Here is a 57,671-nt window from a genome sequence, read left to right on the forward strand (position 1 = left end):
ATGGGCGTGAGCGTTGACGCAGCATCTCAATCATTTCTTTTTTGCCTGTGGTGAAGCCGCCAATAGCACCGCCAAATGCCTTGCCCAAGGTACCAGTGATCAGCTCAATATCGCCACGTAGATCAAACAATTCAGTCACGCCGCCACCAGTGCGACCGACCACACCTGCTGAATGTGACTCGTCAATCATGACCATGGCATCATATTTTTGTGCCAACGCATAAATCTCATCCATCGGCGCCACGTTACCATCCATTGAAAACACGGCATCGGTGACAATTAAGCGAAAACGTTGTGCTTGCGCCGCTTGCAATTGCGTTTCTAAATCTTGCATATCTGCATTGGCATAACGATAACGCGCAGCTTTACATAGGCGCACACCGTCGATGATTGAGGCATGATTTAGCGAATCAGAAATAATCGCATCTTCACTGGTTAGCAGTGGCTCAAAGGCACCGCCATTGGCATCGAAACAGGCCGCATAAAGAATCGTATCTTCGGTATTAAAAAACTTAGAGATCGCTGCCTCTAATTGCTTATGCAAATCTTGCGTACCACAAATAAACCGCACCGATGACATGCCGTAACCTGAGTTTTCGATGGCTTGGATCGCCGCCTTTTAATTTCAGGATGGTCAGACAATCCAAGGTAATTATTGGCACAGAAATTAAGCATCTCACGGCCATCGGCGATCTTGATGAGCGCATCTTGCGGAGAGGTGATAACGCGCTCGTTTTTATACAGTCCTGCTGCGCGTATATCGCTGATTTCTTGTTGTAGGTGTTTTTGAAAGGCTTGATACATAAATATTCCTTTTTTAGTATTATTGGTGTTCGTTTGATAATAAAAATATTGAGACTGGTCATAGAACTAGGCTATCAAAGCCAAGCTATCAAATCTGCGCAGCATCTTAGCCATCATTAAAATCAACGATAAAACCAAAGATGCGGGAAGCCAACGAGATGGTGCGAGCAGTGATACTATCTATAACCCTGTGAGCGGTGATTTTATCATTAGCCTATTGCAATAAATAGCCTAAATAGTTGGTAGATAGGACTTCTTTTATAAAATGATATAGTGCTGTTTAGTTGTAGTATTGGTCTCATAGCGGCTTAGCTATGTCTCAAAACATAAGACATCAACTTGCGCATTTTTATCATCTTGATTGTTAAGTATTGGTAAGTACCGTCTATCCAGTTAGTCATCTTTGGGGCGCTTCTGAGCTTCAGCGATCAACTCATGAATCTTGGCACTTTCCTTTAGCACACAAGCATCATAGGCAGAAAGCGGCTCAGGTTCTTGCTCCTCTTTCTTTTCCTGCTCTTGCTTGGCTTTTTCTTCTAGATATTTTTGTAGATCGTTTTGCTCATATTTTTGAGAGTTATTCATGGCTTATGTTTCCTGATAGTCTGTATTCTTTAATAAAAACCATCCCGACCAGCGTATTTCTTATTTAGCGCCTGCAATATCGCATAGGTCTCGCTATCCATATTACCCGTTGGCTGCTGAGCTCTAAAGTGCAGCTGAAACGCATAGACGACATCGCGACTGGCTTTGTCCCACGTATCAGTATCGTTGATTTGATAGCCATACTTGCGAAACGCTTGCTTAATTTCAGGTATCGTTGTCGACGCAAATCCATTTTGATTCATAAAGAACTGCTTATCAAATTCATCATACCAAGCGCCAATACCGTAATCGAAATATAGTCGCTCCCACGGGAACTTTGCACCGGGGTCTATCTTGCGCGAGGGTGCCATGTCCGAGTGACCGATAATATTCTTTGGTGAAATGTCATAGCGCGTGGCGATATCCTGCACCAGTTGTGCGACTTTTTTAATCTGCAATTCATTAAATGCCACATAGTGCTCATAAGGATGATAGTCGAGCGTGCCATTTTTTAGTGCGTCTCGATATTCAGGCTTGATACCGCCATTGACAATCTCGATACCGATAGAGGTATCATTTAATATCGTCCGTCCTGCAAAGCCGCCATCACCAGCATGCCATGCGCGCTCGCTCTCTGGTACTAAGTTATAGATTTTATTATCATCATTGTCTAATACTAGATAGTGCGCGCTCACATTGCCCGTGGTCAATGTCTTTATCGAGCGCTCATTATCAGAGACTGTATAGTGCAAGACGATAGTTTTGATTCGCTCGCTTTTGCCAGTAGCTTGGTAGCTATCGCTGTCGATTACATATTGCGTCGCTGACGTTGTTACGCAGCCAACGAGCAATAGCATAGAGGATGATATTAATACTGAAGCCAATGCAGTCGAGGAAATATTTTTTGCCATGAAATGCTCTGTGTGGGAATGGTTGCGGTTAATTAATGTTAGGATTGACTGCGATTTTTTTATAACCAATTGCCCCAAGCAGAATAAAGAATCCTAGCAAGACATAGGCGTTAAATGATAGCGCCGCTGGTGAAAATGGTAGCAGCAATAGCGATATAAAGACCACACTGATTAATACAGAGAGATAATTTAGCAGACCTGCCTGTTTCTTTTTCGCTCATTGATGAGGTCGGCGGTCGTGACATAAGCAAAGCCAACGGTTATACCTAAGGACGCCATTGTCACGATATCGAGTAGATAGTTTCTACCCAGCCAAGGAGAGAGTAGGCACACCAAACATATCAATATAACGGTTTTTTGCTTACTGAATTGGTTGTGTTTATCTGTAAATATACTGGGCAATAACGACGTGTCGCCCATAGATTCTAAGAGCTTAACCGATGACAATATAAAGCCATTGATACCGCTCATTATCGAGCCAATCATGGCTATTGACAGTAGCCAAATACCGATGCTACCAATCCGATTGTCTATGCCTTCACCTGTTGCCCAGTGGCTGTCTTTGATTGCTTGATAGTCAAAGCTCATGTTCAGCGCGGTAAAGTAATTGATTAAAAAGTAAAACAACACACCGGCGATGAGTGAAATTAGGATAATGCTTTTGGTCTTGGCTTTTGAATCGCTGATGGCTTTTGAAATCTGCGGTGTGGTTTCAAAACCAACATACGCCCACGGCATAACGGCCAAGATAGGTAACCATGCCAGACTGGTAATAGAGCTGCTAGACATGTCAGTTGGCAAAAATGCTTGGGTGGTTGGTGTCATCCAAAGCGAGGCAAAAAACAGCGCGATGACTGATAGAATCATAAAGAGGGCGATATAGAGTTGGATTTTTGCGCCGACTCGTACGCCTTTTAGATTGATATAACTGAACAAAATAATCGCCGCGCTGCATAAGAACACTTCACTGGCGTAGACTTCCCATCCAGCGATTGTATATAGATAGCCTAATTGTAAGCCACTAGGCAGTAGATAGCGTAGCAGTAAAGCGACAGCTGATATATTGAGCGCAATAATAGAGATATAGCCTATCGTGACGCCCCAACCATAGATATAGGCATGCTTGCGATTGATGTATTTTTCAATCCAATAGATACCGCCTGACTCGTTTTCTGGCGTTTGAGTCAGCAAATTAATATAGGCACGCGCAACCATATAGATGGCTAAAGTACCAATAATAATAGCGACAGAAGAGCCTAATAGCTGTGACTGCGGCAAAAACAAATCGCCTGGCATGACATACGCACCCCAGCCGATAATCGCACCAACGCTAATCGCTATCGCTTGTAGGTAGCTGATACTTTCTGTCTTTTCACTCATGGAGTGCTCCTTCACGATCAAATATAGAGAAGGAGAGAGTGTTTATTATGGAGCTGACATAGAACATGAAAAACCTTGTGACGCCATTACGCAGGGTAGTGGCTATCTTTTATAAATAGAAAAGTCATATTAAAGGTTTTTGTTGAGTGTTACCTTTTCAATCCTGTTGGATTTTTTAGCCAACACCTTTTTCCAACTGTCCTCTAAACAGTCAATCGCGAGCCACGGTTCAATCACATTGGCGTCAAACTTTTCTTTTGAGTTGGACAGTTGCCATAACGTCTTTAATGTCGCAAACGGATAAGGGCGCTCAATCAAATATACGGGTAAATCAGCGTCTATAACGCCATCGCGTACAACTTGGAAATACCAACCAGAGATGCCTTGCTTGCTGACCCATGCCGCGATATTTGGTACTTTGGTAAATTGGCCAATTTGGTCATTAATTTTGTAGCAGGGGCGGCGCGGTTGGACGATACGTAGCTGAACGCTAGTATCATCATTACTAGTGTCTTGACCGTTTTCAAAATGCCCACCATATTGAAAAACATCGCCAATACAAACCGTAGATTCGGCCATTTCAGGCAAACCATTAACGGCTTCAGTCGTAAGGTTTTCACCCAATGTACCGACGCGCACTTTTAGACCGAATTCTGCATTGATTTTTGCATACGTCGCAGGCGCTAGCTGATGCACGGCTTTGAGTGGGCCGCCATGATGCTTACGGTCAGCCTGTTCATCAGTGGTTAAGCCCATAAAGTTGACGGCGACAGGAGATTTGATAGGTGCTTTATCAATGGCGCTCATTTCTTCACGGGCGAATGGCATAGACTTACCAGCGCGAACACAAGTGAGGGTAGCGATATGTAGGGGCAAGTCTTGGTTAAAGTCTGTTGAAGTTTGCTCAGGTGATGACGTGATCGATTCTGCGCTCATAAGGTTTCCTAATAGGTAAAATGAATAGGCTAAGGCGGCTTAATTTTAGCGGCTAATAAATACTAATATGAAATGAGCTTATCTGTACTCAATGATGTATCTGATTATACTGGTTCATCACCATAAAATTTACATAAAAAAAGACCAGAATAAGTATTCTGGTCTTTTTGATGGAGCGTTTCTGAATCTTGAACGAATATCGTCACTGACAAGCTTATTTGTTTTTGTTACGACGACCCGCAGTTTTCTTTTCGCGCGGCGTAGCAACTAGTTCAGCCAACTGCTCAGGTGATGACCATAGGCCTTCTAGGTCATAGAACTCACGTGCTTGTGGCGTCATCATGTGGACGACAACCGCGCCCAAATCAATCAACGTCCAGTCAGAGTCGATGCCACCTTCACGGCCAAGTGGCATAAAACCAGCTTGCTTAGCTTCAGCGCCGACGCTATCAGCCATCGCACGTACATGACGCTTTGAAGTACCATCAGCGATGATGATGCGCTCTGTTACGTCAGTCAACTCTTCTACATTCATTACAGTGATGTTCTTTGCTTTCATATCATCTAGAGCGCTTTGTACTAGGGTCAAGCATTCTGTTAGGCGTTCTGCAGTCATGGTGTTGGTCATAAATTTTAATCTCTTGAATCGTAAATATGTAAAATAAAGGGGTAAAACGTCAATTTGTCTTATCCGACTGATTATATGTTGTCAGTCACGCATAGAGACAGGATAGGCAAAATGACATAGATAAGGCGATTTTAACGGAATTGAGCAGCAGAATATAGCTGATGGGCGATAATATATTGATAAACAGCAGGATTTAGCCATTTAGCTAATGGATTAGATTCAGTATTGCTAATGATATCATTTATTGATGCTATAGATGCGATTTGCCGTTGAGCGACTGGCATTTTATTTGTTAGATCGTCTAGTTTCTGTAGTTGTTCACGTATTTGTGTGCTTGATACCGCAGTAATAGGTCGCGCATCTATATAAATGCGTCCTTGATTCGCGTTTTTCAAGTCAGAGCTGTTTAAGTCAGTGCTAGTCGGATCAGTGTTATTTGGATTAGTACTATTTGAGTTTAAGCTATTTGTCGAATGCTGAGTAGGTGGATTTAATAGCTCGATAGGTGAGTCCGTTATATGAGGTTGCAACGACAACGGCAATTGCGATTTTAAGAAATTAACATCTTCCGTAGTCGGTGTATTATTTTTAGAAGAGATAATATTGTCAGAAAGTTTATTGCTAATACCATCACTCACATCGGTACTGCTCTGACGATTAAATACCCATAGATTGACATGGTCAGTGAGACGCAATCCATCTTTCCATTTATCCAAACTATGGGCGCTGTCCATACCCATGATAAATATCAAATTGTCATTAGGGTACTGCTGCCTCAATGTGCGTACACTGTCGATCGTATAGACAGGCGGCGCTTGCCATAGCTCCAGCTCATTGATCTGTATCGGTGTATTCTCTGTCGCCAGCTTTAACATCGTTAAACGATGATTAGCATCTGTACTTTGTGTCTTAAATGGCGAGCGTGCATTGGGCAATAAGGACACGTGCAGTGTGCGCTGTTGCTGCTTGGCGATTGGCAGTAGGTGTTGATAGACCGACATCGCGACTTCTAAATGACCATTATGTACGGGATCGAACGAGCCACCAAGGTAGGCACGAATGGCAGGTGCAGGTGTTTTCTCTTGAGGGCTGTTGCTCGTATTTGGCATAAATAAATGTATAAAAGTAGATAGGGCGCACGTGGTCGTCGATGCACCTTGCTCTTTTACTGTCTGGCCTTTTTAGGGTAAATAATTTGATGATAGCGCTATTGTAGAGGGCAGATGAGCATCTGTCACCACTGTCTGTCATAGAGCACCAATAAAAAACCGACCATCATAATGATAGTCGGCTTTGTATAGGAATTTAACGGTTAAGTCTTACAGCGATTAAATTAAATCGCTATACGCTTGGATAGCGGTTAACGCGATGGTATAGACGATATCGTCGACCAAGGCACCACGTGATAAATCATTCACTGGTTTATTCAGACCCTGTAGCATAGGGCCGACACTGACGACGTTGGCACTGCGCTGTACTGCTTTATACGTCGTGTTACCAGTATTGAGGTCAGGGAAGATAAAGACATTGGCCTGTCCAGCGACAGGTGAGTCAGGTGCTTTTTGTTTACCGACGCTCATGACAGACGCCGCATCATACTGCAGCGGGCCGTCGACTTTGAGGTCTGGTGCGCGCTCACGAACGATTTGGGTTGCACGGGCGACTTTTTCGACATCCGCGCCTGCGCCTGATGAGCCAGTAGAGTAGCTGATCATCGCAACTTTTGGATCGATACCAAAAGCAGCAGCAGACTGTGCTGATTGAATGGCAATCTCTGCCAGCTCCTCAGCGTTAGGATCTGGGTTGATCGCACAATCACCATAGACGACCACTTGCTCAGGCAACAGCATAAAGAACACTGACGACACGAGCGAATATTGCGGCGCGGTCTTGATCAGCTGGAATGCTGGGCGTACTGTATTGGCAGTAGTATGAATCGCACCTGAGACCAGACCATCGACTTCGTCTAGTTGGAGCATGATAGTACCTAAATAGACTGTGTCTTTTAGATATTCAGCAGCGACTTCCGCAGTGGTTTTACCTTTACGGCGCTCTACGACAGCGGCGATATATTTACTCATATCGAGGTTATCAGGATCGATGATATCTAACCCTTCAGGTAGCGTTAGATCACGGTTTTTTGCCACTTGCTCAACGTCACTACGTTTAGCAAGTAATACGCAGTTGGCGATACCACGACTCTGACAGATACAGGCAGCTTCAACCGTACGTGGTTCCGCGCCTTCTGGCAGCACAATACGTTTCTTAGCGTGCTGTGATTTTTTGACCAACTGATGGCGAAACGCTGATGGTGACAGACGCGGCTCATGATTACGGCTGAAGTATTCTTTAATCCAGCTTAGATCCAAATGCGCAGCCACATAACGAGCCACTTCATCAGCACGTTCTGTATCATCACTTGGAATCTCAGAACTCATATGCATCAGGCTCTGTACTGTCTCGTAGCTATCGCTTTCGACACTCATGACAGGGATGCCAGTTTTGAGCGCTGACTGCCAAAGCTCAGCAACTGTATCGCTTGGGGTAATGCCACCTGTCAATACTAGACCTGCCAATGGAATCCCATTGATACAGGCCAATCCAGCGGCTAATAGCAAGTCATCACGGTCGCCGGGCACGACCATTAACGTACCACGCTTAAAGACTTCATTGACGCGCGCTACTGAACGAGCGGTTAGGCTGATACGATTGATACGACGTGTCTTTGCTTCACCAACATTTAACCAAGTCGCATCAAGCTCTGTTGCGATATCCCATGTACGAGGCACAGACAACGAGTCACTAAAAGGAACAACACCGATAAGGCGGAACACTTCGGTATTGAACGAAGGCGATAGACGCTGAACCTCTTGCAGGAAGTTTGGATCTAAGCTGACAACGGCCTCACCAGGCGCGACAGGTTGATTGTCAAAGGTGTTCGGCACGTCCTGTACCCGCATCAATATTACACCGAGCGTCCGTGAATCGATGACACCGCCAAACTCACGGGCATGGACATCTAGTTTGTCTGCTAAATAAGCAGGTTTGCTGATGTCAGCGGTACTGACAAATATAATCTTGGCATCGAGCGCATGGGCAAGTGCACGGTTAATTTGTGAAGCATAAGAGGTCTCAGTGGCTGGCACCAGACCTTCACAGATAATCACGTCATGACCATCATCAATCGTATGAAAATTGGCAATCACTTCTTCCATCAAGTCATCAAGATTGTCATCGCCTAGCATACGCTCAACGTGTTGACGGCTGATAGAGTCAGGCGGATTTAAGCCAAATGCGTGCATGGTCAATGCGCTTGAGCTGTCTAAGCTGTGCTGTTTGTCTAGCGTATCATCTTGCAAAAACGGCTTCATAAAGCCCGCTTTGATACCGTTATAATCAAAGGCACGGATTAGCCCTAGCGCGGCCGATGTCACACCGATACCGCGACTAATGGGAACAAGTAAAATGGTTTGCATAATGTGTCCTACAATTTATTTTATTTTAGACGTCGAGTCATTTTGAGCAGCATAAGAAATACAGTATAAAAACACCAAGCGCTTTATCTTATTTGTTTTCAGCTTTTTAAAAGCGTTTAGAACGATAAGCGCTAGGCATTATAATCAATCGTCTTATACTAAGTTCAATGCTTGACGAGTCTCTTGAGCGATGCGGTATTCTTCATCTGTAGGAATGACCCACAGCTCGACACTGCTACCTTCTGCTTGGAAGCTGCCTTCTTGGCCACCATACAATCCAGCGTTCTTTTCAGCGTCCATCTTGATACCGAAATGACGCATGACGGCTAAAATACTTGCGCGCGTGGTGACAGAGTTTTCGCCGATACCACCTGTGAATACAATACCAGTGAATTCAGGCAGTGCACAGCTTAAGCTGGCGAGGTATTTACCAGCGCGGTAGCAGAACATCTCGATGGCGAGCTGTGCATCTTTATGGCCTTCGCTCGCGGCTTGCTCAATAGTACGCAAATCATTTGATAGGCCAGAAATACCAAGCAGACCGCTTTCACTATTCAGCATCTTATCCGTTTCTTCTAGGCTAATACCGAGCTGACGTTTCAGATGCATATGTAAGCTTGGGTCGACATCGCCGCTACGTGTGCCCATCATCAGTCCCTCAAGCGGGGTCAGACCCATGCTGGTATCGAGACTTTTGCCATCATATACGGCAGTTGCTGAGCAACCATTGCCTAGATGTGCGGTTATCCAGCCATGAGGACCTTTTGCTTCAGTGATTTGGCTAGCACGTTCTGAGACGTAGGCATGAGACGTACCATGGAAGCCGTAACGACGGATTTTGTGCTCTTCGTATAGATATTTTGGTAACGCATAGCGGAAGGCAACAGGCGGCATAGTTTGGTGAAAGGCGGTGTCAAATACCACAACTTGTGGAATATCAGGATAAATAGCTTGAACCGCTTCAATACCCAAAGCATTTGCAGGGTTATGTAGTGGAGCTAGTATCTTTAAGCGTTTTACTTCTTCCAACGCGTGCTGATCAACACGAACAGCTTGAGAGTATTCACGACCGCCATGTACCACGCGGTGACCGACTGCGATAAAGTGATATTGCTCTAGTAGCTCTAGAATTTTTTGCAGAGCGAGTTTGTGACTACCACCCGGGATAGAGATCTCTAACTTATCGCCATTTAGCGTGGTGTGTTTGATACGGGCTGTATCGAGACCTAAGTTTTCAGCAAGACCGGTGATACGAGTAGAATTGTCATCGCTAATCAACGCGTATTTGATAGAAGACGAACCGCAGTTGAGGACTAAAGTGGGGCTGGTTAGGGTTGATGTTTCACTGTTCTTATCATCAAAAGTGGTACTTAGGTTGGCGCTCATACTCTATCCTTAGATTGGTTTTTATAAAGGGCAAATCAATTATATCGTTCGTTCGATACAAAAAAGACGTCTATTGCCACGTCCTGTTTTATTATCATCAAATGCTACATCGCTGATATCTCAAGTGCTGTAGTAAAGTTCACTGAGACATGATGTCATGATGATATGGAGTTGATGACGTTGATAACCGCCGAGTAAATAAAAATCAGCCATATCTATGCTGATCATATCAAGCAAGCATATTGGCGATTTTGTTTATACTTGGGCTACTATTTCTGACAGTCCTATGCATCCATGCTTATGAGGTAATGTGTCTGCATCTCAGGCTAGCATCCTATTGCCGCCGCAAACTGGGAATATAATGTAACACATTTTTGTTTCTACACCACGACAGGGGTAAGGTTTAAAATGTGTGATTAATAAATGGCTAAATACAGAATAAATCGATTATATTCAGTGAGTTATAGAGCTATAAGTGGATAACTTGTATGGGCTACATAACAGTGCTCCGACTCACAAAATTGTAAGAAATATTGTCGAGACACCCATATGTCATACATTCATATCTAAGCTCGCAGACGATATTACTATAAAAATTCGACTAATGTTTTAGAAAATATCCAACATCACGCAAATTTATTCACCAATCATATTCAGTATCCATACAGCTTTATGTAATAATGCTATGATGAAAATGGTCATAACGGCAGTGCTTTTGCTGTTGGTTTGGTTGTCCATTTAGTTTTTATTTATCACGATTTACTATCGTCATTATGCCGTCGTAAGCTCACAGGTTATCTATTATATGTCTACTATACACAGCCCCTCAGCAGCCAAGCATGCTAGCTCGTTCGCTCGTACCAGTCGTCAGGCTGTTGCCACCTTATTTATTGGCAGTGTGGTTATGCTAGGATTGTCAGGCTGCGGGCAAAAAGGCGATCTATATCTGGCAGACTCTAGTAGTCAAACGATAGAGGGCAGTGCGTCTGTACTTGATAGTACTAGCCACCCACAGGATGCAGCCTTTGCAGGTATCGACGATGACAATTATCAAAAAACCGCTACCTAGAAGAGCAAATGGTGCTACCTGAGCCTAGTACTGATCCCAACGACTATTAATTGCTACGCTACTAATTACTAGGCTAATAATCGCTAAACTAGTAGTTGTTAAGCTGAGCCAAGAGATAGCGGTTAGGTACTTTTTAATTAACAGTTTAACTAACTGTCGATTCTTTACTGCCTGATTGACTAAATAGCTTTGCTACCTAAATTTAATTTTCACCCTTGATAATCTGATTATATTAGAGATGTTTATATGAGTCATTCTGAACTACCTGCTGACTTGGCCGATTCTGCTACTGGCGAATCCGTTACTATCCAAACTGAGCAAGGGCTATATGTTGACCCGAAAGCGTTGAGTGCTCACTTGCCAGCGCTAAGCTATCGCGACGATGCATTGTATATGGAGCAGGTCAGTATCGATGAGTTGGCAAAACAATATGGTACCCCATGCTACGTGTATTCAAAGCAGGCTATATTGGACGTTTATCAAGCTTATACTGATAGCTTTGCCAGTCTGAATCATCAGGTATGCTATGCCGTAAAAGCAAACTCTAACCTTGCCGTGCTTGGTGTCTTGGCACAGGCAGGCGCTGGGTTTGATATTGTCTCTCGCGGTGAGTTGATGCGTGTGTTAGCGGCAGGTGGCGCAGCATCACGTGTGGTATTCTCAGGTGTGGGCAAAACGTACAGTGATATCGAATATGCGCTGACTCAAGGTATTGGCTGTTTTAACGTTGAATCTATCAGCGAGCTAACCCTAATAAATGACGTGGCAAAGTCACTTGATAAGCCTGCGCCAATCTCGTTACGCGTCAATCCTAACGTCGATGCCAAAACCCATCCATATATCTCGACAGGTCTCAAAGACAACAAGTTCGGCATCACTCACGAAGACGCACTAGCGGTCTATCAGCAGGCAGCTGATTTATCACATATCGACATCGTTGGTATTGATTGTCATATTGGCTCGCAGCTAACAGAGGTAGAGCCATTTGTTGCAGCATTAGATAAAGTGATTGAGCTGATACATAGCCTGCGTGATGCTGGCATTGAGTTACAGCATATTGATTTGGGCGGCGGTTTAGGGGTGCGCTATATTGATGAGACGCCTGTATCTATCGATGAGTTTGCCCAAGCATTATTGCCAAAACTTAGCGAGCTTGGCTTGACTGTGTTCTTTGAGCCAGGTCGTAGTATCGTTGCTAATGCTGGTGTGCTATTGACCCAAGTTGACGTACTCAAGCCGACTGAGCATAAAAACTTTGCGATCGTTGATGCCGCGATGAATGACTTGATTCGTCCTGCTTTATATCAAGCTGAAATGGCGGTGATTCCAAGTGTGTTACCTAGTGCTGGTATTGATACGGATGGTACGCAGCCGTGGGATATCGTTGGCGCGATTTGTGAGACGGGTGATTTCTTGGCAAAAGACCGCCTACTATCATTGGCCACAGGCGATGTACTGACCATTACGGGCGCAGGTGCTTACGGCTTTACCATGAGTAGTAACTATAACTCACGCCCGCGTGCTAGCGAAGTGATGGTGTCTGGCGATAGTCATCAGCTTATTCGTAAGCGCGAAACAATTGAAGCGTTATATGCAGATGAAGCGCTGTGGCAGGGTGAATAGTACTATAAGCAGCGGTAATTGATGTTGATATGGTCATCGATGGCTGTTTTAATTAAATAGCTTTTTAATTATAGCTTTGTTGATCAAAGAGAACCCACTATGACGATAACAGTGGGTTTTTTTGTGCCCAATGCTAAGTAAGTAGGTCAGTTGTGAGATATATATATAACTTGGTATTTGATAGTGGTGATAATTATGATTGTATCTGACAGCGTGCTAATATAAGGCATACATAAAAATAGGATAGGACATCAAAGATATGCTAATAGAGTTTACTAAAATGCATGGGTTGGGTAATGATTTCATGGTCATTGATTTAGTGACCCAGCGCTTAGATTTGACCAAGGGTTTGGTGCAGTTATTGGGCGACCGTCACCTAGGCATTGGTTTTGACCAGCTGCTCGTAGTCGAGCCACCCATGCGTCCTGATGTCGATTTCAGTTATCGTATTTTTAATACTGATGGTACCGAAGTCGAACAGTGCGGCAATGGCGCGCGTTGTTTTGCGCGTTTTGTGCAGGCACGTAAACTGTCATTTAAGCAGCGTCTACGCGTTGAGACGGCCAGCGGTATTATTTCTCTGACCACTGATCGTTACGGTTGGGTAGATGTCGATATGGGTAAGCCTAAATTTGAGCCAGATGAGATTCCGTTTAGCCCAAGAGCGACGACCAAAATCCAAAATACCTATCATCTTGATGTAAATGGTACTCCGGTACAACTGTACGTTGCCAATATGGGCAACCCGCACGCTGTCATAAAAGTCGATGACGTACTCGATGCCGAGGTTGAGACTTTGGGCAAAGCAATTGAGTCGCATCCTGCGTTCCCAGACCGCGTCAATGTGGGCTTTATGCAAGTGATGAATCAGCGCCATATTCGTCTACGTGTGTACGAGCGCGGTGTGGGTGAGACCCAAGCTTGTGGTACGGGCGCGTGTGCAGCAGTAGCCGTTGGTATACGTGAGGGTTGGCTCGATGAAGGTGAGGAAGTTCGCGCGCAGCTCTACGGTGGCAGCATGATTATCAAATGGCAGCCAGGTTATTCGGTTACGATGACGGGTCCGACCGCTTTCGTTTATGAAGGTGTATTTAGTCCAGATGGCCTGATGGCACAAGCAGGTCTTAAACCCAATGCTGAAGGCTGATAACTGTTGTTAGGTCAATCGTATAAATACCAAGGATGGTTCTAATATGGTTATGTCTACCAATAAAGAAAGTCAGGCGGCAAGCTCAGCACCTTGGCTATCTACTGAGCTGGCCGCCAATATAGAGTCAGACGCTGCCTTACGAGAGCTACTCGCACCTGTGCATCGTTGGCTCAATACATTGTCTGTGCGCAACCATTCGCCGCATACTCTGACCGCTTATTTCGCTGGTTTAAATCAACTGGCGTTATTTTTGCGTGGGAAGCGTCTAACGTGGACACGCTGTGATAAACGGCAACTGGCCCAGCACATCAGTCAACGTCTTGATGAAGATAAGTTGGCGCTTGCCAGTGTCCAGCAAGAGTTGTCTGCGATTCGGCATTTTTATGGTTGGATGATTGAAGAAGCGCTAGCACGTATCAACCCAACCACTGGCTATCAGCTTAAGCGTAGTCTTAGACCGCTGCCTTCTATCGCTGATGTCGATTTACTGACTCAGCTACTCGATCAAGAAATGCCTGATACACCAGAGCAAGCGCGCTTATGGTTACGTGACAAAGCTATGTTTGAGCTGCTCTATAGTAGTGGCTTGCGCGTTGGAGAGTTGGTCGCACTCGATATGGCAGATGTAGACTTATCTGATTTACGGGTACGAGTCACGGGTAAAGGCAATAAGACACGCCTAGTACCATTAGGGATAAAGGCTGCAGAAGCAATTAGTCGATACTTGCCGCATCGTAACCTATGGGTAGAGCAGATGGATAGCGCATTGTTCATCAGTGAAAAGCTCGGCACCAGATTATCAACACGGGCAGTGCAACAGCGCTTAAAAGTTGCTGCTACTCGCGCAGGTATCGCACAAAACATGTATCCACATCTACTGCGTCATTGTTTTGCATCACATATGCTGTCAGGCAGTGGTGACTTGCGTGCTGTACAAGAGATGCTCGGGCATAGTGATATTAGCACCACGCAAATTTATACCCACGTTGATTTTGCAAAATTAACGCAGGTTTATGATCGCGCGCATCCACGAGCAACTCATGCTCAAAATGAAGAACTGCCCTAGCAATTAAGCACGAAATTTACCGTACTTACTAATCTACGCCAAACGATGACAATCAAAGATAGGCAGTTTCTGACGGCCTTGCTCTTGCGCTTGTTTGTCTAATGACGCCATGACGACGGCATATTGTTTATCCAGTTCGCTATCGTCATAGCTTGCGATAACACTACTATCAAACGCTGTAATGGCTGCATGTCCCCATGTCTGACGGGTGCTACCATCTTTATAAAGATGATTACCACCTTGTGCTGCGCCAATGACCATACATTGACTATCTAGAGCACGAGCACGTAACAACAACGACCAGTGCGATTGTCCAGTCAAGTAAGTAAAGGCAGAAGGTGCACTCAATAGTTCGGCACCTGCTTGTCGCAGACGCTGCGCCAATGCTGGGAAGCGCAAATCAAAACATACCATCATGCCGAGTTGATAGACTGTATCGCCTACTGCTAGTGGCGCAATTACGGTCTGCGTACCCGGTTCAAAGGTTGCTGCTTCGTTATAGCTGCCATGCTTATCGGCCACAGTTGCGGTAAACAGATGAATCTTGTCGTAGCGTGCGACACGGGTACCATCTGGTGCAAACAGCTGGCTCACTTGGCGCAATCTACCATCAGGAACGACATTGCCATCAGGGCGATAATGGCAGGGTAACGAGCCTGCTAGTACATGGATACCAGCGGTGCGGGCGTAGTCTGCTATCGTCGCTGATAAGTCATCAAAACGCTCGGCAGTAGCAGATTGCTGTCCCATACTACAGCAGTTCTCAGGCAATACAACAAGCTCAGCCCCTTGAGTTTGTGCATCTGTGATAGCGGCTTTGATATCTGCTAAATTATCCTCAACATTCTGCTGACTGTTCATTTGAATAGCAGCGACGTTAAGTTGATGGTTATTTGAATTCATGACAATATTCCTATTGGGTGTGAGCTGTATTGGTCATTCACCGTAATTTATTATAATATTTTCGCGGTAATGAGCAGACTGCTCGTATTTATGGGTTGCTCATCCTTGCCAAGATGTTAGTTTACTAGCGATAGCAAACCAAACGTATCTGGACAAAACATAAATTATCATAGCAAAATTGTGGCAAAAAATGCTATCGTCATGTCCTGATAAGATTTATGTCGTTACCTTTACTGACAGAATAAACACAATATCACTAAGATCGGAGTGCAATAAGCCGCCCATGAGTATGTCGTTCGGATTGGCGACCACGCTGAGCAACTCACAAAAGCTAACCCCGCAAATGCAGCAAGCCATAAAATTGCTGCAGCTCTCTAGTCTTGAGCTTGCACAAGAGGTTCAGGCAAAGCTAGATAGTAATCCATTACTTGAACGTATCGAAAATGATGACGAATACGACAGTGGTGACGATGAAATAGAGGAGTGGAGCGAGCCGTTGACGCTTGATAGCTGGAATCAAAGTAGCAGTGACTCATTCGACTCAGTACCTACTACCAGTATAGAGTACAGTAGCGATAGCTTCAGTGATAGTTTGGATAAATTACAACAGCCTAATATCGATGATAGTGCAATAGATGTAGATAGCTACAGCAGTTCTGATGCCGATAGCTTTGATATAGGTAGCTTTGACACGGGTAACTATGCTTCTACCGCAACAGGCGCTGGCAATAGTAGGGGTGATGAAGATTTTGATAGTTACCAAGGCGGTACATCGTCCACCATTCAAGATCATGTGCGCTGGCAGCTGAACTTTAAGCGTCTATCAGAGGCCGATACGCTGATTGCAGAGTATTTGATAGACTCCATGGATGATATGGGCTTTATTCGAATTGATATAGATGAGCTGCTGCAGAGCTTTGATACGATGGCAAGTTTCTATCAATGGGATGAGCGCGTTGAGAAAGAAGAGGTCTTGACGGTATTACGTATTATCCAGTCCTGTGATCCAGCTGGTGTGGGGCGCGTCATTTAAGCGAGTGCTTATCGATTCAGCTATCCAAACTAGATGCCCACACCGAATATCTACAAGAAGCTCAGGCGCTGCTATCAGCGAGCGAGCATTTAGTCAGTAATAATATTAAAGCACTCACTGAATGTACAGGGCTTGCACCAGAATATATTACACCTGCGATTACGCTACTACGTACCTTAAACGCTTCGCCAGGGCTGCTATTTCAATCTAGCCAGCCCGACTATGCCCAGCCGCCTGAGAGCTACGATATTCCAGATGTGTTGGTTACACCTATTAGGAACAATAAGGCGACAAGTAACTTTCAGGCGGAAGAGGATGGCTGGTATGTACGTCTCAATCCAGACACCCTACCAAAACTACGCGTAAACCAAGAATATGCCAACTTAGTCAAGCGTGGCGATGACAGTCCTGACAATCAATATCTGCGCGAAAACCTTACCGATGCTCGACTGTTTATTCGTAGTATCGAAGAGCGCAATCAAAACCTACTCAAAGTAGCAACTAGCATTGTACGCTATCAACAAGAGTTCCTGCAGCATGGTGCAACCGCCATGCAACCCTTGATATTAAAGGCAATTGCTGAAGAAGTTGACTTGCATGAGTCTACGGTCTCACGCCTTACTACCAGTAAAACTATCTTGACGCCGCAAGGGTTGTTTTCTTTGAAACACTTTTTCTCATCTCACGTAAGTAGTGCTGATGGAGATATCTCATCGACCGCTATCAGTGCCATGATTAAAAAGCTCATCGCTGACGAAGATCCCAAAAAGCCATTATCAGACAGTCGTATCAAAGATGAGCTGTTAGCAGATGGTATCGATATGGCCAGAAGAACCGTCGCCAAATATCGTGAAGCAATGAATATTGGCTCGTCTACTCAGCGCAAACAGAAATACTAATTATCTAAGCTCATCTTTCTATAAGGTTAACGGTTACCTGTCTGTATAGTGTAAACCAGATATAAAAAATAAAATTTTTTGATTATATAGAAACCAAGTAGAAATAATAGGTATTGTTACAATTAATTACAATTTAATGGCTTGCTACTGGGCGATTTTCATGACAAATTAGAGTCATACCAACAACGAAAACCAAGTGCCGGTTTATAGTATTTATTTACAACTAATAAAGGAGACGATAAAAGGATACGTCGACACATTACTAGAGGCATTGGTGTAGTTAGTGGTAAGGCAGGATGATAAGAGCAAGAATGCTATCTCATCTGTTGATTGTAAGTTACAAATAAAAGGACAACAATATGAATGTTTCTATCAGTGGTCATCATATCAGCGTTACCGAAGCTATGGACACAGCAGTACGCGAGAAGCTTGAAAAAGTAGAGCGTCACTTTGATCAGATACAAAGTATTCAAGTGATTTTATCGTTAGACAATAGCGGTGCTAGCGACGGCGGTAAAAAGAGCCATAAAGCTGAAGCAATTATGCGTGTCTCAGGTCAAGAAATGTTTGTCCAAGCGTATGAAGATGATATGTATAAAGCCATTAACGAGATGGCAGACAAGCTAGATAGACAAGTACGTAAGTATAAAACTCGTCAAGAGCGTAAAAAGACTCAGGGTGCAGGACGCGATAGTCGCTACCAAGATCTAACCCCTGCAGAAGCAGTACCAGCAGCATAGTTCGAGTTTAAAACTTTGAACACTATCGTTACAAGCTAGTGAAAGTAGACTAAGAGAATAAAAAATTTATAAATAGCTGCTGCATTAGTTTGTAATTGACATAAAAAAGACCTCTAACGTGTAATACGTTGAGGTCTTTTTTAGTGCTAGTGAACTTAGAACCAAAATGAACTAGCTATCAGCTCAAGCTTATCTGTCTAAACATTATTAACCACCACCGACGGCTTGTACTACTTCTATATTCATACCTTCTACAATACGTAGTTGAGCAAGCTCGCTTTTTGGCATCAGCTCGCCGTCTACTTCTACAGCGTAACGACCTTGGCTAAGACCAAGCTCATTGATAACCAGTTGTACAGTCTGATGAGTGGTTTGCAAGCTTTTACCATTGACACTAATGGTGCTCATATTAAATACTCCTTAATATTTTAAAATTCCTGTTCATTCGCTACGTATCTTTTGTTTTGTTACTGATAGTTTGTCGCAGCTAATGCAAAGAGCTAAAAATAACAGTAACTATTGAACAGCTCAGTTAACTGAGTCCTTCAATCGAAAAGCGGAAACGGCCAACCATAGCCAACCTGCAATCATGAGAACGCCACCAATAGGCGTAATCGCACCGAACCAGCGCGGTGCACCAAGCGTCATGGCATACAAACTACCAGCAAAAATGATAATACCAATTTGTAGTAACCAAGCGGTCGTCTGAGTAATATATTTTAAACGAATTAGCAGACCGACAAGCAATAATCCTAGCGCATGTACGAACAAATACAGCGTTGCCGTATGCCACCACTCGAGCTGCTGTATGCTGACATGACCTTCTAGACCATGCGCACCAAATGCGCCCAGAGCAACAGCAATAGCCATATTAATTGCGGCAATACCGATCCAATTTATCATTGAACAGCTCGTATCATCTTAAGGCTACTGAATATCATCTGGCAAAATCACACTATCAATGGTCATCGCATCACGGATTTTGTCCATAGCATTTTTCTCGATCTGACGCACTCGCTCAGCTGAGATAGAGTAAACTGCTGCTAACTCATGCAAGGTGGATTTTTGCTCAGATAACCAACGCTGTTCGACGATATCACGCGAACGATCATCTAAAGTGCCCATCGCAGCGATGAGTGCTGATGAGTTGTTCTCTTCCCAATCCGCTTCCTCTAGCTGCTCAGCTGGATCAATTCCATCTTCCAAAAATAGCTGAGGGGCATAGCGACCATCATCATCGTCGCTTGACTGCGCCTCGAATGAAGCATCATAAGAAGTCAGACGTGACTCCATCTCTAACACTTGCTTGCGCGTGACATTTAAGTCATTAGCAATAGCGTCCGCTTCCTCTAAGGTCAGCTGATTGTTGGTCTTCTTAAGGCTACGCAAGTTAAAGAACAGTTTACGATGAGCCTTGGTGGTCGCAACTTTCACAATACGCCAGTTGCGAATCACAAACTCATGAATTTCAGCTTTGATCCAATGTACGGCAAAGGACACCAGACGTACGCCTTTATTCGGGTCAAAACGTTTAACTGCTTTCATCAATCCTAAGTTACCTTCTTGGATTAAATCTGCTTGCGGCAATCCGTAACCCGAGTAACTACGTGCGATATGAATTACAAAACGTAGATGCGACATTACCAGTAGACGAGCGGCTTCGACATCACCTTCATCATAATAGCGATGCGCCAGCTCTTGCTCTTGTACTGGCGTCAAAATCGGGATTTGATGGACAGTATTGATATACGCACCCAAGTTGACCCCTGGCGCTGACAGGTGAGTTGGCATAGCTGGTACTAAGTCGCGCGTACTGGTATTGCCCAATGCGCTCGCGTCATAAGGTGGTCGCTGAGCAGCGGCCTTTAATGCCGCATCGCGTGCATCGTTTTTTATAGGAGCTGAGCCATCTTTTTTATTTGTATTTACAGCATCAGTAGAAGTATTAGCCATATTCTTGACCTTGGTTAAATAGTTAAGCAAATAGTCAGATAAAAATCTTTATGATTTAATTGTAAAGGATAGCAGCGCTTAGTTGCTATCAGTTTTGGTAATGATGAAGTGATATATTGTAGCGAAACGCTGTAATGATGTGCCATCAACTGACGAGTGGTCAGTACCTTCATTGACCACTAGCTCTAAATAATTTGCCGACTGTGATTGCTGACTTTGTCTACAAAACGCTGTGATATCAGCTTGCGAGTTAGGGTCGGTTGCAACCACGTACAGTGATTCGCCAACTGTTACGTCACGTAATGCGACCTTCGTTTTTAACAATGGCATCGGGCATGCAAGACCGCGTCCATCAACGAAGCTTTTTATATTTAGTTCAGATTGCTCTATAGCTACATTATCTGAGCTATGACTTTCAGTCGGTAGCAGTTCTAGTAAACTCGCAATGTCATTCTGCTGTGCATCAGTCAAATTCGCTGATAACTGTATAGAGTGCGACACACGTTTGATGACTAATTCACTAGCAGCGGGCATAACTTAAACCTTGTAGATGTCTATATTTTAATTTGTTTTATCAGCGATAGGCTTTGATATTGAGTACGAACATAATCCATCAATCATAAATTATGAGGTCGTTATAACAGTCATCACAGTCATCTAAACCTACTATCATTATTGCTTATTATACCAAATAGACAATGTATAGTTGCAGTTGAATATAATCAACGCTGTGTTCGGTTCACTAGAACCATATAACCAAGAGTTGCCCGATTAGCAATTGGCCTATTAGTATTTATACGATTGAGACTTACTGCATAAATAATAGCCCAATGAATAATTACACAGCCATGTTGCGCAATCGTGACGGGTGGCTAAGTTATTGGTAGTTAAGTTCATTGTAGAATTGACCTTGGATAAACAAGCTCGTATAGTCGAAAAGACGTCGTCAATCATCTTATAGGATATGCACTTGTACCACGCTCATAGAACGAAGCGACCCGACAGTAATAACTCTTTAGTAGCCAAAAACTCTGTAGGCTTGCCACTCATGCTGTCTAAGCAAAAAGGTAAACGTGATTTTATGAGTTTAGCTTTGCCAAATGGTATCAAGGTAGGACTATCAATGATGCTGCTAGTCATGGCCAGCGTTGCACATAGTCGTGAGAGCCAAACGCTGCCATTGGCTGATAGCTCGTGGCAAGTCACAGATCCGCAAACGCTAGATCTACCAAATTTGCGCGGGCAAGGACTGAGCTTTGCTGAGCAGTATCAAAACAAAATGCTTGGTGAATGGTCATTACAGAATATCAATGGCCGTGTCAGAATGGAACATGATCCTTGGGTACAAGAAACGATAAAAGACATGACATGGCGTCTCAATGCCCAAGCTCGTCAGCAAGCACCGCTTGGCGTCGTTATCATCGATAACCCTAGTATTAATGCCTTTGCAGCGCCTGGCGGCGTAATCGGTATCAACACTGGGACGATCCTGTCAGCTAGTAGCATGGATGAGCTGGCAAGCGTCGTCGCGCATGAAGTTGCGCATATCAGTCAACGGCACTACGAGCATAGCGCTGACGAACGTAAAAAGCCTTGCTGATGCAGCTAGGCGGTATGCTAGCCGCGATTGCTGCTTCAGCTGTCGATGGTGATGCCGCTGCGGCTGTGATGATGGGCAGTCAGACAGCCTCTATGAATAGCAGTATGGCGTTTAGCCGTAGTAACGAGCGTGAGGCTGACCGAGTAGGGATGCAGATTATGACCCAAGCAGGTTATGATCCTCGGGCGATGCCACGGTTCTTTGCCACGATGAATCAGCAGAGTCAGTTAAATCAAGTTGAGAATCAATTCTTACCGAGCTTTGTACGCTCACATCCTCTGAGTAATGAGCGGTTGAGCGAGTCACAAAGTCGCGCTCAGCAGTATCCAGCGCTCTCATTGAGCCAGCAGCAGCGCCATCAAGCATTGTTTGATTTGTTGTATTGGCGTGTGCAAGTGACTGGTAAACATGCGTCTGAAGTGACGTTGACAACGGCCGCCAAAAACAGTCTTGGGGCCAAACTTGCGCTAATGCATTGGTATGGAGAGCAGCAGCGCTTTACAGATGCTAATAAGGTATTGGCCGAGATAAATGCGTTATCAAGCACACAGCGTCAAAATTTAGAGCCTCTATTGTCGATTACGCACAGTCAGTTATTGAGTGAACAAGGTAAGTGGCAACAAACCGTAGATGTCTTAGAGAGCCAGCAGCGCCTATATCCTGAGCGCCGTGATTTACGTCTTTATCTGGCCGAAGCACTGACTAACAGTAATCAACCGATAAAAGCCCAAGCGTTGTTGAAGCCACTAACAGAACAGCAGCCAAGCGACCGTTACGCATGGCAAAGCTTGCAACTTGCCAATGAAAAACTTGCTAAGACCACCACATCACCACAGTTAGCCAATATCGCGACGATTAATGCATTGCGCTATCGCAGTTATGATCAGCTATGGAATGGGCGTTATGAGAGTGCGCTGACCTCTTTGACACAGGCCAAACAGTTGACGGAAAATCTGCAAACTACGGAACAATCTACTAGTGCGCGTCCGTTATTGGCTAATATTAATGCAGAACTCAAAGCAATAATAACCGCCGAAGACTTTAAGCCTTAGGCGGTTATTTGTACAGATTAGCCTGCCAATCAATAGCAAGTGCTAGCCCTGTAGCGCGTCTTTAACCATTTTAGAAATCAAAGCAGGATCAGCACGGCCAGCTGTTTTATTCTTCAAAACACCCATGACGCTACCCATATCACGCATAGACGTAGCACCTTGCTCAGCGATTTCAGCATTTACCAATGCCATGATCTCGTCTTGATTCATTTGCTGCGGCATAAACTCGTTGATAATATCAATTTCAAACTGCTCCTTGGTAGCCAAGTCATCACGGCCATTTTCTGTAAAAATAGTTAGTGACTCTTGACGCTGCTTTAGCTGTTTTTGCAAAACTTCTAATACTTGCGCATCATCAAGTTCTGTCTGACGGTCAATCTCGATTTGTTTCACTACTGACTGTACGTTGCGCAGTACTTTGACGCGCTCAAGTTCACGAGCTTTCATTGAAACTTTGATATTGTCTGATAACGTCTGTTTAAGTTGGCTCACTGCTATTATCCTTATCGATCTGTTAAATGCTATTCGCTAGATGTCGTTTGTTAAATTTTAGAACAAAACCTGCTGATAGTGGTTTTAATAAAAAATTATGTCAGCAGTAATAACAAAAATTGTAGCATAAAAAACGCCACTGATATCGATTGATAACAGTGGCGTTAGTGTAGCGCTTGTACTTAGCTAATCAGATTACTGATTAGTACATACGAGTGGTACGAATAGTTTCGCGTTGTAACTTCTTCTTATAACGCTTTACGGCAGCAGCTTTTTACGCTTACGTACTTGCGTTGGTTTTTCATAAAACTCACGCTTACGTACGTCTGATAATACACCAGCTTTTTCACAAGCACGTTTGAAACGACGGATAGCGATATCAACTGGTTCGTTTTCTTTAACCTTAACTGCAGGCATGAAGACTCCTCGATTAGGATGAGATATAAGGGCATTAGTTTGGCTGTGTATTAGTATTTAGCCGTAATATCTCAAGATTACAGGCATCAGCTCAAACTAGGACAATTCTCACGCATTAGCGCAAGGGCAGGTATTTTAATAAAAATACCAACAAAGTCAATGATTTTAAGCATTTATTGCCGATAGGTTGTTCAATTAGATAGCTATTTGAATTTGGCTCTCAAACTATGAATTCGACATATATACAACGCTTTATCAATAAAAAACCCCTACCGTCTATAACGGTTTGATTGGAGTTTATGCTATGATAATTCCCATATTATAGGGTCTATTGAACATTCAAATATTAGGGCTGCTGATGGCTAAAGTTACACCAAACTAGGCGAAAACCGACGATAATGTCGAGACCTTAGCTAGGTTTTCAACAACGGTTGGGGTAATTTTAGCATCAGTCTTTCAGGGCAGTACTCTTTTTGCCAATATATGGCGAAATAGTTTAACCTAGAATGACTAGGCTTCAACAATTTCACTGCATATTGTCTAAAAAATAGTGACTGCCAGCACCACATTTGAAAGTTCAATAGACCCTAGTAAGCCTATAAACCGTTTTGTGTGTATTTTATTGAGGATGTTGGAATGAAAAAAACAGTATTTAACACGGCATTAAGCACCGCACTTATCGTAGCTTTAGGTGTGAGCGTGAGCGCTTGTAGTGGCGGTGAAGAGCATGAAGAAGTAATGGCAATCGATCGCGTTGACGAAGCTGCTGAGCTTGCCATCAAAAATGCGCCACCAGCTGAAGAAATGGAATTCCCAGAGACAGCACCAATGCCAGCAGCTGATGCAGCGGGTACAGAAGCTGACGCTACGGCTACTGCCGAAGCAGGAACGGCTGACGCTGATGCTGCAGAAGCCGCAGCTACCGATAGTACGGATACAGCCGCTGCTCCTACTGACAGCGCTGATATGGCGGCTACTGACGATACAGCTGCAGCCACTGCTGAGTAATTTAGTGGTCAATTGACTATTAGCTCAATTGAATATTAAGCAGTCGTTGGTCGTATACGTAAGTACTTTAAGCTGATATAACGTATCACTAATTGATTGCAGACTGATTAAGTAAGGGTAAAACTATGATTGATATACAACCGTATATGAACAAGCTGAAATTGTCTGTGATCAGCATGAGTGTGGTATTTGCTGTGAGTGCTTGTAGCGGTGATAACACAGCTACGGAAGAGTCTGCAGTAGCCGATGAACCTGCTACCGCTATAGAAGAGACAGCTGTAGCAGAAACCGAAGGCACGATGCCTGAGTCTGTAGTTGAGCCAGACACAGAATCAAAAGTAGCAACAGAGTCTGCAGAAATAGTAGATGAATCAGTGGCAAAACCTGAAACTGATTCTGAGCCTGAAGTGTTGGCAGCAGATGCAGGTGCTAAACTGTATGAATCAAACTGTCAGGTTTGTCATGCTGCAGGTTTACTCGATGCGCCAAAGTATGGTGATACAGCGGCTTGGACAGCTCGTTTGACCAAAGACAAAGAGACGCTATATATGCACTCGGCTAAAGGCTTTAATAAAATGCCAGCACAAGCGGTGAATGGTGTGACCGAAGCACAAGTTAAAGCAGCTGTTGATTATATGCTAGCGTCGGTAAGCTGATACGCTATATTAGAGTATGTAAGCTATTGAAATTTGCTAAACTGGCCGTCATTGTGACTGACAATGACGGTTTTTTTACGCACGTTTTTTGTCATGCCAGTCTGAGAATATATAGCTGTCTCAAGCGAATTCGAGATAGTGTGTGGCTGATTGTATTATAGTCGGTGAACTACTAAACCGCTACGGCGTTACCCTCCTTAGATGTACTACTTGTACAATCTGCAGTCGGCTGCCTTGTACTCATTTTAGAGTTCTTTGACTATAGTTATCCAATTTATCAAAATGATGTAAGATAAAAGTGCGACAAAAATAGCACGAAAACGAAAGTATAAAGGCAAAAGTATGAAAGTATTGGGCTTAGAGACCTCTTGTGATGAGACGGGGCTAGCGATTTTTGATAGTGAGCAAATAAATAGCGACAACCAAGGTTTGGTCGGGCAAGTACTGTACTCTCAGATTGAGCTGCACGCCCTTTATGGTGGCGTTGTGCCTGAGCTTGCTAGCCGCGATCATATTCGTAAGCTCGTGCCGTTATTGAACGAGCTGCTAGAACAGTGCGATATGAAAAAACCGACATTGATGCGATTGCCTATACTAAAGGGCCTGGTCTTATTGGTGCATTGATGACAGGCGCACTGTTTGGTCGTAGCTTGGCATATGGTTTGGATATTCCAGCGATTGGTATTCATCATATGGAAGGGCATCTTTTAGCGCCGCTTATGGGCGCGAACCCTCCGGCATTTCCTTTTGTCTCGCTACTAGTATCTGGTGGGCACACGTTACTGATAGCTGCTCACGGTGTTGGACAATATGAGATATTGGGCGAGTCGATAGATGATGCGGCGGGTGAGTGCTTTGATAAAGCAGCTAAAATGTTGGGTCTACCTTATCCTGGCGGTCCTAATATTGCTAAGCTGGCAGAAGCTGGCAATCCTGACGCTTACGCACTACCAAGACCAATGCTACATCGAGGTCTAGACTTTTCGTTTAGTGGCATGAAAACAGCCGTGCATAATCTGATTAAAGATACGCCACACTCAGGAGGGTCGGGTAATGGCGCTGACAGCGATCCACAGGTTCGTGCTGATATTGCCGCCAGTTTTCAGCATGCAGTAGTCGACACGCTAGTGAAGAAATGTGTTAAAGCACTCAAGCAAGCAGATATGAGCCGTTTGGTAATTGCAGGTGGGGTTAGTGCCAATACTCATCTGCGTGAGATGTTAGAAGCGGAACTGGCTAAAATTAATGCGACGGTTCATTATGCACCGCCTGCGCTATGTACGGACAATGGCGCGATGATTGCTTATGCAGGTTTTGAGCGCTTGCAAGCAGGACAGTCTGATGATTTGGCCGTTAGCTGTATTCCGCGTTGGCCGATGACAGAATTGCCAGCCGTATAATTGAACATTTGGTCCAACACGTCTATATGAATTAAGGACAGTTTATGCAGTGGCTTGCTATTGGTTTGGGCGCAGCATTTGGTGCTTGTCTTCGAGCTTGGCTATCGCGTTTCAATGCCTTGCACGGTTGGGTGCCACTCGGTACTTTGAGCGCAAACATCCTTGGCGGACTATTAATTGGGCTTGCGCTAGTATGGTTTGAGCGCATGGGTAGCAACTTATCTGATCATGTGCGTGTCTTTGTGATTACTGGCTTTTTGGGCGGGTTAACTACCTTTAGTACGTTTAGTGCAGAGGTATTTGGCTTTATTCATGACGGACGGCTGCTGGCAGGATTAGCGCTCATCGGTTTGCATGTTGGGCTAACGTTACTGGCAACCGCGCTTGGCTTTTATTTCTTTAAGCTAGTTTGGTAGGCGTTGGTAGATATTAATCGTTTAAGAGTCTGTTATAAGTGGTTCCATATTAACAGTCTGTTTTAAGTAGTCTATTAATACGTTTGGAGAGTGAATTAGCTGGTTCCGTTGGGGTATACCTTAATAAAAATAAACCTAGGCTTTTCTAAAATGATAATCTTTCAAGTTAATATTTACGAATTTGACAGCAAAGGTTAATATTCATTTATTGAGGTAGTCAGTGTTTATTAAAGAATTTAGCCAAATGATAACCATCGTATTATCCCTACCTATTATTAATTCTTGTGGTGAAGAGCTTCGCCCGAATCATATTGGCGATCTGGGCGGTGTTCCTGTTGATATGCCTAAAAACCTTGTGCATTTTGTTGCGTATGACGGCGACCCTACGTTTGGTAACAAACGTGAGCATCCAAAACCCATGCGCACTTATGACTCAAAAATCAACAGTTTCGGTTTTGATCTGCGTTATACCGACAATACTATGCTAGATACGACTAATAAAGCCCTTAAGAGCGCTTATCGTAGAGAAAATAAAAGAAACTTAGGAGATAATCCTTGGGTGTCGGTCAGCGTCAACTCAGGCGACAGAGTGACTGTTTCTAACCCAACTCACCGTATTGGCTATGGAACAATTAATGCAAGTGACGTACACCCTGTTTTTCAGTATCAACCGCTTAACGATGATCAATTTGGATTGGAGGTTTATACACAGACAGGTATCGACCCGAAGACCAATAAACCATGGCGTGAAGATAGTTCTGCAAAGGATGTGTTTATTCAGCGAGATAAAACAGGTCAGATCATAACTCATATAGAGTGTTCTAATAGAGATGTACCAAGACCGCCTTGCACTCACTTTTTTGATTTAGGGCCACAGAGGAATCTGTCTATCAGGGCGCATTATTCTCGCTACAATCTTGCTGATTGGCAAAAAATTGAAAACCTAGTCAGGCAACAACTTTTAATCTTTCAAAAAACGTCATAAGTGTTGTTATCAAAATGAACTTAAGAGATTTTATGCTCTAGCAGTTCGATGCCTGTATAGCGCACCGATCACGAATAGAATATGCATGGTAAGTACACCATGAAGTACACTGCTGTTAATTCAACAACTCGAACCATTGCTACCACTAGCCTACAGCCGTAGATTCAAGTCCTCACTAGGGAGCCATCATTTTCCCCAACGCCTATCATAACGTAAGAAAGCAAACGATATTTATAACCAAAAAATGTAATAAACAGTGGAGTATTAAACCGGCTTCACAATCCCTTCTAACAAACTCGCAAAACCCTGCATATAAGCAATGTCTTGACTAGAAGTACGCGTCGCCGCATACAACTGACAATGCACACCTTCTCCTAACGGACGGGAGACCACCCAGCCTTTTCTCTCGTATTCAGCAACCACCCAATCAGGCAATGCTGCTACGCCGCGTTCACTAGCAACCAACTGAATTAGCATCGCGGTCAGCTCTGTCGTACGAACACTCTCAAAGCTTACTTGTGCTGGCGTCATAAAGTTAGCAATGATATCGAGGCGTTTGGCTTCTACGGGATAAGCAATCAATGTCTCATTAATCAAATCATCTGGTTCAATAAATTTTTGAGCAGCTAAATCATGCGTTGGTGAAAGTACCAAACGACTCTCATATTCAAACAATGGCTGATAGCTGATACCGTCGAGCGGTAAATCACTGGTAGTGATAAGCAGATCAATATCACCTTCCATGAGTAGATGATGCGGCTCAGGCTCAAACCCTGTGGCAAAGTCCAGCTCGACATCTGACCATTCACGGCGATAATGATTGAGTATCGGCATCAGCCAATCAAAGCAGCTGTGACACTCTGATGCTAGGCGTAATCTACCTGCTTGACCATGTGCTAAGCGTTTGAGGTTAGATTTGGTACGAGTAACTTGCGGTAGGATATTGTCTGCCAATGCCAATACTGCTTTACCAGCTGGCGTAAAACTAAGCGGGCGCGTCCGACGATTGACTAAGCTGATGTCGTAATAGTTCTCAAGCTCTTTTAATTGATGCGAAACGGCCGAGGCAGTAACGTGTAGCTCATCCGCCGCTGCTGCAAGTGAACCATGCGCTCGTAGCGCGATTAATGTATTAAGATGACGTAGCTCAAGCATAATATGACCTAACCGCTAAGGTGAGAAAAATTCATTATAGTCAATATAGCGCTGACTTTCACTCATAGTCCATTATTAATGAGTAGTTAATAAGCAATTAGTCAGCAATCAATATCTATCGCTTGCGTAACAATAACTGTGAGATAACGACCAACACTAGCGAAGCAACCAGCAATAACGTACCAATGGCGTTGACTTCTGGCTTGAGTCCTACGCGCACCATAGAATAAATGCGCAGCGGTAAAATCTCATAACTAGGCCCTGTGACAAAGGTCGATACTACTACATCATCTAGCGATAGGGTAAAAGCCAGCAACCAACCCGCCATAACCGCAGGCAAGATAACGGGAATCAATACGGTGCGCACCATGGTTGATTCGTTAGCACCTAAGTCGCGTGCCGCTTCCATCAATCGCTCATCTAAACTGCTTAATCGTGCAAAGACGGTAATGACAACGAATGGCAAGCAAAAAGTAATGTGAGCCAATAGCAATGAGACAAAACCCAATTGCAAACCAATCAGTAAGAACAATGCTAGCAATGAAATAGCCAATACAATCTCAGGCGACATCATAAGTACAAACAGCAGCCCATTTAGTAAGCCTTTACCACGAAAATTATAACGATGCAAAGCTAGAGCAGTGAGTGTGCCTATCAAAGTCGAGACAGTGGCCGCCACCAATCCTAATACAATCGAGTGCCAAAATGCATCGAGCATCGCTTGGTTGTTAAACAGTGACTCGTACCACTTTAAGCTAAAGCCGCCCCAGTTGTAGCCAATTTTCGACTCATTAAAGGACATTACCACCAAGACAATAATAGGCAGGTACAACAAGGCATAAATCAGTCCGAGATAGCCTTTGGCAGCGATACTGCCAATCTTAAGCGTACGAGCTTTTTTATTCGGTGAGCTATAAGACATTAGGCCACCTCGTTAAAATCAGTTTTGCCAATGCGGCGGCTACTGGCACGGTAAGCAAGTAATAATACTGCCATCGCTAGTGTCAATAAAACGCTAGCTGCCGCGCCAAAGGGCCAGTCACGCGCATCCAGAAATTGGTTTTTAATAATATTACCGACCAATAAATTACGAGAACCACCCAAGATGTCTGCCACATAAAACATGCCCATCGCAGGCAATAGCACGAGCAGTACACCAGAGATAATCCCTGGTGTCGTTAATGGCAATACCACATGCCAAAAGGTTTGTGTTCTGGATGCGCCCAAATCTTGCGAAGCCAGTAGCATGTCATTACGCAAGTCGGTAAATACTGCATATAGTGGCAGTACCATAAAAGGGAACAGCAAGTAGGTTAGTCCTGCGATCACTGCGCCTTGTGTATATAAAATATCGATTGGCGTATCGATTACGCCGATGGCTAATAGCAATTTGTTAATCAAACCGTTATTGGCAAATAGTAATTTGAGCGCATACGTCCGTACCAAAGAGTTGGTCCAAAATGGCAGTATCAGTAGTAGCATTAGTAATGGCTGCCAACGTACTTTTGCTTTGGATATTAGCCATGCAAAAGGGTAGCCCAGCAGCAAGCAGATAACTGTTGTGATACCTGCCATCCATAATGAGTGGACAAATACCTCAAAATACAACGGATCAATCATCCGTACATAGCTGTCGATGCTAACAGGTAAGCTAATAAAGGCACTGCTATCACGAGTTAAAAAACTGACAGCGATGACTAGGATATTTGGTAATAGTGCAAATATCAGTAGCCAACCCCAGATTAGCCAAAGCGTGGCAGTACGAAATGGACTTTTGCTGCCTAAGTGGTTGCGAGCCATCAGCTACCATCCCTTTGTGCAGTTATGTCTGGCACAGTTTCAGAGTCTTCTGGCAACACCCATTCCCAGCCATCTACCCATGAGACTTTGACGCCCTCGTTTAGTTTGTAATCAAAGCTTGGATCATCCTCATCAAAAAACTCAGAGGCCTTAATGATATGACCATTTGCCAGTTCGATAATCGAGTCTAAGGTGCTACCTTTATAGTTACTCTCGATGACACGGCCTAATAGTCCGCTATGTTCGTTGTCTTTTGGATCGTATATTCGTAGGTCTTCGGGGCGAAGTAGTAAATTGACGATATCGCCCACTTGCACGTCATTGGCAAAATTGGGACGACGTAAGTTACGTAATGTAGTTGGCCCTTCTTGTGCTTGCGCTTCACAGACTTCGACCTCGATACGCCCGTTAGTCACTTTGCCATCTCGATCTGGCTGGTCTGGATGGACACCTTTGACCTCAGCTCTGAACAGATTGGTCTCGCCGATAAATTTTGCAGTAAACAAATTGGCAGGGGTTTCATAAATCTCGATAGGCGTACCGATTTGCTGGAACGTGCCATCTTTCATTACGGCAATACGGTCTGACATCGAGAGCGCTTCTTCTTGATCATGGGTCACGAAGACAAAGGTAATGCCTAGCTCGCGTTGTAGACGCTTAAGCTCAGATTGCATTTGCAGGCGCAGTTTATGATCGAGCGCAGACAATGGCTCATCGAGCAATAGCAGTTTAGGGCGGTTAATCACCGCGCGTGCAATGGCAACTCGCTGCTGCTGACCACCAGACAAATCTTGCGGTTTGCGGTTGGCCAAATGCTCTAGCTGTACCATCGCTAGCATCTCGCTAACACGTCTTTGGATTTCATCTTTCGGGACTTTTTTAGCTTTAGGCCATAAGCCACGTTTTGGGCAACGCTCATATGAGGGAACAACGCATATTGCTGAAATACGGTATTGACCGGACGTTTATCAGCGGACAAGCCTGCCATCTGTACGCCATCCAAATATATCGCCCCAGCGTTCGGCTGCTCAAAGCCTGCAATCAAGCGTAGTAATGTCGTCTTACCACAGCCTGATGGGCCAAGCAGCGTCAAAAACTCACCATGCTTGATATCAAGGTTGATGTCTTTTAGGACTTCGGTTTGATCATAGGTTTTTTTAGACCAGTCAGTTGCAGCAGCACCTGATCATCATGAGGTGACGCAGAGGTGTTATGCGTATTTTGAGATAAATCGGTCATAATATCTGTTCCTAAGCGTCCAATTTCTGTATACAGCTGACTGTCATTATAGGGATTGGCATGAGCGTAAGCATGTTCGGATTACTGCCTGAATGCTGCCTGAATGCTGCCTGAATGCTGCGTATTATAACAAACCCTTGATATAAGTCAGTGCAAGTTCGTTATAAGTTACGCGAGTCATACTGTCGTAGCAGCGATATATACAGCTGTATTTTTAGATGTGACTACATTTACCTAGCGATATTTAGACAAATTTTTTTACCGTTTTTGGGTTTTTATTCCTATACAATCACGTTATGGCTGACAAACATTATTAGCCTGATAGTTTGACGATAATTAGTCAGTCTGTGCTGGAATACATGTATGCAAAACAGCTTATAACTCTAATATTATTGATGATAAAGGATCTCTCATGCCTACCGATATACGTCCAACCACAGGTCAAGAAGCGCTTGAGCTTTTAAAAGCAGGTAATGCACGCTACGTTGATAGCCTCACCAGTACCGATGAATATATGCAGCGCCGTCCAGAGTTGGTCAAGGATCAAAATCCATTGGCTATTATTTTGGGTTGCTCAGATGCACGAGTACCAGTTGAGATTGTTTTTGATCAAGGTTTGGGAGATTTGTTTGTTATACGAGTCGCAGGTAACGTGGTTGCACCATCACAGATTGGTTCAATCGAGTTTGCAGCTGAAGCCTTTGGCACGCAATTGGTAGTGGTACTTGGACATTCAAAATGCGGCGCTGTCACGGCTTGCGTCGAGACGTTAATTAACCCTGAGCAGAACTATTCACCTAACTTGCAATCTATCGTTGATCGTATTCGCCCAAGCGTTTATAACTTGCACGAACTGGCAACTGCTAATGGTCAAGACGTCGATGCAGACGAGCTGGTCGACCGCTCTATCCGCGCTAACGTACGTATGTCAGTCAGTCAGCTAAAGCATGGCTCACGTGCATTAGAGGACTTAACCAATAGTGGTCAGCTATTGGTAGTCGGCGCTGAATATGATCTAGAGACCGGAAAGGTACGATTCTTAGACAGCTAATATATCTAAATATGAACATATTTTGTTCATATCCTTACAAAACCCTATCAATTATTTTGCCAATTTTTATTATGATGAGAGACAGCAGTGAATCATGACAGTCGTGATTCGCTTATTTATAACACTCTTTTTTGAATAACCTTAGGATAACTATGTCTACTAACGATAATAATTCGACCATCGCACAGCCTGCGAGCAGTATCAGTGTAGATGGCGTCAAGTCAATCTCTACGCAAACGACAGGTTTTACGTTTAATCACACCATGCTCCGCGTCAAAGATCCTGCAAAATCATTGGCGTTTTATACTGGTGTCTTGGGTATGACCTTGCTTGCCGTTAAGAAGTTCCCTGACATGGGATTCGATTTATATTTCTTGGCTAAGTTGACCGAAAGCGAGCGCGAAAACTTGCCAACTGGCGATGACTTAGAAATCTTTGCTTTCCGTCAACGTGGTATTTTAGAGTTGACGCACAACTACGGCACCGAGACAAAAGCTGACTTTAGCTATCATGACGGCAATCAGGATCCACAGGGTTTTGGTCATATTTGTTTTAGCGTTCCAAGCTTGGATGAAGCGGTTGCTTGGTTTGATAAAAACGACGTCGAATTTAAAAAACGTCCAGAAGATGGCAGTATGAAAAACATTGCCTTTATCAAAGATGTAGACGGCTACTGGATCGAAATCGTACAGGCCGATTTGATGGGCTAACTGTCATAACGACAGCACCTATTAAGAGTCAGAACGACAGCACCTATTAAGATAAGTGCGTTAATAGAAATAAATAGAATAAAGGAGTATCACCCAGATGCCTACCTCTGAGGCAGACACGACACTGAGTGCTGAGACAGCTGCGCAGTCTACGACGACAGATGGGTTGACCTATCAAAGCATTCTTGGTTCGGCAAATGAGATATGGCTTGGCTTTGTTGAGCGCATCCCATATTTTGTCGCATCAATTATCGTTATCCTAATTTTTTGGTTTTTATCGATTGTCTTCAAGAAAATCGTTCACAAATTATTAGGTAGCCGTAGTCGGCATCAGAACTTGGTAAAAGTGTTTCAGCGGGTAGGCGGGGCGTTTATTTTCTTTATTGGTTTTATGATAGCGATGGTTATTGCGGTACCGGGGTTCACTCCTGCTAAGTTGATTGGCGCGCTCGGTATCGGTTCCGTTGCTATCGGTTTTGCTTTCAAAGATATTTTCCAAAACTTGCTTTCTGGTATCTTGCTGCTAATTTCAGAGCCGTTTCGTATCGGTGATCAAATCGTTTCAGGCGACTATGAAGGAACAGTTGAAGATATCAAAATCCGCGCAACTACTATCAGGACTTATGATGGCCGTCAAGTGGTGATTCCAAATTCAGATCTCTATACCTCAGCATTGACCGTCAATACCGCTTATAAGCAGCGCCGTCTGCAAGTCGCAGTTGGTATCGGTTATGAAGATGATATTGAAGCGGCTAAAGCTGAGATTATAAAAGCATTAGATAAGATAGAGAGCGTCTCAAAGAAAGCAACGCCAAGCGTAATTGCTACTGGTTTTGGCGGTTCGTCCATTGATCTAATGGTACGTTGGTTCATCGAAGATGGTACGCAAGCCAACAAAGTTGCCTCGATTCATCAAGTAATTGTAGGTATCAAAAACTCATTGGATGCAGCGGGCGTAAACATTCCATTCCCAATACGTACGATTGATTTGAGTGATCCTTCAGTGAGTGCAATCGTTAATAAAATGAACGAGCAGCAAGACGTTGTGGATGTGAATAAAACAGTGGCAGAGTAGGGCGCTCGGTGAAATATTTAATTAGTTTCGAAACTTTGATTTCCACATTATTCAGAAAACTAAAAAACCGCCACATCAATTGATATGGCGGTTTTTTATACGTGTCTACTTGCTATAAATACAAAGCTTTATTCGTCTTTTGCTCTAAAGTCGGTATGGCATGATTTACAGCTTGCACCAACTTGTCCAAACGCAGGCTTAACATCGTCCATGCTAGTGGCGTTTTGGGCGGCGGCGTTTAGCTCAGCAGTGACTTTTTGAAAGTTTTCAGCTTCAGCACTGAAACCATCAGCATTAGACCAAACCGCTTCAGTAGCATTACCTACCGCTTCTGGGTCTTCAAAATGACCCCAAGGCTTGGCGGCATCTTCTGCTAGGAATGCCGCTTGCTCTTTAAATACATCTGCATCAAATGTGTCAGGTGCTTTTGCCATATCACCCATGACGCCCATTGCATCGCCCCAGTTTTTCATAGTGTCTTTACGCGCTTGCACGTCAGGGTTAGATCCTGTTGAAGTGCTACAGGCCGTTAGACCTAGTGCAGCCGCCATCAAAGTAACGCTAAACAGAGACTTGAAAGATTTGTTGGTATGAACCTGTGCCATATGACTTACTCCTTTAAACTTGGCTAATAGTAAGCGTGATTACAAACGCTCGCTTTGACTTAAAATATAGTTATACAAAATACTGCCTAAAATTCTTTTGAGCACAGTTGCTAATAAAGAACGTCTTCTATTGTAACGGTTATCTGCGCGTTGGGAATTATATAGTTGTTATATCCTCGTAATATTTTAAATAAGCATACCTTAACTTGGTTGTTACTGCTTATAGTTGATTGCGATGATTTTATAGTAGCTGCACAACGTATTTCTGTACGATAACAACGTGAAAATGGCTCATTTGGATGATACTGACAATAAAAAGGCCAGCGAATAGTAGCTGACCTTTTTAATACTTTCCAAAAATATGAATGACGTGATATTTACGAAAACTATAGTGCTAACCAATCACGCGGTTTTAGATAATAATCGGTCAACTCAAATTCAGGCGTTCCTTCAGCAGGCTCGAAACGATAATGCCAGCTGGCAAGCGGCGGCATACTGACTAGGATGGATTCGATACGTCCGTTACTTTGTAGCCCAAATAGCGTGCCACGATCGTAGACCAGGTTGTATTCGACGTAGCGACCACGGCGATAGAGCTGAAACTCGCGCTGCGCTTCAGTATAAGGCGTATTTTTACGTTGTTCAAAAATCGGCATGATACCGTCAAGATAACCGTTGCCCACGGCTTTCATAAAGTTAAAGCAAGTCTCAAAGTCCCAGCCGCGACTTTCGGTACTGACGTCATCATAAAACAGACCACCAATACCGCGCTGCTCATCACGATGGCGCAGATGGAAATACTCATCACACCACTGTTTAAAATCAGCGTAGATATTGTCTCCAAAAGGTGCACACAAGTCATGACAGACTTGATGCCAGTGTACACAATCAGCGAGTACGGGATAGAATGGTGTTAAGTCAAAACCACCGCCAAACCACCAGATAGGAGCTTCGCCTTCGGCTTCTGCTACGAATAAACGCACATTGGCATGGCTCGTAGGCACGTTTGGATTTCTGGGATGGACAACCAGTGACACGCCCATTGCTTGAGCTTTACGTCCAGCGATATTAGGGTGACGCGCGGTAGCAGAGGCGGGGAGGTTATGTACATGAATATGGCTAAACATGACGCCCGCTTTTTCGATGACCTCGCCATCTGCCAATACGCACGACCGACCGCCGCCGCCTTCAGGACGTTCCCAGTCATCAGGAACAAAGGTCGCATACTCGTTGTTATTAGTGCTACCATCGCGCTCTTGTGTTTCTAGCGATTCACAGATACGCGCCTGTAAATCAACCAAAAATTCACGCACTCGCATGATGTCGTTATTGGTTGGCGTCGTCACTGACGCTACCGTTGATAAGTCTGTTTCGTTATTTGTAGTTGTAATACTCATAAGATATCTATTTATTCAGGTGTATGGCGGTATTAAGGTCTGTATCGAGAGAAGCATCTATATCAAGATTGATATTTTTATCAAACAAGTGGCCCATGCGATCACGTTTGGTTGCTAGATATTCCGCATTCATATCATTAACACCGACTAACAATGGCACTCGTTCGACAACATCAATGCCATGCTCAGTCAGATAAGCGACTTTGTTTGGATTGTTGGTGATGAGCCTGACAGCGTCGACACCGACATGGGCCAGCATCGGACCACACATATCATAGATACGCGCATCAGCAGGCAAGCCTAACATGAGATTGGCATCCAACGTATCATGCCCTTGATCTTGAAGGGCGTACGCACGAATCTTATTGGTCAAACCAATACCGCGGCCCTCTTGACGCAAATACAAAATCGCACCGCAACCTGACTCTTGGATGGCTTGCATAGCAGTATTGAGCTGCGGACCGCAGTCACATTTCAGTGAGCTAAACGCGTCGCCTGTCAGACATTCAGAATGAATGCGAATGAGCGGCACTTGCTTCGCTATCGATTCGTTCTTTTGGTTCAGTATCATGTTGTCTAAAGGTTGGTTAGCTATAACATCTGTCTGTTGTTCGACCACAGTTAGACCAACGGTCAGCATGACATGCTCTTGACCTTCGCTATTTTCAAAGATATGAATATCAAACTCGCCGTGACGAGTAGGTAATTTGGCACTAGTGATAAATTGATATGACATTGCTGTCCTACATAAGCCTAAAGTCGTGGCGGTGAAAAGTATGTTACTGCTGTTCGAGATGAGCGCTGTTAGCGCCGGTTACTGTTCGAGATAACTACTGTTTTCGAAATAACTATTAGTTGAGATGAGCATATCATCTAAACTTTACTGCTAAGATTAAGATGATACCAGTATAACCTGTTCATAAAGACAGCGTACTCATTGTATTTATTATAAAAACACACAAAATTCACAGACGATGCACGATGATTAAAGCGACAATTAAAAAAAGATGCTATTATGCCATACTATTTTGATGGATACAGTGACAAGTCTTTATCCTTGCACTACTATGTCGTCATTAACATCTGATATTGATGCAAAATAATAGGGCATAATGTCACCCCTCAGTTGTCAATAATATGAAAGCATCAATAGTTTGATATCAAAACGTTGGTATTGACGCGCAGTCTATTGTGCTAGCGTGTGTACTGTCGTAAGTAGCGCAGCTATACAAATACGAAAGTTGCATGAATAATTATATGGTCGATTACATCAATAATGATGTAGGTATTATTGACGTCTTTTGATTATAGTCACCGCTATATTTTAAAGACACGTCTTGTCAGCAGATTGGTAGGTATCGTACAGTTTATGCAGCAGTCACCTCATTCTCCAAAGTCTCAGTTCCTATCTACATCAGCGCTGGATTCTGCTGCCCAGCTATCGAGCTTACAGCAGACCTATACTGAGATTCCACGTGTGCGTCCTGATACGCCATTGCTTGATGCAATCGATACGCCCTCTAACCTGAGCACATTGAGCAAAGATCAGCTGATTACATTGGCTGATGAGCTGCGTCTTTTTTGTTGTATTCAGCTGGTCAGAGCGGTGGGCATTTCGGTGCCAACTTGGGTGTGGTTGAACTAACCATAGTACTGCATTATCTATTAGACACACCAAACGATCAGATCGTATGGGACGTGGGTCATCAAGCCTATGCCCATAAAGTATTGACAGGACGCCGTGATCAGTTGAGCACTATCCGGTCTAAAGATGGGCTGACGGCATTCCCAGAGCGCGCAGAGTCTGTCTACGATACCTTTGGGGTTGGTCATTCATCAACCTCAATATCAGCCGGTCTGGGCATGAGCCTCGCACTGCGTTATCAAGGCCGCGAGCAAACGGTTGCTTGCATCATCGGCGATGGTGCAATGACAGGCGGTATGGCATTTGAGGCCATGAATGACGCAGTACAGCAAGATGCTGATTTACTAGTCATCCTAAACGACAATGATATGTCGATATCTTGTTCTATTGGTGGATTTTCACGACATCTAGCGATGCTTTGGGAGTTAGGTTATCAAGTGGATATCTCTGAGTTAGGTGAGCCGGTACTTTGCCACCGTCCTGATATGCAGGCGTTCGATCGCCGCAAACGTCATAAAGAGATGCGCGATGTTCCTCAGTTAGAAGACAACTTATTCAAAGCGATTGGTTTTACCTATTTTGGTCCGTTTGATGGGCATAATATCCCTGAGCTACTGCGCGTATTGTCACTGGCGAAGCAAGTAAAAGGCCCAGTACTAGTGCATATCTATACCACTAAGGGTAAAGGCTTTGCACCAGCAGAATTAGATCCAGTGGGCTATCATGCAATCAGTAAATTGCCAGTCGAAAATCATAAAGAACATGAAAAGTCTAAAGCTGACTCTATAGAGCAGTTAAAAAAACAAACAAGTACAAAGCCAGCGTTAAAATATTCACAAGTATTTGGCCAGTTCTTATGTGATAAAGCGGCTGAAGACGATAAGCTACTAGCTGTCACCCCTGCCATGGAAGAAGGCTCAGGGATGACTGACTTTGCTTGTCAGTTTCCAGAGCGTTTCTTTGATGTGGCCATTGCTGAGCAACACGCTGTCACGCTAGCGGCTGGGATGGCAACTCAAGGCGTCAAACCTATTGTCGCGATTTATTCAACGTTCTTGCAGCGTGGATATGATCAGCTGATTCATGATGTTGCGTTGCAGAATTTAGACGTAATGTTTGCCATCGATCGAGCGGGCCTAGTCGGTGAAGATGGTGCCACACATGCTGGCGTGTTTGATTTCGGATTCTTGCGTTGTGTGCCTAATATGGTGATTGCAGCGCCAAAAGATGAGAACGAATGCTACCACTTGCTCAATACTTGCTATGAGTATCCAGGCTGTACGGCGGTACGTTATCCGCGTGGTACAGGCACAGGTGCTGATATTGAGCAGCTAGCTCAAACTTATAAAGTTGGTGAAGCGGTTGTCGAGTCAGTATTAGGCAAAGACAATGCACCTTACAAATTGGCACTTTTGGCCTTTGGTACGATGGTGGCCACTGCACAGCAAGCAGCAGAAAGCTTAACAAATAACGATGCAGCGTTAGATTGCCAGATACAGGTGGTCAATATGCGCTGGGTAAAACCGCTAGATACAGCAATGCTTGAGACGTTATTAGCACAAGGGGTCACTCATATAGCAACCCTAGAAGAGCACATGATTATGGGCGGTGCAGGTAGTGCAGTGAATGAATATTTACTCAATGAGTCGGCAGCCTTTAAGCAAAGTCGTCCAGCTATTGCTAATATCGGTATTCCTGATCGCTTTATTGCTCATGGCTCCCAAGCAGAACAATTGGCCGACTGTGGTCTAAATGTCGAGGGCGTGACTAAACAGCTTAAAAAGCTCTTATTGTAAGCATTGTTTTTAACGTTACAATATTATTTTAAGAAATTAATGCACTAAAAATGTGTTAATTAAAACCGATATAAGCTCCTTAAACAGAGCAGACGCCTGCTAGCCGTAGGTGCTAACTTTTTACAACTTGCGCAGTTTAGATGATCGCCAAGGTACCGGCTTGATCAGCGTGACGGTTTTTTCGTTTTTATCGAACAATTTTAGTATAATGCGGGTGTCTTTTATAAGTTTTCGTTTATAAGAGACACGTTTTTAATCGCATAGATGTGGTGCGATGCGGCGGCTGTTTGGCATGTTGTGGGCACAAAGTTAGTGTTATTTTTTATATTCATTCATCAAGCAAATAGGTTATTTATGGAACCCATGGTCGTCATCGCAGCGCGTACTGCTGAAAAAGTTGGTAAAGAGATTTTATATGCGCATCAAAACCGCCACAAAATCGAGTTAGATATCGAGTCTAAAGGACTTGATGGTTTGGTTACCCGCATTGATCGCTTTAGCGAAGAGCTCACTATCGAGACGCTAAAAGCCAGCTATCCTAATCATTCGTTTTTGGGTGAAGAGTTTGGTATGCAAGAAGGTCGCGGCGAAGATGCTGACTGGTGCTGGATTATCGATCCACTAGACGGTACTAAGAACTTTGTCCACGGTGTACCGCAGTTCTGCGTATCTATCGCAGTCCAGCATAAAGGCGTTACCCAACACGGTGTGGTCTATGATCCAGTACGTGATGAGATGTTCTCAGCGAGCCGCGGTAAAGGCGCGCGCTTGAACAATCGCCGCATGCAAGTGAGCGAGCGCAAAACCATTGATGGTGGTTTCTTTACGACTGGTCATCCGCTTGAGCGTAAGCGTAACGGCGAAGTTATCTCTTATGCCAAACAGCACTTTGAGAGCTTACAGAAGATATCTGAGGCAGGTGGTCAGGTACGTCGTATGGGTTCAGCTGCGCTTGACTTGTGCTATGTTGCCGCTGGTCGTTTTGACGGTTATTTTGAGATGTCTATCAAGCCTTGGGACATCGCTGCGGGCGAGCTTATCGTGACTGAAGCACGCGGTGTGGTGGTTGATCATACTGGCGCGCACAACTCTATGACATCAGGCTCTATCTTCGCTTGTAATGTGAAATTGCTGAAGCCATTGATGCAAACAGTTGTACCAATCTGGGGTGACGCAATCTAAACGTTAACCTTAATGGTATTAACGTTTAGCGCTTGCAAGATTTAAATTCAAGTAATATCTAGATTGAGTATGAATGAAAAAGCTGGTTCCATTATGGAGCCAGCTTTTTGTTTTATCATTACCCTTATTGCCATTTTTATCTTCGACAGTAATGCCTTTGAATGCTAATTCCTTACTGGTAGTTTCTAGCAACTGCAACTCTTCTTCTATGAGCATCAGCATATCTTGTACGCGAGGTAATGCCTTGCTACAAGCGGTAATGCCAAACTCAATCTTATCTAAATAACTGGCTAGGGTGATGTTCATGGCTTGACCATTGAACACGATAGAAGCAGGGTATAGCGATTGCAAGCGCGCGCCGTTCCAGTACAGCGGTTTTTCAGAACCAGGTACGTTGGAAATAATTAAGTTAAAGGCCTGCTTTTTGGGGAATAACCCTGTCGCTAGATTGATACCCTCCCACGCATAGGCAATCACACTATAGTTGATAACCTGCGCTTGATTCATGCGGCGAAAGCGACGTTTGCCGTTATTCATACTGCGATGAATCAATTCTATTCTGCGTAAAGGATTGTCTAAGTGGGTACCCAAATTTGCCAATACAAATGACAGTTGGTTGCCCGAGATACTGTTGTCTGTACGCAGGGACATCGGTACAAAAGCAATCAACGGTTTGCTTGGTAACGCATCCATTGAGATTAGATAACGACGAATAGCACCTGCACAGACCGCCAGTACCACATCGTTCCTGCTAATTTTGAGCCTCTCAGCAATATCGTTAAACCGTTTTATATCATAAGACTGTGCGGCTATACGCCGTGAGGCTGATATACGTTTATTCAAGATACTCATTGGGGCGTCAAAAGTACCGACATACCCTTCATCACCGTAGTTTTTCACATTATCTAGCAGTTCTGTAAATACAGGTTTGATGGTAGATATCTGCTCTTTTATGATGCCCCTGATAGATCGTTCGGCAGGTAATATAGCGTTTACTTGGTTGCGATGGCGCGCCATCAACGACCAGACAGGGAGAGTAACTGGTTCGGCTGGCGATTGTGATAAGGATTTTTGAACCAAACGCATCGCAGCAATGCCATCTACTAGGGAGTGGTGAATCTTAAAGTACAACGCAAAACGCTCAGGGCTGCCCTCAGTTTCGGGTTCAATACCCTCAACCACATGACATTCCCACAGCGGCATGGCACGGTCCAACAAACGTCCATGCTCTCGTGAAACGTACATCAATAGTTCACGTACGCGTCCAGGACTTGGTAGCGCGACATGGTGCAAATGATGCTCGACATCAAAGTCTTTGTCTTTTTTCCAAAAGGCTAAATGCTCAAGTACCTGATTAAAAGGAAAGCTGGGCGGCACATCAGACTCTTGCATTTGTTTTACCAATTGATAGACAAAATCGCTATCCGCATTGTCTGGTAATTCAAATACAAACAGTCCACCAACGTGCATGGGCTGTTTACGCGACTCAAGAAGTAGAAACAACTGGTCGACTGCTGTGAGAAGTCGCATAATAAATCCTTTTATGACGATAAGTGTTATGTGAAAATTATAATAAGTAGATATTCAATCAAATAACATTTTTTATTATTTTATAGAGCGTGTTAAGCAATCAACCATAGCACTGACAGCACTATACGTAAATACTCAACACGCTCTATTATGACATGTCATCTATACTTCAATTTATTGAAAGAAATACCCAGTCTGTGGTGAGCTGGCAGTAGCCATCTTACGCATAGGCATACGACCTGCCAAAAACGCAGCGCGACCTGCCCACATAGCATGTTTCATTGCATGTGCCATCATTACTGGGTTTTGTGCATTAGCAATGGCTGAGTTCATTAGTACGCCATCACAGCCAAGCTCCATCGCAAGTGCAGCATCAGACGCAGTACCGACGCCAGCGTCAACCAGTACGGGTACTTTAGCATTTTCGATTATCAAGCTAAGTGTATGACGATTAAGTAGACCAAGTCCTGAACCAATCAAGCTGCCAAGCGGCATAATAGCGACACAGCCCATGCTTTCTAATTCTTGTGCGACGATAGGGTCATCTGACGTATAAACCATCACTTCAAAACCATCATCAATCAATACTTTTGCGGCTTTTAAAGTTTCCATAACGTTTGGATATAAGGTTTTTTCATCCCCCAATACCTCAAGCTTAACCAAATTATGCCCACCCAATAACTCGCGAGCAAGCTTACAAGTGCGAATGGCTGTTTCGGCGTCAAAGCAGCCAGCAGTATTCGGTAATATCGTATATTTATCAGGTGAAATCACATCTAATAAGTTAGGCTCATCACTATTTTGTCCAATATTGACACGGCGAATGGCGACGGTCACGATTTCGGCTGCTGAAGCGGCAATGGCTTCTCCAGTCTCTGTCATGTCTTTATACTTGCCAGTACCAACCAGCAGACGCGAAGAAAAGGTACGGCTACCGACAGTAAAGGTATCTTGTAAAAGTGGTGTTGGACGAGTAGTGCTAACGTTCTCTGACATAACGGAAAATCCTAATATCGAGCGGGAGAAGGGATAGACAAAATATGATGGGCAATCTAAGTAATCTAAAAGGTGTAATAGACAATGGCAAGCGGTCTGCAAAAAATCGCATGATATGCTAACTCTGATAGTAATGATATGTGCTGGGCGATAGATATAAAGCGCCAGTCACATAAAATAATACCCGTCTAAAACAAAATGCTATTATAACAAACTCATGCAACCTTACTGGCAGTCTTTTTTGATTCGAACTGTTAAGGACAAGGCATCCATCATGTCTTGGCGTGCGTACTTCTTACCTTCTCCTCACTTATTGGGCCGTCTTTATGATGCAGTTGCCATACAGCTTTGCGAAACGCCATCAGATTTTGGCCATACTTGCGATAGATCCTGAATTGCCGCCGACGTTGGTACTCACCAAAGCTACTCCGCTGTCAGCGATCAACGAAGCGGTACGGTTTTTACAGCAGCAAGGCATTCGCGGTGTACCCACTTACGAAAGTGTTAGCGCAGATGATTTTGAAAAACGTATGAACGCAGCTTATGCTGGCAATACAGGAGAGTCGCAGCACATCGCTGCTGGACTTGAAGACCACCCTGATCTCGATAGTCTGGCAGATAGCGTCCCTGAAACTGAAGACTTGATGGATCAACAGGATGATGCGCCTATCATTCGTTTGATCAATGCATTATTGTCCGAAGCTATTCGTTTAAGTGCTTCAGACATTCATATTGAGACTTTTGAAAAGCGCTTGGTCGTTCGTTTCCGAGTTGATGGTGAGCTAAAAGAAATCATCACACCAAAACGCCAACTAGCTCCATTGTTAGTTTCGCGTATTAAAGTGATGGCTAAGTTAGATATTGCTGAAAAGCGAGTGCCGCAAGATGGTCGTATCAGTTTAAGACTGGCAGGGCGAGAAGTCGATGTGCGTGTATCGACCTTACCATCGAGCTTTGGTGAGCGTGTGGTGATGCGTCTATTAGACAAGCAAGCTGGTCGTTTGAATATGACGTATTTGGGGTTGTCTGATAGTGACTATACTGAGCTAAAGCGCTTAATCCATCGTCCACACGGTATTATTTTGGTGACAGGACCGACTGGCTCGGGTAAAACCACGACGCTATACTCTGCATTGACCGATTTAAATGATCAGACCCGCAATATCTTGACCGCCGAAGATCCGATTGAGTTTCAGCTTGATGGTATCGGGCAGACGCAGGTCAATAACAAAGTAGACATGACATTTGCTAAAAGCTTGCGTGCAATGCTCCGTCAAGATCCCGATGTGGTGATGGTTGGTGAAATTCGTGATTTAGAGACAGCAGAGATTGCCGTACAGGCTTCTTTGACAGGGCATTTGGTATTATCGACACTGCATACCAACACGGCTATTGGCGCGGTCACTCGCTTACAGGACATGGGTGTTGAGCCGTTTCTGTTGTCGTCGTCGCTTATTGGCGTAGTAGCGCAACGTTTGGTACGTACTTTATGCTCACATTGTCAAAGCTGGCAGGCTGCCGATACCGAGCAAGCCAAGCTGTTTACCGAAATTGGTATTGGCTCAACACTGAAAAGTGATGCCAAAGATATAGCAAGTGAGTCGATTCGTTTGCCCAAGCCAGTTGGCTGCGATAAATGTAATCAGTCAGGGTTTAAAGGCCGTACCGCTATATATGAGGTCGTGCCAATCGACGACACATTGCGCCGTATGATTCATAGCAATACGGCTGAATATGAGCTAGAAGAATATGCGCGTCAGCAGACCCCATCGATTCGTGCAGATGGTTTGCGTAAGGTCATAGAAGGGCGCACGACATTGGAAGAAGTGCTGCGAGTGACGAAAGAGAGCGCCTTAACGGACGAGACAATACTGGTATAAATCTGCAGACTGGATCTCGCGGATTGGATACTGCTATAGCAGACAAAAAACAACTGGCGTGGATAGCCAGTTGTTTTAGTTTTAACGTTTTTCTAATTGTGGAGCTTTAGAGTTTTTAGCCGCTATTATTTTGCAGCCATACACTCAATCTCAACGCTTGCTCCAGCAGCCAGTTCTGATACGCCAAAGGCTGAGCGTACAGGATAAGGCTTTATCATCTCAGCCTTGTAGACCTTATTAAAATCATCAAAGTCATCTATATCAGTCAGCATGACCATACATTTAACGATATCAGACTTACGGTAGCCATATTTTAATAGCGTGATATGGATGTTATCGAGCACTTGTTTGGTTTCAGCTTTGATACCGCCTTTGACCAGTTTGCCATCTTTAAAGCCAATTTGTCCCGACATATACAATGTATTGTCCACGCGTACAGCTTCTGAAAAAGGATAAGTACCGCCATCTCCCAAGAAAGTAGGGCTAGATTTAGCAATGCTAACAGCTGTCGTCGTATTAGCACTAGCGCTATGAACAAAACCCAATGAGCACAGAGTGGCTAGCGCTAGAGTAGATAGGCAAGTACTAAGTTTGGACATACTGTTTCCTCATTGGGGTTTGTTATCAATTTTTATTAACTACTTATCATTACTATTATTTTGAGTAGATGAGGCATCGTTTTCTTCGATTGGTGCCTCGGTTCCATTATCATCTTCTGCGACTTTTTCAGACGCTTTACCTTGGCGGCGTGCCTCTAGCTCCGCTTTTGGTATCCATGCCCACGTCATCTCAACCACAATTGGATCGCGGTCACTGTCAGACTCACGATCTTTGATGACACAAGGGATAATCATCTCACCTTTTGGCGTGTTTAGGATATCCAAACGCTGTTCATCAGACAAGCTTGACACAGCAGCAATTTGACCTTTTTTGATTGGACGATGGAAATTTACCGAGTAAGATTTAATCAGCAGAATGCGATCAGAAGGCAAGTTCAAACCCAAAATAAACCCCGTAGCCGTCTCAGCCAGTAATGTGATGGCGACTGCATGGATAGAGCCGATATGGTTTTGGACGGCTTTATTGTTGTTTAAACTAACGACGACTTGGTTTGGTTCTACCGTTTCATAATAAATGCCAGTCGTGCCGACATAGGGGACGACCTTGCCAAAGGCTTTAGATAAAATACTTGAGCGTGCTCCAGCAGGCAGGTATTTGGTGACGGATAACAGTTTAGTAAATTGATTGCTAATTGGTTTTAGCGTGCTACTGGGTTTCTCAACTGAAGATTTTGTGCTGTCAGATACTTTGGCTGGCAGTTTATTGGTCAACTTGGCGGGTAGTTTTTTTAATAATCCTGACATACAAAATTCCTTAACGTAAATGAGTTGAATGACATTCTTAGCATGGCTTTTTATGATAGCGACACAAATATAGATAACGAAAGTCGCTACAAATACTATGGTACATCAACCATTGCCTTCCTACTATTATTAGCATGAACTGCTGCGCTTACAAAACTATAGTAGCGTGGCTATGTTGCTAGGTTATGTCATCAATTTAGAGCGCCACTTAAAGTAGTCTAGGTATCTTATATATCACTATCATTTGGACAAAGGAAGCTGAGTGGAAGTACTACAAATTGTAGACTAAGCGAGACTGACACCGTATCTAATTTATAGAGGGTTGACTATAGTTACCATGCCAATAGACAGCCACGTTATAATGACAAAATGTTAGCATGTCTATTTCAAACCTGTTTTCAATGCCGCTGGATAACGTTATGCCTGATATGTCTGCTCATGAACCGACCAATATTATTTATACAGGCGTTGCTGGTACAGGTAAAACCTATAGATTGCTGCAAATCGCGAAGCAATACACCGACTATCTACCCAAGACTGAAAATGAAGATTTATTAGAACAATTGCTGCAAGGTTTAAGCTGGCGCGAAGTATTATGTTTGGTATTTTTAGATTTACGTGCTGAGCAGCAGGATTTGTTAAAGGTACGAGAAATTATTGATCATCCTTTTTTTATGACCAAAGCTGCTCAGAACTCACGTGATAAAAATCTGGACAGTACAGCTTGGCTAGAGTTACGCAGACATAGTCCTACGAACTCTCAAACAGTCAGTTTTGATAACCGCGCTAGCCAAGCTTATTTTGATAAAGATAATAGTGGATCATGGTATTTATTACCTGAAAGTATGGTGCTACTAGAAGATTTATCGCAGCAATTAGCAGAGTTTCAGCAGGCACAGCGTGACAACCAAGCCAATCAAAATCAAAACATTGCTCAGCAACGTTTTAGTATGGTGAGCTTCCACCAAGCCTACGGTTATGAAGAGTTTGTAGAAGGTATACGGCCTGTCATGAGTGGCACCGCTCAAGCAAATAACAGCCACTCTAATCAAAATCAAATGAGTTACGCGGTGCAAGATGGAGCATTCCTGAAGCTATGCCAACGCGCCGCCCGTAACCCTCAGCAGCGTTATGCTATGCTGATTGATGAGATTAACCGTGCTAATGTGTCACGGGTGTTTGGCGAGCTTCTCAGTTTGATAGAGCCTGATAAACGAGCGGACAAGCCGAATGCGATGACAGTGAGTTTGGCGTATTCTGGGCGTGCTTTTAGTGTGCCTGCCAATGTTGATATTTATGCCACTATGAATACCCAAGACCATTCTTTAGCGCCACTTGATATGGCGTTACGCCGACGTTTTCGTTTTATGGATTGTCCACCGCAGCCTGATTTACTATCGATAATTTATGACAGCAATAACATTGATACTGGCCTATCTGACGATTCAGAAGCAGCTATGATAGATTTGAGTAAATTATTAATAGGTTTAAATAGACGTATCGTGCAGACACTGGGAATAGAAGCGCAGTTGGGACATGCTTTTTATTCGCCGTCACTCAGTTAGAGCAATTACAAACAGCGCTCGTCGAACAAATTATTCCTCAATTGGCTCAAGCAGCTGGTGGTCAAATTACGGTGCTGCAGTATATCTTTAGAGATGAGCAGCAACCGACGAGTAAGCAGTTCGTACAGGATAGTCAAGCATTGATGAATGACGACTTGTATAATCCGATGGGCAACCAAAACAATGCTTCCGCTGAACACCAAATGTTTGCAGGGCAGGGTTCTTTTCTTGGTCAGTCTATGAGTATGAATAGCTATACCATTAATGCCGATTTGATTGCTAGGGATGGTGAGTTTAATCATGCTGCTATCTACCAGCGTTTGTACTAGCAGGATGACTGTTCAGTGATAACGAATAATCAATATTACGTCAAGCAACACGCTGTTAGGGCAAACAGTCGTCAGACTCGTATCCCTAATAGTATTGCCACCACGAATAGCATTACCGTGTTTGAGCATCAACGTTTGACCGTGCATGATTTTTTGCACAGGTCTGACTTCGATTGGCTAATGGCACAAGAGTTTGCAGTATTTACTATCAAGCGTAAGCAAGGACAGTGGCAGCTTAAGGTTGGGCACTATATTGGGATTATTCTACTACCCAGTGGCATAACGCTTGAGATACTGCCAAAGCTCAATCAGTCTACTCAGTCTACTCAGTCTAGCGATATCGTCCAGACTCGTCATTGGGTACAGGGTATGCTATCGGATTTAATTAATCTTGATACGCGTAACAATCGTAAGCTACCCAATACGAAAAATTTCGGTCAGTTTAGTTCCCAGTCTACTCCTTTACCGTTAAAAGTATTGCCTATATCAGATTGGCTGATTGAGCAGTTTTTGCAGCGTTTAATGGATTATCAACCAACCAAGCATTATCAGGCTCAGATTGAAAATCAGGCATCCCTGCAAGGTCGACTGCTCATCAAAGAACAACTGCGTCATAATAGTATGCAACCGCATAAGTTCATCTGTGAAAGTAGCGTATTAAGTCACGACATGTTGGCTAATCGGCTGATTAAGAGTGCATTGGTTTACTTGATGCCTTTATTGACCCAGTTTATTTCTTCAAAACTGTTGCAGCCATGGCAGCAGGTGTCTACGCTAAACAACCGCGAAATGCAGCAGATAGCATTAATATATGCTCAAGCGAAGCGTCAGCTAGACGTTCAGCCACTCCAAAAGCAAAAATTGCACGCCGCGCAGCAGTTAGTAGACTTGGCATACTGGTTATTGAAACAGACGACAGCTACGACAGGTAACGGTATTGATCCAAATAGACAAAATTGCTCTCAGCTAAGATTGTGTTTATTGATTGATATGAATCAAGCTTTTGAGCAATGGGCAAGTCAGCGTATCGCATCGATGTTTCAGCAGATTAGTAGTAATTACCGTCCTTTTTATCAAACCCAGAGTGTCTGGCTAAATGATGCTGAAGGACTAGCATGCTTATCTATACGGCCTGATTTGCTGATATTTGAAACCGTCTCTGATGATTGCCAAAACCAGAACGATATAGTAGCTCATCAAACTGAAGCCAAAAACAAAACCAAAGGTCACTACAGTCATGTCATCGATATTAAGTGGAAATATTTACCGCATGCTGCTGCAATTAGTGCGAGCGACGCTTATCAATTGACCAGCTATGCACAAGCTTACTTGGCGAGGCAGGTCTGGTTGGTTTATCCGGTGCTAGGTAGTGATAGGCAGCCAGTAGCGCTCAAGCAGCAAACTCATTATGGTAGTAATGATAGCGACAGTAGCGGTGATATTAAAAACAATGAATCAATTAATGCCCATTTATGGTTAATGCCGTTTGATGTTTTGACAGGTACACTCAACGGTGAAGTACATCCACATTTGGACAAAAATTAATATCTTTATCAATGACAGCGTGACTGACTGATTGATTGACTGATTGATTGATTGACTGATTGATTGACTGATTGATTGATTGATTGATTGATTGATTGATTGATTGATTGATTGATTGATTGATTGATTGATTGATTGATAGGTAAGTAATAAAAGGGCCTTATTGTCACTATTTTGGTGAAATTGACGTAATTTTAAAAAATTAGCGATTATTTGAAATTAATCGAAAATAGGTGTTGACACAATCGCCTTTACCCCTTAATATGTGCACCTCGATAGCGAGGAACATTAACAAGTTAGCGGCATTGCCAACAACGAGTTAATTAACAAACTATCGTGATAATAGAAAATTTCGGAGTGTGGCGCAGTTTGGTAGCGCATCTGGTTTGGGACCAGAGGGTCGTAGGTTCGAATCCTATCACTCCGACCATCTATTTTAAGAGCCTTACAGGCTTTTTTATGTATAACGGTTTAGTTTCTGATATCGTAAAGTAAACTTAGTATATAAAAGTCCTCTAAGAGCGCCTGTAGCTCAGCTGGATAGAGCATCTCCCTTCTAAGGAGGTGGCCGCAGGTTCGAATCCTGCCAGGCGCACCATTTAGCCTGCAAATCTTGCCTATTCTTTGGCAATAGTTATGGCGGTTGTAGCTCAGTTGGTAGAGCCCCGGGTTGTGATCTCGGTTGTCGTGGGTTCGAGTCCCATCAGTCGCCCCATATTTTATTCTGTATGTACCTACATACAAATCATATCTTAATCTAAAAATATATAAGTAATAGCACTCGCCCTTGATGGCGATTTTTTTATGCCTATTCGATTTTATCTCTATATTATCTTTATAATATTAAACAGATTGAGTTTGATAGCACCTTCAATACTAGATAATCCCCAAATTCTTATCAACATTGCCTATAGGTTTTCCTTCAGACCTAGCGTGACTGTGTCTACTCTATTATTGTTTAGTAATTCTAATAAGTAAATAGACATGACGTTTTAAATGATGCATTATGCTTAAGTGTTATCACATCCATACTATCCAATAAAAATTATTTATTGGAGCAAGTATTGGCATAGAGCAAACCGACAGAACTTGTTATTAAGAGTATTATTTTTTTAAGATGAATCGTTATTAATCTGCATTATTGAGGAATTGATTGATGGACGCACTGAGTGTATTGCTGCAAAACGTGCATTTATTTGAGACTAAGTATTATCGTCTAAATGGCACTGGCAATTGGTCTTATTCTATTACTAGAAAAGACACCATTTTATTTTACTTAGTAATGTCTGGCGGTTTTTGCATTGATGTTGGTAATGGTCTACGAGAAGCTCGCGCTGGCGACATGATCATGATTCCGAATGCGCACAAGCATGTGAGTTACGCACTCAATCACCATGGCGATGTTGCTGAGTCGCTTGATGAACTATTGAGTAATTGCACCGAGCGTACACTTGATATCGATGGCGATGGAGACTCCAATTCATCTTTGATACTGATCGAATGTAAGTACGACAAAGAGATGATTAATCCTCTGTTGTCAGTACTGCCACCGATATTACCTGAGCTCAATGATGCTGCTGACGGTCGGTTTGAAGTGATTGATGTAGAGATAAAGCTGCTGACATTAGAAGCTGAGCGCGAGCGTATGGGTAAAACGGCTGTAATCAATCATTGGGCAAGCATCATGATGATTGAATGTTTGCGCGTCTATATCGAAAGCTTGCCTGAAGCTACAGAAAATTGGCTTAAAGCCATGAAGGATCCTTTTTGACCAAGGCGCTCGCCGCGATGCATGGGGCACCGAGTGAAAGCTGGACCATTCATCAGCTTGCCGAAGTGGCAGGGATGTCGCGTTCCAGCTTTGCACAGCGTTTTAAAGACACGGTTGGTATGCCGCCACTGACTTATCTGATTGATTACCGCTTACGATTGGCGGCTCGCTATTTACGCTTACAGCAAAACAGTATTAGCCGTATCAGCGAAATGGTGGGCTACGCCTCAGATTCGACTTTTAGTCAGGCATTTAAACGTGTGTATGGTGTCTCGCCAAAAGCATACCGTCAGCAGTATCGACAGAACAATCTTGCATAGCTCTAGTTGCTGTTTATTTAAATAGAATCTCGACGATAAGCGCTAAGGTCATTTATATGTCCTTGGCGCTTTTTTAATTTGTGAATACATATTGTTTATAAACGTTGAGTCACTCATATCTATAAAACCTTTGTTAACTGGCTATGGCTATTTTAGTTAAGGGCAGCTGACAATGAGTCTGTGTTCAGGTACTATGGGTTGATGAGTCGTCGAGACAAAAGCGTTGATATTGTAATGCGCTATATGTCCTTATACGATAGACATATAAAAGGATCGAGACGATGTTTATTTTCGTTGCTGATGGTATGTTATGACTGAACCGACCGCAAAGCTAAATGCAGGAAGCAATGGCCAACAAGAGGCTGCTGCAACTGCTAAAACAGAAAGTAATGTTGATACAAACACTGCTATAGAGAACCCGCATGTCAGCAAAGATGCGCCGAAAAATGAGCCAGTAGAGACACCTGATAAGGCGGCGTTATTGACGATGTTTACTTTGCCAGATATCGAGGCGGTAGCAACTGAAGCAGTAATATCTGAGTCATCCGATAGTCTTACAGTAGCTGCAAAACCTGTGGCTCAAGAAACTAATGTCGCTACGCAGCGTGTTGCGCTTTATCGTGCTCAGCATGAGCGTACTCGGCTGTTATATATGGCATCTGCCAATACGCGTCCTACTTACTTAGTACAAACCCTGAAGCCGCAATTCGCGGAATATCAGCAATATTTACTTGCGCAGCAGCTTGATAAACGTGGGTTGATGGATACGGATACGCTCGAAAGACTCTGGCAGCAGCTGCATGTGGTCGATGACATTATTGCAGATATCGTGCGTCATATGCCTGCACAGCAGCCCGCCGGTTGGCAGCTGACGACTCAAGATGGTCGCAATCCATTGTGCTTTGCTACGGTCGGTAAGTTAAAGCACGGCAAGCCAATTCGCGACCAAGGTAGCCTCAATAGTTATGTGCTTGGACATTTTGGCGTGAGTAGCTTTACCTACGATCGAGGCTATTATATTGGTCATGTGGTTGGTTATTTATTCAGCTGTTATTATTGTGCTCACTTGTCGATCACTTATGGCGTCACAGCCCTTGGACAGCAAGTCGTGGCTGACTATGATTACGCCAGTCTTGAAACCCCGCATATGGTTAGGCTATTACAAGGTCTTGACGGTTATTGCAAAAAACGCATTTATCAGTTAGCCGTTATTTGTGCGCGCTTGAGTGTTTTTGCGAGTGATAAACGTATTGAAAGAATGCTAATCGCTGAGGTCAATGACTTTGATAAAAAGCTACAGCAGCAGCATTTGGATGTCTTATTATTACAAGGTTTAATGCCTGATAGTAATGACTCAACGCCACTGCTCTAAGCGTTGAATGTCAAATTAATAGAATTCTATTAAGTCATAAATTATAACTGTCTACCTATAAGCCTCTTAGGATATCTGTTGCCATGCCTGCCTATCATTTCAAAGCGCTTGACGACCATGGCGTTGTCCAAAAAGGCTTGCTAGAGGGGGATTCTGCGCGGCAAATTCGTCAGCAGCTGCGTGATAAGCAATGGACGCCCGTTGAAGTTAACCCGGTCAATGACAGACAGAGTCAGAGCAAAAACCGCTACAAAAAACCGTCTGCATACGAGTTGGCATTGCTGACACGTCAGTTATCTGTATTATTGGCAGCAGGTATTCCACTCGAAGAAACCTTGGCAGCAGTTGCTAAACAATCTCCAAAGACTCATATAAAATCCCTAATGCTTGCAGTGCGCTCACATGTCTTGGAAGGGCTCAGCTTAGCACGTGCCCTGCAACAAGCTGCTAGCTTTCCACCGTTATATATCGCTACGATTGCTGCAGGCGAAAAATCTGGCCATCTTGACCTTATCCTCAATCAGCTAGCAGACTACACCGAAAACCGTTTTGCCCTCCAAAAGAAAATCCAAGGGGCTATGGTCTATCCAATTGTCCTGATGGTAATGGCAATTGCGGTAATTATGGGGCTGATGAGCTTCGTCGTGCCTAAAATTGTCAAAGTCTTTGAACAGTCTGAGCAAGCACTGCCTTTAATTACTCAAATCGTTCTCACGCTATCGAATATCATTACTCAGTGGTGGTGGTTAATATTACTGGTATTGGCAAGTACCGCATTTTTATTCTACCGTTTTGCCCAAACGCAAGCAGGTAAATTAACCATTGATAGCGTGGTGCTTAGATTGCCGATACTAGCTAGATTGTCCAAAGGTCTGAATGCCGCGCGGTTTGCCAGTACCCTTGCGATACTAGTACGATCAGGGGTGCCACTGATTGAGGCATTACATATTGGGGCTGCGGTCACGACCAATTTACATATCCAAAAAACGATTATTACTGCGGCTGATAGGGTCACAGAAGGCTCTAGCTTGTCTAGTCAACTAGAGAAATCTACTTACTTTCCACCGATGATGGTACAGATGATAAAAAGCGGAGAAAACTCAGGCGAGCTTGAAAATATGCTGAGCCGTGCCGCCAATATGCAGGAGGCAGAAGCAACCAATTTTATCAGCACCTTATTATCATTACTTGAGCCTTTAATGCTGGTGTTGATGGGCGTAGTAGTTATGATTATTGTAATGGCGGTTATGCTACCTATCGTTAATATGAACGATTTAGCAGGCTAGGTTCAGTCGCTAGCCTATGATTCATTATGCTATTCACATACAGACAGCTTCCTATCTCCAAAACCTCTATTTAGTTCTCTTTTACTCTATTCATATCACCTGACTTGCTTGCTAAGCCTTGGACTAGCTTTCTTAAGGTTTGCTTACTGTTGTATATTGTTGAACGAACGCTATTTTTGCTATGGCAAACGCCAGCACCGCGCTATAGTAAGCACGAATCAATAGTCATACAGTTGGTGTCATTCAATATTTAGCTTCGGCTGAAATAGCAAACTCAAACTAGGCGCAGCGCTGGATAAAAATAAAACCATGGTTTATAGTGACAATAGTTTCAGAACTCATTGATATATCATTGATGAGAGCCACAATAGAACGCCACTTTTACTATTTACATAACTGTGATGACCAAAGCGATGACTATGACTGACAAATTCCAAGTAAATATGACGCCAAAAAGTGCTATTCAGAATATGCAATCCCATTCAAATATTGTAACTGACCATAAGACCGCTTCTTCAGCTATGCGGCGCAGTGCGATAAAAAAGTCTGGTCAAGCAGGATTCACTCTTATCGAGATTATGGTCGTTATTGTGATCCTAGCCATTCTTGCTGGATTAGTGGTACCAAAAGTAGTTGGTCAAAGTGATAAGGCCCGTGTGAAAACAACTGAAACGGCGCTTGCCACTGTCTCAAATGCGTTAGATATGTATAAGGTTGATAACTCCCGCTATCCGACGACTGCTCAAGGGTTAGAGGCGCTTACGACACCGCCAGCTGATGCAAAAAACTATCCTGAAGGTGGGTATATTAAAGGTGGCTATCCGACCGATGGCTGGGAAAATGAGATGCAGTATGTTGCACCAGGTAGTGAAGGGCGACCTTACGATTTATTTTCATTAGGTGCTGATGGTCAACAAGGTGGTGAAGGTCAAGATGCGGATCTTTATGCTCAGCTATAAGGCTTAATAACAGACGTATAGTGAACAAATTCTGATACTGATATAGCTTTGTAGAATGAAACATTCGTTCATCCATGCACTTTCAACAATTTATAAATATCAACCAATATTCTCTTATTGGTTGATATTTTTTATCAGTAGATAAATCGCCTGCTGTTCAATACAAGTTTGATAGCCAGTGCTATAAATATATCTAGGCGCTCAGCAAAATAGTCATCGCAAACTGCAATTAAAGGTACTCATCTATGTCGATTCAACAGTCTAATAAATATTTTTCTAAAAACCTTTATAAATTGGTTCTAACTGTTGCAAGCACTTCATTAGTAACGGTTCTGTCAATGACATCGATCAGTGTACAAGCAGCAGGGTTAAATGACTTATTTAAAAATAGCTCCTCGGCACAATCAAAGTTCTTACCAGTGGATGAAGCCTTCCAGGTGGTCAGTAATACCAAAGCGACTTCCAAAGGCACGCGGTTGTCGATCAGTTTTGAAATTACGCCAGGGCATTATGTCTACAAGGATAAGCTTA

51 protein-coding genes, 3 tRNA genes and 5 pseudogenes (2 of these 59 only partly in view) are annotated in these 57,671 nt (G+C 43.6%); 31 read left to right on the forward strand and 28 right to left on the reverse strand.

The features are described from left to right. The 10 genes from kbl to ACOBWA_RS01385 all read right to left on the reverse strand — a co-directional run. On the reverse strand, nt 1–580 hold the 5' portion of the coding sequence (gene kbl / locus ACOBWA_RS01340; protein ID WP_420230003.1) for a glycine C-acetyltransferase. The gene continues 386 nt to the left of window position 1, outside the view; only the first 580 of its 966 coding nucleotides appear in the window; the start codon lies at nt 578–580; the stop codon falls past the left edge of the window. Then, complete coding sequence (locus ACOBWA_RS01345) at nt 529–804, reverse strand: hypothetical protein (protein WP_420230004.1); 276 nt, start codon at nt 802–804, stop codon at nt 529–531. The genes kbl and ACOBWA_RS01345 overlap by 52 nt, the downstream gene beginning before the upstream one ends. A 393-nt stretch (nt 805–1,197) precedes the next feature. Next, the gene (locus ACOBWA_RS01350) at nt 1,198–1,389 is read right to left on the reverse strand and encodes a hypothetical protein (RefSeq protein WP_420230005.1); all 192 of its coding nucleotides are present in this window, start codon (nt 1,387–1,389) and stop codon (nt 1,198–1,200) included. A 29-nt stretch (nt 1,390–1,418) separates the two neighbouring features. After that, the gene (locus ACOBWA_RS01355; RefSeq protein ID WP_420230006.1) at nt 1,419–2,300 is read right to left on the reverse strand and encodes an N-acetylmuramoyl-L-alanine amidase; all 882 of its coding nucleotides are present in this window, start codon (nt 2,298–2,300) and stop codon (nt 1,419–1,421) included. A 189-nt stretch (nt 2,301–2,489) separates the two neighbouring features. Continuing rightward, entirely contained in the window at nt 2,490–3,680 is a 1,191-nt protein-coding gene (locus ACOBWA_RS01360; RefSeq protein WP_420230007.1) for an APC family permease, read from the reverse strand. Between the two features lie 129 nt (nt 3,681–3,809). Then, nucleotides 3,810–4,616 carry an MOSC domain-containing protein gene (locus tag ACOBWA_RS01365; protein WP_420230008.1) on the reverse strand — a complete coding sequence of 269 codons (807 nt, stop codon included), beginning with the start codon at nt 4,614–4,616 and terminating at the stop codon, nt 3,810–3,812. A 214-nt stretch (nt 4,617–4,830) separates the two neighbouring features. Next, entirely contained in the window at nt 4,831–5,244 is a 414-nt protein-coding gene (gene rsfS / locus ACOBWA_RS01370; protein WP_057758112.1) for a ribosome silencing factor, read from the reverse strand. A gap of 131 nt (nt 5,245–5,375) precedes the next feature. After that, on the reverse strand, nt 5,376–6,353 hold the full coding sequence (locus ACOBWA_RS01375; protein ID WP_420230009.1) for a nicotinate-nicotinamide nucleotide adenylyltransferase: 978 nt from the start codon (nt 6,351–6,353) through the stop codon (nt 5,376–5,378). 219 nt (nt 6,354–6,572) lie between these two features. Continuing rightward, entirely contained in the window at nt 6,573–8,720 is a 2,148-nt protein-coding gene (gene pta, locus ACOBWA_RS01380; RefSeq protein ID WP_420230010.1) for a phosphate acetyltransferase, read from the reverse strand. 153 nt (nt 8,721–8,873) lie between these two features. Further along, the gene (locus ACOBWA_RS01385) at nt 8,874–10,106 is read right to left on the reverse strand and encodes an acetate/propionate family kinase (protein WP_057758117.1); all 1,233 of its coding nucleotides are present in this window, start codon (nt 10,104–10,106) and stop codon (nt 8,874–8,876) included. An 805-nt stretch (nt 10,107–10,911) separates the two neighbouring features. On the opposite strand from ACOBWA_RS01385, the gene lptM reads away from it, so the two are divergent. From lptM to ACOBWA_RS01405, 4 genes are all read left to right on the forward strand, one after another. Continuing rightward, nucleotides 10,912–11,175: an LPS translocon maturation chaperone LptM gene (gene lptM, locus ACOBWA_RS01390; RefSeq protein ID WP_420230011.1), complete on the forward strand. Its 264-nt coding sequence runs from the start codon at nt 10,912–10,914 to the stop codon at nt 11,173–11,175. Between the two features lie 393 nt (nt 11,176–11,568). Further along, nucleotides 11,569–12,798 (forward strand): diaminopimelate decarboxylase, encoded by a 1,230-nt coding sequence (lysA, locus tag ACOBWA_RS01395; protein WP_420230696.1) that lies wholly within the window; start codon nt 11,569–11,571, stop codon nt 12,796–12,798. A 259-nt stretch (nt 12,799–13,057) separates the two neighbouring features. Then, entirely contained in the window at nt 13,058–13,945 is an 888-nt protein-coding gene (gene dapF, locus ACOBWA_RS01400; protein ID WP_101205107.1) for a diaminopimelate epimerase, read from the forward strand. A 46-nt stretch (nt 13,946–13,991) separates the two neighbouring features. After that, nucleotides 13,992–15,014 carry a tyrosine recombinase XerC gene (locus ACOBWA_RS01405; protein ID WP_420230012.1) on the forward strand — a complete coding sequence of 341 codons (1,023 nt, stop codon included), beginning with the start codon at nt 13,992–13,994 and terminating at the stop codon, nt 15,012–15,014. 33 nt (nt 15,015–15,047) lie between these two features. On the opposite strand, the gene ACOBWA_RS01410 is transcribed toward ACOBWA_RS01405, so the two are convergent. Then, a complete protein-coding gene (locus ACOBWA_RS01410) occupies nt 15,048–15,917 on the reverse strand; it encodes a nitrilase-related carbon-nitrogen hydrolase (RefSeq protein WP_420230013.1) in 870 nt (289 codons plus the stop codon). Between the two features lie 283 nt (nt 15,918–16,200). Between ACOBWA_RS01410 and rpoN the strand changes: the two are divergent. Both rpoN and hpf read left to right on the forward strand, forming a co-directional pair. Next, nucleotides 16,201–17,849 (forward strand): annotated as a pseudogene (gene rpoN, locus ACOBWA_RS01415) (RNA polymerase factor sigma-54). Between the two features lie 359 nt (nt 17,850–18,208). After that, a complete protein-coding gene (hpf, locus tag ACOBWA_RS01420; protein ID WP_057758130.1) occupies nt 18,209–18,589 on the forward strand; it encodes a ribosome hibernation-promoting factor, HPF/YfiA family in 381 nt (126 codons plus the stop codon). A 207-nt stretch (nt 18,590–18,796) separates the two neighbouring features. Here the strand turns inward: hpf and thiS are convergent, their stop codons facing one another. The 4 genes from thiS to ACOBWA_RS01440 form a co-directional block, all read right to left on the reverse strand. Next, a complete protein-coding gene (gene thiS / locus ACOBWA_RS01425) occupies nt 18,797–18,997 on the reverse strand; it encodes a sulfur carrier protein ThiS (RefSeq protein WP_057758131.1) in 201 nt (66 codons plus the stop codon). A gap of 120 nt (nt 18,998–19,117) precedes the next feature. Then, nucleotides 19,118–19,492, reverse strand: a complete 375-nt coding sequence (locus ACOBWA_RS01430) for a DUF423 domain-containing protein (protein ID WP_201578838.1) — start codon at nt 19,490–19,492, stop codon at nt 19,118–19,120. A 24-nt stretch (nt 19,493–19,516) separates the two neighbouring features. Beyond that, nucleotides 19,517–20,380, reverse strand: a complete 864-nt coding sequence (rpoH, locus tag ACOBWA_RS01435; RefSeq protein WP_197099889.1) for an RNA polymerase sigma factor RpoH — start codon at nt 20,378–20,380, stop codon at nt 19,517–19,519. 240 nt (nt 20,381–20,620) lie between these two features. Beyond that, nucleotides 20,621–21,076: a sulfurtransferase TusA family protein gene (locus ACOBWA_RS01440; protein ID WP_420230014.1), complete on the reverse strand. Its 456-nt coding sequence runs from the start codon at nt 21,074–21,076 to the stop codon at nt 20,621–20,623. A gap of 436 nt (nt 21,077–21,512) precedes the next feature. Here ACOBWA_RS01440 and ACOBWA_RS01445 point away from each other — a divergent pair, with 436 nt between their 5' ends. Further along, the gene (locus ACOBWA_RS01445) at nt 21,513–22,142 is read left to right on the forward strand and encodes a M48 family metalloprotease (RefSeq protein ID WP_420230015.1); all 630 of its coding nucleotides are present in this window, start codon (nt 21,513–21,515) and stop codon (nt 22,140–22,142) included. After that, nucleotides 22,142–23,194 (forward strand): M48 family metalloprotease, encoded by a 1,053-nt coding sequence (locus tag ACOBWA_RS01450; protein ID WP_420230697.1) that lies wholly within the window; start codon nt 22,142–22,144, stop codon nt 23,192–23,194. Before ACOBWA_RS01445 ends, ACOBWA_RS01450 begins: the two co-directional genes overlap by 1 nt. Before the next feature lie 42 nt (nt 23,195–23,236). Here the strand turns inward: ACOBWA_RS01450 and ACOBWA_RS01455 are convergent, their stop codons facing one another. Both ACOBWA_RS01455 and rpsU read right to left on the reverse strand, forming a co-directional pair. Beyond that, complete coding sequence (locus ACOBWA_RS01455; protein WP_057758141.1) at nt 23,237–23,686, reverse strand: GatB/YqeY domain-containing protein; 450 nt, start codon at nt 23,684–23,686, stop codon at nt 23,237–23,239. Between the two features lie 202 nt (nt 23,687–23,888). After that, nucleotides 23,889–24,103: pseudogene (gene rpsU, locus ACOBWA_RS01460) on the reverse strand (30S ribosomal protein S21). A gap of 636 nt (nt 24,104–24,739) precedes the next feature. On the opposite strand from rpsU, the gene ACOBWA_RS01465 reads away from it, so the two are divergent. From ACOBWA_RS01465 to ACOBWA_RS01485, 5 genes and pseudogenes are all read left to right on the forward strand, one after another. Next, complete coding sequence (locus ACOBWA_RS01465; protein WP_420230016.1) at nt 24,740–25,111, forward strand: hypothetical protein; 372 nt, start codon at nt 24,740–24,742, stop codon at nt 25,109–25,111. 125 nt (nt 25,112–25,236) lie between these two features. After that, entirely contained in the window at nt 25,237–25,767 is a 531-nt protein-coding gene (locus ACOBWA_RS01470) for a c-type cytochrome (RefSeq protein ID WP_420230017.1), read from the forward strand. Nucleotides 25,768–26,109: 342 nt separating this feature from the next. Further along, nucleotides 26,110–27,167, forward strand: a pseudogene (gene tsaD, locus ACOBWA_RS01475) (tRNA (adenosine(37)-N6)-threonylcarbamoyltransferase complex transferase subunit TsaD). Nucleotides 27,168–27,211: 44 nt separating this feature from the next. Continuing rightward, on the forward strand, nt 27,212–27,583 hold the full coding sequence (gene crcB, locus ACOBWA_RS01480; RefSeq protein ID WP_102090826.1) for a fluoride efflux transporter CrcB: 372 nt from the start codon (nt 27,212–27,214) through the stop codon (nt 27,581–27,583). Between the two features lie 220 nt (nt 27,584–27,803). Next, on the forward strand, nt 27,804–28,568 hold the full coding sequence (locus ACOBWA_RS01485) for a hypothetical protein (protein WP_420230018.1): 765 nt from the start codon (nt 27,804–27,806) through the stop codon (nt 28,566–28,568). Between the two features lie 264 nt (nt 28,569–28,832). On the opposite strand, the gene ACOBWA_RS01490 is transcribed toward ACOBWA_RS01485, so the two are convergent. The 4 genes and pseudogenes from ACOBWA_RS01490 to potA form a co-directional block, all read right to left on the reverse strand. Beyond that, a complete protein-coding gene (locus ACOBWA_RS01490) occupies nt 28,833–29,723 on the reverse strand; it encodes a LysR family transcriptional regulator (protein ID WP_420230019.1) in 891 nt (296 codons plus the stop codon). A gap of 115 nt (nt 29,724–29,838) precedes the next feature. Continuing rightward, entirely contained in the window at nt 29,839–30,645 is an 807-nt protein-coding gene (potC, locus tag ACOBWA_RS01495; protein ID WP_420230020.1) for a spermidine/putrescine ABC transporter permease PotC, read from the reverse strand. Beyond that, a complete protein-coding gene (gene potB / locus ACOBWA_RS01500; RefSeq protein WP_420230021.1) occupies nt 30,645–31,523 on the reverse strand; it encodes a spermidine/putrescine ABC transporter permease PotB in 879 nt (292 codons plus the stop codon). The genes potC and potB overlap by 1 nt, the downstream gene beginning before the upstream one ends. Then, nucleotides 31,523–32,762, reverse strand: a pseudogene (potA, locus tag ACOBWA_RS01505) (spermidine/putrescine ABC transporter ATP-binding protein PotA). Before potA ends, potB begins: the two are co-directional and overlap by 1 nt. Nucleotides 32,763–33,174: 412 nt before the next feature. Here potA and ACOBWA_RS01510 point away from each other — a divergent pair. The 3 genes from ACOBWA_RS01510 (at nt 33,175) to ACOBWA_RS01520 (ending at nt 35,598) form a co-directional block, all read left to right on the forward strand. Beyond that, complete coding sequence (locus ACOBWA_RS01510; RefSeq protein ID WP_057758161.1) at nt 33,175–33,813, forward strand: carbonic anhydrase; 639 nt, start codon at nt 33,175–33,177, stop codon at nt 33,811–33,813. A 152-nt stretch (nt 33,814–33,965) separates the two neighbouring features. Continuing rightward, a complete protein-coding gene (gene gloA, locus ACOBWA_RS01515) occupies nt 33,966–34,523 on the forward strand; it encodes a lactoylglutathione lyase (RefSeq protein WP_201606991.1) in 558 nt (185 codons plus the stop codon). 97 nt (nt 34,524–34,620) lie between these two features. Continuing rightward, entirely contained in the window at nt 34,621–35,598 is a 978-nt protein-coding gene (locus ACOBWA_RS01520) for a mechanosensitive ion channel family protein (RefSeq protein ID WP_420230022.1), read from the forward strand. Between the two features lie 128 nt (nt 35,599–35,726). Here ACOBWA_RS01520 and ACOBWA_RS01525 read toward each other — a convergent pair whose 3' ends face one another. The 3 genes from ACOBWA_RS01525 to ribA form a co-directional block, all read right to left on the reverse strand. After that, complete coding sequence (locus ACOBWA_RS01525) at nt 35,727–36,203, reverse strand: c-type cytochrome (protein WP_420230023.1); 477 nt, start codon at nt 36,201–36,203, stop codon at nt 35,727–35,729. Between the two features lie 386 nt (nt 36,204–36,589). Beyond that, nucleotides 36,590–37,600 carry an oxygen-dependent coproporphyrinogen oxidase gene (gene hemF / locus ACOBWA_RS01530; protein WP_420230024.1) on the reverse strand — a complete coding sequence of 337 codons (1,011 nt, stop codon included), beginning with the start codon at nt 37,598–37,600 and terminating at the stop codon, nt 36,590–36,592. Nucleotides 37,601–37,607: 7 nt separating this feature from the next. Next, nucleotides 37,608–38,336 carry a GTP cyclohydrolase II gene (ribA, locus tag ACOBWA_RS01535; protein ID WP_102078052.1) on the reverse strand — a complete coding sequence of 243 codons (729 nt, stop codon included), beginning with the start codon at nt 38,334–38,336 and terminating at the stop codon, nt 37,608–37,610. A 633-nt stretch (nt 38,337–38,969) separates the two neighbouring features. Here ribA and dxs point away from each other — a divergent pair. After that, nucleotides 38,970–41,041: pseudogene (gene dxs, locus ACOBWA_RS01540) on the forward strand (1-deoxy-D-xylulose-5-phosphate synthase). Between the two features lie 354 nt (nt 41,042–41,395). Next, the gene (locus ACOBWA_RS01545) at nt 41,396–42,223 is read left to right on the forward strand and encodes an inositol monophosphatase family protein (RefSeq protein WP_057758174.1); all 828 of its coding nucleotides are present in this window, start codon (nt 41,396–41,398) and stop codon (nt 42,221–42,223) included. A gap of 18 nt (nt 42,224–42,241) precedes the next feature. Here the strand turns inward: ACOBWA_RS01545 and ACOBWA_RS01550 are convergent, their stop codons facing one another. Next, the gene (locus ACOBWA_RS01550) at nt 42,242–43,753 is read right to left on the reverse strand and encodes a WS/DGAT/MGAT family O-acyltransferase (protein WP_420230025.1); all 1,512 of its coding nucleotides are present in this window, start codon (nt 43,751–43,753) and stop codon (nt 42,242–42,244) included. A 174-nt stretch (nt 43,754–43,927) separates the two neighbouring features. After that, on the reverse strand, nt 43,928–44,749 hold the full coding sequence (locus ACOBWA_RS01555) for a thiazole synthase (protein ID WP_201548488.1): 822 nt from the start codon (nt 44,747–44,749) through the stop codon (nt 43,928–43,930). A 326-nt stretch (nt 44,750–45,075) separates the two neighbouring features. On the opposite strand from ACOBWA_RS01555, the gene gspE reads away from it, so the two are divergent. Next, entirely contained in the window at nt 45,076–46,629 is a 1,554-nt protein-coding gene (gene gspE, locus ACOBWA_RS01560; RefSeq protein ID WP_420230026.1) for a type II secretion system ATPase GspE, read from the forward strand. A 125-nt stretch (nt 46,630–46,754) separates the two neighbouring features. Here the strand turns inward: gspE and ACOBWA_RS01565 are convergent, their stop codons facing one another. Then, on the reverse strand, nt 46,755–47,228 hold the full coding sequence (locus ACOBWA_RS01565; RefSeq protein ID WP_420230027.1) for a RidA family protein: 474 nt from the start codon (nt 47,226–47,228) through the stop codon (nt 46,755–46,757). Between the two features lie 39 nt (nt 47,229–47,267). Next, complete coding sequence (locus ACOBWA_RS01570; protein WP_420230028.1) at nt 47,268–47,993, reverse strand: DUF4442 domain-containing protein; 726 nt, start codon at nt 47,991–47,993, stop codon at nt 47,268–47,270. A gap of 377 nt (nt 47,994–48,370) precedes the next feature. Between ACOBWA_RS01570 and ACOBWA_RS01575 the strand changes: the two genes are divergently transcribed. The 12 genes from ACOBWA_RS01575 to ACOBWA_RS01630 form a co-directional block, all read left to right on the forward strand. Next, nucleotides 48,371–49,558, forward strand: coding sequence for an McrB family protein (locus ACOBWA_RS01575; protein WP_420230029.1), 1,188 nt, complete (start codon nt 48,371–48,373; stop codon nt 49,556–49,558). Between the two features lie 41 nt (nt 49,559–49,599). After that, the gene (locus ACOBWA_RS01580) at nt 49,600–49,887 is read left to right on the forward strand and encodes a hypothetical protein (RefSeq protein WP_420230030.1); all 288 of its coding nucleotides are present in this window, start codon (nt 49,600–49,602) and stop codon (nt 49,885–49,887) included. Nucleotides 49,888–49,902: 15 nt separating this feature from the next. Further along, nucleotides 49,903–51,432, forward strand: a complete 1,530-nt coding sequence (locus tag ACOBWA_RS01585; protein ID WP_420230031.1) for an McrC family protein — start codon at nt 49,903–49,905, stop codon at nt 51,430–51,432. Between the two features lie 353 nt (nt 51,433–51,785). Next, nucleotides 51,786–51,862 (forward strand) — tRNA-Pro (locus ACOBWA_RS01590). Between the two features lie 91 nt (nt 51,863–51,953). Beyond that, nucleotides 51,954–52,030: transfer RNA gene (locus ACOBWA_RS01595), tRNA-Arg, on the forward strand. 41 nt (nt 52,031–52,071) lie between these two features. Continuing rightward, a tRNA-His gene (locus ACOBWA_RS01600) sits at nt 52,072–52,147 on the forward strand. Nucleotides 52,148–52,588: 441 nt separating this feature from the next. Then, the gene (locus ACOBWA_RS01605) at nt 52,589–53,203 is read left to right on the forward strand and encodes a cupin domain-containing protein (protein ID WP_420230032.1); all 615 of its coding nucleotides are present in this window, start codon (nt 52,589–52,591) and stop codon (nt 53,201–53,203) included. After that, nucleotides 53,200–53,523, forward strand: coding sequence for a helix-turn-helix transcriptional regulator (locus tag ACOBWA_RS01610; protein WP_420230033.1), 324 nt, complete (start codon nt 53,200–53,202; stop codon nt 53,521–53,523). The genes ACOBWA_RS01605 and ACOBWA_RS01610 overlap by 4 nt, the downstream gene beginning before the upstream one ends. A gap of 310 nt (nt 53,524–53,833) precedes the next feature. Next, the gene (locus ACOBWA_RS01615) at nt 53,834–54,895 is read left to right on the forward strand and encodes a hypothetical protein (protein ID WP_420230034.1); all 1,062 of its coding nucleotides are present in this window, start codon (nt 53,834–53,836) and stop codon (nt 54,893–54,895) included. An 83-nt stretch (nt 54,896–54,978) separates the two neighbouring features. After that, the gene (gene gspF / locus ACOBWA_RS01620; RefSeq protein ID WP_057758190.1) at nt 54,979–56,181 is read left to right on the forward strand and encodes a type II secretion system inner membrane protein GspF; all 1,203 of its coding nucleotides are present in this window, start codon (nt 54,979–54,981) and stop codon (nt 56,179–56,181) included. A 521-nt stretch (nt 56,182–56,702) separates the two neighbouring features. Then, nucleotides 56,703–57,140 carry a type II secretion system major pseudopilin GspG gene (gene gspG, locus ACOBWA_RS01625; RefSeq protein WP_102078113.1) on the forward strand — a complete coding sequence of 146 codons (438 nt, stop codon included), beginning with the start codon at nt 56,703–56,705 and terminating at the stop codon, nt 57,138–57,140. Nucleotides 57,141–57,478: 338 nt separating this feature from the next. Continuing rightward, a protein-coding gene (locus ACOBWA_RS01630) for a protein-disulfide reductase DsbD domain-containing protein (RefSeq protein ID WP_420230035.1) crosses the window boundary here: on the forward strand, nt 57,479–57,671 show its 5' end (the start). The gene runs 263 nt beyond the window's last position; 193 of the gene's 456 nt are visible here — the first part of the coding sequence; its start codon is at nt 57,479–57,481; its stop codon lies beyond the right edge, outside the window.

Origin of the sequence: Psychrobacter sp. ER1, assembly GCF_048631835.1 — a bacterium.
Lineage (GTDB): Bacteria > Pseudomonadota > Gammaproteobacteria > Pseudomonadales > Moraxellaceae > Psychrobacter.

Coding starts and splice junctions, on each gene's coding strand:
- ACOBWA_RS01355 (WP_420230006.1), bottom strand. CDS start 2,300: ATGGCAAAAAATATTTCCTCGACTGCATTGGCTTCAGTATTAATATCA.
- ACOBWA_RS01440 (WP_420230014.1), bottom strand. CDS start 21,076: ATGCCCGCTGCTAGTGAATTAGTCATCAAACGTGTGTCGCACTCTATA.
- rpoH (WP_197099889.1), bottom strand. CDS start 20,380: ATGCCAACTCACCTGTCAGCGCCAGGGGTCAACTTGGGTGCGTATATC.
- ACOBWA_RS01520 (WP_420230022.1), top strand. CDS start 34,621: ATGCCTACCTCTGAGGCAGACACGACACTGAGTGCTGAGACAGCTGCG.
- ACOBWA_RS01570 (WP_420230028.1), bottom strand. CDS start 47,993: ATGTCAGGATTATTAAAAAAACTACCCGCCAAGTTGACCAATAAACTG.
- ACOBWA_RS01360 (WP_420230007.1), bottom strand. CDS start 3,680: ATGAGTGAAAAGACAGAAAGTATCAGCTACCTACAAGCGATAGCGATT.
- ACOBWA_RS01510 (WP_057758161.1), top strand. CDS start 33,175: ATGCCTACCGATATACGTCCAACCACAGGTCAAGAAGCGCTTGAGCTT.
- ACOBWA_RS01545 (WP_057758174.1), top strand. CDS start 41,396: ATGGAACCCATGGTCGTCATCGCAGCGCGTACTGCTGAAAAAGTTGGT.
- ACOBWA_RS01375 (WP_420230009.1), bottom strand. CDS start 6,353: ATGCCAAATACGAGCAACAGCCCTCAAGAGAAAACACCTGCACCTGCC.
- ACOBWA_RS01365 (WP_420230008.1), bottom strand. CDS start 4,616: ATGAGCGCAGAATCGATCACGTCATCACCTGAGCAAACTTCAACAGAC.
- dapF (WP_101205107.1), top strand. CDS start 13,058: ATGCTAATAGAGTTTACTAAAATGCATGGGTTGGGTAATGATTTCATG.
- ACOBWA_RS01550 (WP_420230025.1), bottom strand. CDS start 43,753: ATGCGACTTCTCACAGCAGTCGACCAGTTGTTTCTACTTCTTGAGTCG.
- potC (WP_420230020.1), bottom strand. CDS start 30,645: ATGTCTTATAGCTCACCGAATAAAAAAGCTCGTACGCTTAAGATTGGC.
- ACOBWA_RS01465 (WP_420230016.1), top strand. CDS start 24,740: ATGAAAAAAACAGTATTTAACACGGCATTAAGCACCGCACTTATCGTA.
- potB (WP_420230021.1), bottom strand. CDS start 31,523: ATGGCTCGCAACCACTTAGGCAGCAAAAGTCCATTTCGTACTGCCACG.
- ACOBWA_RS01430 (WP_201578838.1), bottom strand. CDS start 19,492: ATGATAAATTGGATCGGTATTGCCGCAATTAATATGGCTATTGCTGTT.
- hemF (WP_420230024.1), bottom strand. CDS start 37,600: ATGAGTATTACAACTACAAATAACGAAACAGACTTATCAACGGTAGCG.
- ACOBWA_RS01525 (WP_420230023.1), bottom strand. CDS start 36,203: ATGGCACAGGTTCATACCAACAAATCTTTCAAGTCTCTGTTTAGCGTT.
- crcB (WP_102090826.1), top strand. CDS start 27,212: ATGCAGTGGCTTGCTATTGGTTTGGGCGCAGCATTTGGTGCTTGTCTT.
- ACOBWA_RS01490 (WP_420230019.1), bottom strand. CDS start 29,723: ATGCTTGAGCTACGTCATCTTAATACATTAATCGCGCTACGAGCGCAT.
- ACOBWA_RS01565 (WP_420230027.1), bottom strand. CDS start 47,228: ATGTCCAAACTTAGTACTTGCCTATCTACTCTAGCGCTAGCCACTCTG.
- thiS (WP_057758131.1), bottom strand. CDS start 18,997: ATGAGCACCATTAGTGTCAATGGTAAAAGCTTGCAAACCACTCATCAG.
- ACOBWA_RS01385 (WP_057758117.1), bottom strand. CDS start 10,106: ATGAGCGCCAACCTAAGTACCACTTTTGATGATAAGAACAGTGAAACA.
- ribA (WP_102078052.1), bottom strand. CDS start 38,336: ATGTCATATCAATTTATCACTAGTGCCAAATTACCTACTCGTCACGGC.
- ACOBWA_RS01470 (WP_420230017.1), top strand. CDS start 25,237: ATGATTGATATACAACCGTATATGAACAAGCTGAAATTGTCTGTGATC.
- ACOBWA_RS01350 (WP_420230005.1), bottom strand. CDS start 1,389: ATGAATAACTCTCAAAAATATGAGCAAAACGATCTACAAAAATATCTA.
- rsfS (WP_057758112.1), bottom strand. CDS start 5,244: ATGACCAACACCATGACTGCAGAACGCCTAACAGAATGCTTGACCCTA.
- ACOBWA_RS01615 (WP_420230034.1), top strand. CDS start 53,834: ATGACTGAACCGACCGCAAAGCTAAATGCAGGAAGCAATGGCCAACAA.
- ACOBWA_RS01345 (WP_420230004.1), bottom strand. CDS start 804: ATGTATCAAGCCTTTCAAAAACACCTACAACAAGAAATCAGCGATATA.
- ACOBWA_RS01575 (WP_420230029.1), top strand. CDS start 48,371: ATGTCTATTTCAAACCTGTTTTCAATGCCGCTGGATAACGTTATGCCT.
- gspE (WP_420230026.1), top strand. CDS start 45,076: ATGATGCAGTTGCCATACAGCTTTGCGAAACGCCATCAGATTTTGGCC.
- pta (WP_420230010.1), bottom strand. CDS start 8,720: ATGCAAACCATTTTACTTGTTCCCATTAGTCGCGGTATCGGTGTGACA.
- gspF (WP_057758190.1), top strand. CDS start 54,979: ATGCCTGCCTATCATTTCAAAGCGCTTGACGACCATGGCGTTGTCCAA.
- gspG (WP_102078113.1), top strand. CDS start 56,703: ATGCGGCGCAGTGCGATAAAAAAGTCTGGTCAAGCAGGATTCACTCTT.
- ACOBWA_RS01555 (WP_201548488.1), bottom strand. CDS start 44,749: ATGTCAGAGAACGTTAGCACTACTCGTCCAACACCACTTTTACAAGAT.
- gloA (WP_201606991.1), top strand. CDS start 33,966: ATGTCTACTAACGATAATAATTCGACCATCGCACAGCCTGCGAGCAGT.
- hpf (WP_057758130.1), top strand. CDS start 18,209: ATGAATGTTTCTATCAGTGGTCATCATATCAGCGTTACCGAAGCTATG.
- ACOBWA_RS01605 (WP_420230032.1), top strand. CDS start 52,589: ATGGACGCACTGAGTGTATTGCTGCAAAACGTGCATTTATTTGAGACT.
- ACOBWA_RS01410 (WP_420230013.1), bottom strand. CDS start 15,917: ATGAATTCAAATAACCATCAACTTAACGTCGCTGCTATTCAAATGAAC.
- lptM (WP_420230011.1), top strand. CDS start 10,912: ATGTCTACTATACACAGCCCCTCAGCAGCCAAGCATGCTAGCTCGTTC.
- ACOBWA_RS01405 (WP_420230012.1), top strand. CDS start 13,992: ATGGTTATGTCTACCAATAAAGAAAGTCAGGCGGCAAGCTCAGCACCT.
- lysA (WP_420230696.1), top strand. CDS start 11,569: ATGGAGCAGGTCAGTATCGATGAGTTGGCAAAACAATATGGTACCCCA.
- ACOBWA_RS01450 (WP_420230697.1), top strand. CDS start 22,142: ATGCAGCTAGGCGGTATGCTAGCCGCGATTGCTGCTTCAGCTGTCGAT.